Here is a 57,144-nt window from a genome sequence, read left to right on the forward strand (position 1 = left end):
CGGTCTGCGCGCCGGCACCCGCGGGAGTGACGGGTTCGCGCATGGCGAAGAACAGCCCGATGCCCAGGAGTGTCAGTGCGATTCCGATGGCGAGCGATGCGGCGTGTATGCCCTCGACGTAGGCCTGGCGGGCCGCGGTCGCGAGACCGTCTCCCTGAGTCCCCATCTCGAGCGCGCGATGCAGCGTCTCGCCGAGGGTGTCGCCGAACGACCATCCGTCGCGATGCCCGCGGAACACGAGCGTCGCGAGTGAACCGAACAGGGCGAGGCCGAGGGCATTGCCGAGTTCGAAGCTGGTCTCCGAGATACCCGACGCCGAGCCCGACCGTTCCGGTGGAACCGCGCCGACGACCACGACCGACACCAGACTGAACTGGATGCCGTAACCGATACCGGCGATCGAGGTGAAGACGAGGTAGACCCAGATCGGCGACGACGTGGTCAGTGCGAGCAGGCCGAAGTTGCCGACGGCGGCCAGCACGATCGAGCCGAGGAAGGCTGTGCGCATGCCGACCATCGATGCGATACGGGAAGCGCCGACCGAGAACACGGCGACCGCAACCGCCATCGGGAGGCCGGCCACCGCGGCGGCCAGGACGTCGTGACCCATCACCGACTGCAGGTAGACGCCGGTCAGATACGACATCCCGCCGAGCGCCATCATGCCGACGAGGGCGACGGTGATCGCGCCGACGTACTGCGCGTTCCGGAACAGCTTCAGGTCGAGCAGCGGGGCTGCGGAGTGGCGTTGCTGGACCACGAAGCCGACGAGCAGTGCCGCGCCCACGAGCCCGATGACGATGACGCCCGGATCGACACCGTCGCTCGCCAGGGTTTTCACCGCGTAGACGACGGGCAGGATGCCGGCCATCGACAACACGACGCCGAGCACGTCGAACCGTGCGGCCGACGGGGCCTTGTACTCGGGGATCAGGCGGGGGCCGAGAACGAGGAGTGCGGCCAGTACCGGCACGTTGATCAGGAAGGCCGAACCCCACCAGAAGTGGTGCAGCAGAACGCCGCCGATGACCGGACCGACGGCAGCGCCGCCGGCGAAGGCGGCGGTCCAGACGCCGATGGCGCGCCCCCGCTCACGATCATCGGAGAACATGTTGGCGATCAACGAGAGACTCGACGGCATCAGCGTCGCCCCGCCGACACCCATGAGGGCGCGCGCGGCGATCAGGATGCCGGCGGTCGGCGCGAACGCGGCCAGGATCGATGCCCCGCCGAACACGGCGGCGCCGGCGAGCAGGATTCGACGGCGGCCGACCCGATCGCCGAGGTTGCCCATGGTGATCAGCAGTCCGGCGATCAGGAAGCCGTAGATGTCGAGGATCCACAGCTGCTCGGCGGCCGACGGTGCGAGCGCGTCGGTGATCGACGGGATCGCGAGGTAGAGGACGGAGACGTCCATCGACACCAGGAACACCGGGAGCGTGAGCACCGCGAGTCCCAACCAGGTACGTCGGTCGGCGGCGCCCGGGGGCTGCTGCCGATTCGACGGGTCGAGGCGGGTGGACACGATGGTTCTCCTTGGGGGGGTTTCGACACGGTGCGTCGCTACGCTCCGTACCGGCTCAACCGGCGGGGGCGCGGTGCGTCGCTGCGCTCCGTACCGGCTCAACCGGCGGGGGCGCGGTGCGTCGCTGCGCTCCGTACCGGCTCAACCGGCGGGGGTGCGTACGGTGTACGCGAGACAGGGTACGGGGATGAGTACGCTGTACGCAATCCGTTTGTTCCCGAGCCCGGCCAGGAGGAATCGCAGGTGACGTCCGACACCACCAAGCTGTCGCCGGCGACCATCGTCGACGCCGCGATCCGGGTCGCGGATGCCAACGGACTCACCGGCCTCTCGATGCGGCGGGTCGCCGACGAACTCGGGGTCGGCGCGATGTCGCTGTACCGGCATGTGGCCGACAAGGACGCGCTGCTGCAGGCGATGGCCGAGGAAGTGGGTCAGCGCTACCCCTACCCGGTCGAGACCGCGCCGTCGTGGCGCGAGCGTGTCCGGGTCGCCGTCGACGTCGACTGGGAGCTCTATCAGCGGCACCCCTGGCTGGTGCTCGCCTACGCATCGCCGAGACTCAGTTACGGCGAGGCATCCCTGGAGTGTCTCGACTGGTTGTCCGCCGGCTTCCTCGAACTCGGTGCCGGCATCGAACGTGCCACCGACATGGCGCTGACCGTGTGGAGCTTCATCCACGGCGTCGCACTGATGGCCGTCGGCGACCGATTGCTCAGCGACCAGGGGCAGGAGACGTCGCTGCCCTCGGCTCGCCTGGCCGACGTGTTCGCGGGGAGATCCGACGCCCCGGTGCCTCCGCACCTCGCTCGTCTCGCCGGGCGCGCCGACGCCGCACACCTGCTGGACCCGAGGGCCCGTCTGGACGCCGGAATCGGTTATCTCTGCGCAGGTTTCGAGGCCTCCGCCCGCTGAACCCGGTCAGCCCCGGGGCGTACGGTCACACGGCATGCGGAAACACGGTCAGCATGTGGGCGCCGAACCACGAACTGCCGATCACGATCGGCACGACGATGAGCCCGGCGACCACCGGCCGTGTCCGTGCGAGAGCCATCGCGAGCGGGATGAGCAGAACGAAGGCCGGCAGCAGGAGACGCGGCCGGCTCATCATCAAGCCGCTCGACAACACGATCTGGGCGACGAGCAACGAGCCGAACAGCAACACCGGCCAGGGCAACCGCGCCCAGACCGCCACACCGAGCATCACGAGCGTGCTCAGGACGATCCACGATGTCGCGGTGGTGGCGACCTCGGCGGAATGGACCAGCTGCTCGTTGACGAAGTTGAATGCGGCGACACCCCAGTCGAATTCGGTGTCCCAGCCCTCGGTCTGGATGCGGAACCAGCCCGTCGGTGAACCGGTGTGCGCCCACACGACGCCCAGGTAGGCGAGGTAGCCGAGCGGGCTGATGACGACGGCGGCGGCGGCGCGCACCCGCGCTGCCGGCGTGACGTCGGCGCTGTTCCGGCTGGTCCACAGAAAGACGATCGCGGCGACGATCACGACACCGATGAGGACCGCCGCCGTCGGACGGCAGAGACCGCAGAGTCCGGCCATGATGCCGGCGAGCAACCAGCGCCGCTCCAGGATTCCGATGAGTGCCCACGTCGCGAGGGCGCAGAACATCGCCTCGGTGTAGGCCATGTTGAGCACGATCGACATCGGGGTGGCGGCGAACAGCACCACCAGAAAGAGTCCGGTCGCGCGCTCGGGTGCGGGACCCACCGGGGAGCGTCTCGACATGAGCCGCGCGCAGACCGTGCCCAGCCGTGCCGCGCCGACCGCGGCGATGCATCCGAGAACGAGATTCAGGGTCAGAGCCGCACCGAACGGCGTCAGCCCGGGCAGCTTCGCCAGCCACCCGACCAGATACGGATAGCCGGGAAAGAAGGCGTAGGCGGTGTCGGACGTGTGGACACCGCGCGCATCGGTCAGGCTCGCGGGAACGCCGTCGTATCCGTGGGTGGCGATCGCGAGCATCCACTGCCCGTCCCACACCGTGAGGGCCTTGCCGAGGGTGGTGTCCCGCAGGTCCGCGAATCGCGCGAGGGTGAGGATGCCGATCGCGCGAATGACGAGGTATACGACGAGGGCGTCGAGACACCAGCGATGCCGGCGCGCCCAGCCCGCGAACGGGGGTCTCGGGTCGGCGGCGCGTCGTGCCGCCACCGGGTCCGCCGACCCATCGGGAGGGATGGGCCGGCTGTCGGCGCGGTCTCCGCCCGTCACCGAATCGGGGTCGGGACGACGGCCCGGCTCGTCGACGTCGGTTGGGATGGCCACCCGAAGAATCCTAGGTCGTCGGCGGCGAGCACAGGCGGCGCGCGGTGTGCGTCGGATCACATCGAGCAGGTGACCAGGTCAGAGCGTCGCACAGCTGCCCGGTAAGGTTGTCCGAGCAAGCTGACGTCTATCGAACCGGCGCACGAGCCGGCGGGAGGTAACTCGACGTGGCCCTCGTGGTGCAGAAGTACGGCGGATCCTCGGTCGCAACGGCCGAACGCATCCGTCGCGTTGCCGAGCGCATCGTCGAGACGAAGAAACAGGGCAACGACGTCGTTGTCGTCGTCTCGGCGATGGGCGACACCACCGACGAACTACTCGACCTCGCCCAGCAGGTCAATCCGGCGCCGCCGGCGAGGGAGATGGACATGCTCCTCACCTCGGGCGAGCGCATCTCCAACGCACTCGTGGCGATGGCCATCAGTTCCCTTGGCGCACACGCACAGTCGTTCACCGGCTCGCAGGCCGGCGTGATCACGACGAGCAGCCACGGCAAGGCCAAGATCATCGACGTCACGCCGGGCCGGGTCCGCAGCGCACTCGACGACGGCAAGATCGTGCTGGTCGCCGGGTTCCAGGGTGTTTCGCAGGACACCAAGGACATCACCACGCTCGGCCGCGGCGGTTCCGACACCACCGCCGTCGCGCTGGCGGCGGCCCTCAACGCCGACGTCTGCGAGATCTACACCGACGTCGACGGCGTGTACTCCGCCGACCCGCGCATCGTCCCCGACGCCCGCCGCCTCGACAAGGTCTCCTTCGAGGAGATGCTCGAGCTCGCGGCCTGTGGCGCGAAGGTCCTGATGCTGCGGTGCGTGGAGTACGCCCGCCGGTACAACGTTCCCGTTCACGTGCGCTCGTCGTACTCGACCAAACCCGGCACCGTGGTGACCGGATCGATGGAGGACATTCCCGTGGAAGAAGCCATTCTCACCGGCGTCGCACACGATCGCAGCGAGGCCAAGATCACCGTCGTGGGTCTCGACGACAAGCCGGGCTACGCCGCCAAGGTGTTCCGGGCCGTCGCCGACGCCGAGATCAACATCGACATGGTGTTGCAGAACGTCTCGAAGGTCGACACCGGCAAGACCGACATCACCTTCACCCTGCCGCGCGAGCTCGGCCCGCTGGGCGTCGAGAAGCTCACCAAGCTGCAGCAGGAGATCGGGTTCACCGATCTGCTGTACGACGATCACATCGGCAAGGTCTCGCTCGTCGGTGCCGGCATGAAGTCGCACCCGGGCGTCACCGCGACCTTCTGTGAGGCGCTCAGCGAGGCCGGCGTGAACATCGAACTGATCTCCACCTCGGAGATCCGTATCTCGGTGCTGTGCCGCGACACCGAACTCGACGACGCCGTGCGCGCCCTGCATGCGGCCTTCGATCTCGGCGGCGAAGAAGAAGCCGTCGTCTACGCCGGAACGGGCCGATAACCGTGGGTGCACGTATCGGAGTCGTCGGCGCGACCGGTCAGGTCGGCGCCGTCATGCGAACCCTGCTGGCGGAGCGCAACTTCCCGGCCGACGAGGTGCGCTTCTTCGCCTCGCCCCGGTCGGCGGGCAAGAAACTTCCCTGGGGCGACGGGGAGATCGTGGTGGAGGATGCGGCGACCGCAGACCCCGCCGGTCTCGACATCGCCCTGTTCTCCGCGGGTGCCACGATGTCCCGTGAGCAGGCACCGCGTTTCGCTGCTGCCGGCGTCACGGTGATCGACAACTCGTCGGCGTGGCGCAAGGATCCCGATGTGCCGCTGGTGGTCTCGGAGGTCAACGGCGAACTGGCGAAGAACCCGCCCAAGGGCATCATCGCCAACCCCAACTGCACCACGATGGCCGCGATGCCGGTGCTCAAGCCGCTGCACGACGAAGCCGGACTGCAGCGCCTCATCATCTCCAGCTATCAGGCGGTCTCCGGCAGCGGTCTGGCCGGTGTCGAGGAACTCGCCACCCAGGTGCGCGCGGTGGCCGGCGAGGCCGAGAAGCTCGTCCACGACGGCTCGGCCGTGAACTTCCCGGCACCGAACAAGTACGTCGCGCCCATCGCATTCAACGTTGTGGCACTTGCGGGTTCGCTCGTCGACGACGGCTCCGGCGAGACCGACGAGGATCAGAAGCTGCGCAACGAATCGCGCAAGATCCTCGGTCTGCCGGAACTTCTCGTGAGTGGCACCTGTGTGCGAGTGCCGGTCTTCACCGGACACTCGCTGTCGATCAACGCCGAATTCGCGAACCCGTTGTCGGTGGCCCGTGCCCAGGAGATCCTCGGCGCCGCAGCCGGTGTGGAGCTGGCCGACGTGCCGACGCCGCTCGCGGCCGCCGGCAAGGACGTCTCGCTCGTGGGTCGCATCCGTCAGGACCCGGGTGCCCCCGAAGGTCGCGGTCTCGCATTGTTCGTCTCGGGTGACAACCTGCGAAAAGGCGCTGCCCTCAACACGATTCAGATCGCCGAACTGCTGGTCTGAGCGGCCTTCGAGGCTCGCTCCGCTCACGCCTCAGGCGACGAAGGGGCGACGGCCGCTGCCGCCTCGGTGATGATCTCGCGCATCGACGCCTCCGCGGCCTTCGGGTCGCGGAGGCGTATTGCTCGTGCCACGTCGTCGTGCAGTGCGATCGCGGCCGGGTTGGGCGACGTCGGCATCATTCCGTGATGGGTGCGTCCGGCGAGCACCTCGCCGACGACGTCGGCCAGGGATCGGAACATCTCGTTGCCGCTCGCCTCCAGCAAGGTGCGGTGAAAGACCTTGTCGGCCAGTAGGTATGACTCCAGGTCGCCGGTGCGGCCGTGAACAGACATGTCCGACACCGCGGCTGCGAGGATGCGGCACTGTTGTTCGTTCGCGCGTTCGGCGGCCAGCGCGGCCGCCACGGGCTCGAATCCGCGTCGTAGTTCCGACAGGGTGGCGAGGAAGTCCGACCGGTCCGCGCCGTCGAGACGCCACCGGATCAGCCGCGGGTCGAAGACACTCCAGCGCGTCCGTGGCTGGATGGTGATGCCGACGCGACGTCGTGACTCGACGAGTCCCATCGATTCGAGGACCTTGATCACCTCGCGGGCCACGGTTCGGGATACCCCATGGTCGGTGCAGATGGCGTCGAGCGTCAGGACGCTGCCGGCGGGGTGCGCTCCCGAGACGATGCGCCGACCGATGGCGGCGAGGATCTCGTCGTGGCGCTCGGTGGTCCCACGTGTGCTCTGACTCACTTTTTCATCTTCTCATTAGCGGCCGCGACCGCCAATCAGCGTACTTATTGTTTTCGAGACTTGCATAAGTATGACTATTGCGGCAGTCTCCGTGATCATCAGCACAGCGATGTGGAGGAGTTGGCATGAGATCACCGGTGGTCGTCATGGGGGTCTCGGGGTCGGGTAAGTCGACGGTGGGAGCCGCCTTGGCGCAGCGTCTGCGTGTGCCGTTCGCTGATGCCGACGACTTCCACTCGGCGGAGAACATCGCCAAGATGTCCGCCGGGCAACCGCTCGACGACGACGACCGCCGACCCTGGCTCGAGTCCATCGGCGTCTGGCTGGCCGAGCACGGTGACGGCGGCGTGATGAGCTGCTCGGCGCTCAAGCTCGAGTACCGCGACCGTCTTCGCGGACATGAGCCGTCGGTGCTCTTCGCGCACCTGGCCGGCTCGGTCGAGGTCATCGCGCGCCGGCAGGCATCGCGTCCGGGCCACTTCATGCCGTCGGCGCTCCTCGCCTCCCAGTTCGACACTCTCGAACCCCTGACCTCCGATGAACGCGGACTGACCGTCGACGTCGACCAGAGCGTGGACGCCATCGTCGACGAACTCGTTGCCTCACTCCCCAACGGCGAGGAGAACTGAACATGTTGTCCATAAGCACGATTCTTGCCGCCGGTGCGGATCTGCCCGAGCCCGTCGCGGCGGGCTGGCAACTCGTCGTCGCGGCGCTGGCCGGCATCGCCGTCATCGTCGTCGCGATCACGGTCGCCAAGGTGCATCCGTTCCTCGCCCTGGTCGGTGGCGGCGCCACCGTCGGCATCGTCGCGGGGGAGTCGATCCCGACTGTCCTGGAATCATTCACCACCGGATTCGGTTCGACCGCAGCCGGTGTCGGCATCCTCATCGCACTCGGCGCGATGTTCGCGAAACTCCTGGCCGACTCCGGCGGAGCGGACGAGATCGTGGACACGATTGTCGGGCACGCCTCGCCGCGGATGCTGCCGTGGGCGATGGCCCTCGTCGGCGCCATCATCGGACTGCCGATGTTCTTCGAGATCGGTCTCGTGCTCCTGATGCCGGTGATCTATCTCGTCGCCCGGCGGTCCGGTCTGGGCCTGATCCCCATCGGCATCCCCGCGCTCGCCGGCCTCTCGGCCATGCATGGCTTCGTTCCGCCGCATCCGGGCCCGCTCGTCGCGATCGACGCCCTCGGTGCCGACCTCGGCCTGACGCTCGCTCTCGGTGTGGGCGTCGCCATCCCGACGATCATCGTCTCGGGTCCGCTGTTCGCCACCGTCGCCGGGAAGTGGGTGACGGTCGAGGCGCCGCACACCTTCGACATCGACCCTGATGACGGTCCGACGACCAAGCGGCCGTCCTTCGGGATCACCATGTTCAGCGTCTTGCTGCCCGTCGTCCTGATGCTGGGCAAGGCGCTCGCCGAGATCTTCATCTCCGACGAAGACCAACCCGTGCGGAGGATTCTCGACATCCTCGGTACCCCGCTGATCGCACTGCTGATCGCCGTCATCGTCGCGATGTTCACGCTGGGCCGCGGCTCGGGGATGGACCGCGAGACGATCTCGAAGTGCGCCGGTGCGGCATTGCCCGCCATCGCCGGCATCCTGTTGATCGTCTCCGCCGGTGGCGGTTTCAAGCAGGTCCTCGTCGACACCGGCATCGGCACGCTGCTGGCGGACTGGGCCACCGGCGCGAACATTCCGGTACTGGTCCTCGCCTGGGTCCTTGCCGCGCTGATCCGTCTGGCCACCGGGTCGGCGACCGTCGCGACCATCACCGCGTCCTCGCTGATGCTCGGCCTCGTGGACGGATTGAGCTCGGGCGAGGTCTCCCTGGTTGTCCTCGCGATCGGTGCCGGCTCGGTCTTCCTGTCCCACGTCAACGACGCCGGTTTCTGGTTGGTGAAGGAGTACTTCGGCATGACCGTCGGCCAGACCTTCAAGACCTGGTCGATGATGGAGACCCTTCTCTCGGTCAGCGGCCTGGTCGTCGTGCTGGCGCTGGGGCTGGTGATCTGACGGAGCCGACCGCGCCGCTCGGAAAAGCGCCCCGGTGAACCGCCCCTGGAATGCGCCCTCAGCAGCCGGGTCGTCGACATATTGTCGTCGAATGCCTCTGGAGGGCGGATCCCCGGGGCGGTTCTGCGGTAGCTTGGTGGGGCCTGCGCGGCGACCTTCGTCGGCCGCGACGGGATGCCGGTCGCGCTGTGCACGCAGTTCGTGGCGACCTCGCCGCCGGCGTGGCGGCGCCGACCGTTGTTCTGTTCGATCCCCGTACGGCGCAACCGTTGGCGTCGAGGCAACTGACCAAAGGTGGACTGCTCGGCGGGGTCTACGGCTACCTCGACTACCGCGACCGGGTCGTCGTCGCAGATGGGTCCGGGTCGATTCTGCGTGTCGCACACCGAAAGACGGTCACCGGCTGGCAAGTCCAGGTCGATGACCGCGTCGATGTCTCGGCCCACATCCCGACCGGCGACACGATCACCGGTCTCGCACCGGATTTCGACGGACGCGTCTGGTTTGCGACGACCCGCGGCGTCGTGGGGACGGTGGATGAGGACAAGCGCGTTCACTCGACGCGACTGCCGCGGGGCGAGGAACTCGGCAACGGACTGTCGATCCGACGATCGGGGGCGTCGATCCTGACGACGCACGCCCTGTACGAGATGCGCGCGGAACGCGGTGCCGCGCCGCGGATCGTGTGGCGTCGATCGTACGACCGCGGCCCTGCACGCAAACCCGGCCAGCTGACCTGGGGATCGGGGACCACCCCCACGTACTTCGGCCCGGGCGGTGACGGCTGGGTGGCGATCGTCGACAACGCGGACCGGCCGGACCTCCGGGTGTTCCGCAGTGACGACGGGTCCGAGGTGTGCCGGATCCGGGCCTTCGACCGTTCGGGGCCGGGTACCGAGAACTCACCGATGGCCTGGGGCAACTCTGTCGTCATCCCCAGCACGTACGGATACCAGTATCCGCCGATGGCGGTGACCGGTCCGGCGGTTCCCGCGGACGCCCCCTTCACCGGTGGCGCGACCCGAATCGACGTCGACGAGAACGGGTGCCGGCGCGTGTGGGAGAACTCCGACCGGATCGCGACGCTGCCGAGGCTCTCGCGCGCGGACGGCCTCATCCATGCGCTCGGCTACGGTCCGTGGGCTCCGAGCCGGCCGCAACAGCTCGGTCCGGTCGCTTACGTCGCGACGGATTTCGCGACCGGACTCCGTGTCGAGATCCGACAAGTCGGGAATGCGCCCGCCGACGAACCGCTCGAACTCACCGGCACCATCACCGCGGACGGAGCTCTGTGGCAGGCGACGGTCGGGCGGATGCTCAAGATCGTGCCGGCCGGCCGCTGACGGTCGCGGACGGCCAGGTCACCGAGGTGTCGTGATCAAGGGTCACTCACAACACGCCCCGGAAGCCGACCCGGTCACCTGACTCCACTTACTGTGGGGTAGGTTACTCGCCCATGAAGCTGAAGTCGGGTATGAGCATCGGGTCACGCCGCAGGTCACGCCTGCGAACGGCCGCGATAGCGGGGGTGGCGGCCGCATGCGCGGCCGCGTTGATCAGTCCGGCGTCGGACGCGAGTGCGGCCGACTTCTACACGCCGCCGTCGTCCTTCGCCACCGAGCCCGGCTCGGTGATCCGGAGCCAGGAGATCCCGCTGCTCCTGCAGATCCCCGGCGCGCCCGGACAGTGGCCGGGCACGGCCCGCAAGGTCATGTACACCTCGACCTACCAGGACGGCACCCCCGCGGCCGTGACCGGAACCGTCGTCGAGCCGACCGCGCCGTGGCGTGGGAAGGGGCCGCGGCCGACCGTCGTCGTCGGCCCGGGCACCATCGGCCAAGGTGACCAGTGCGCGGCGTCGAAGATGATGACCCTGCCGGTGTCGATCGACATCACCAAACCCAGTATCGGCGTCAACTACACCGCGCCGGAGACGTACTACATGCTGCTCAACGGCGTTCGGGTGTTCGTCACCGACTACATCGGCATGGGCACCCCGGGTATCCACACCTACGTCAACCGGTCCGAGACCGGCCACGCCATGCTCGACGGTGCCCGCGCGGCGTTGCGCGCCTCCGGGGCCCCGGCCGATGCGCCGGTCGGGTTCGCCGGGTACTCGCAGGGCGGGGGCGCCGCTGCGTCCGCCGCCGAACTCGCCGCGACCTACGCGCCCGAACTGAACGTCCGTGCCAGTTACGCCGGTGCGCCGCCGGCCGACCTGGAGAAGGTCATCCCGGCCATCGACGGCAGCACCATCGCCGGGGCCATCGGATTCGCCATCAACGGCCTCACCCAGCGGTACCCGGAGGTCGCCGACGTGGTGCACAGGGAGACCAACGCGTCCGGAAAGGCTGCGCTGCGGCAGATCTCGACGAGCTGCATCGGTGACATCATCCCGGCGTACGGATTCCAGCGGACGCAGAACTGGACACGCACCGGCGAGACGCTCTCCGCGGTCATCGCGCGATCGCCCGGAGTGCAGAAGGTCGTCGGCGAACAGCGCATCGGCCGCCTCAAGCCGAACGCGCCGGTGTTCCTCGAGGGCGGCCTCCACGACGACGTGATCCCATACGGCCAGGTCGCGCAGCTCGCCGCGGACTGGCGCGCACAGGGCGCCGACGTCCGGTTCGTGACGAACCCGACGCCGCCGATCCTGACCAAGTCGATCGTCAACCACGTTGTCCCCATGCTGGGCACCTTCCTGCCCGGTATGGAGTTCGTCCTCGGCGAGTTCCAGAAGTAGACCCGGGGAGCAGAACCACTCGAACCGCAGACAGGGCCCGCCGGCCCTTCGAGACGCGTCCTCCGCAAGCTCCGGACGCTCCTCAGGGGGCGGGGGCGCGGGCCCTGTCGTCTCGGGACGCTCCTCAGGGGGCGGGGGGCGCGCCTGTCTCGGGACGCTCCTCAGGGGGTGCCGGGGCGCGGGCCCTGTCTGTCTCCGGACGCTCCTCAGGGGGCGGGACGCGGGCCCTGTCTGTCTCCGGACGCTCCTCAGGGGCCCGGGACCTGTCGGTACCCGACGCCCGGATGGCAGGATCGAGGAATGAACGATCCGCACGGGCCGGGGGGAGGTGCGAACGGGGATCCCCATGATCGAGACCCCGAACGCATCCCGAGCCAGGCAGAACTCGACGCCGAGGACCTCGCCGAGCTGGAACGGTCGTCGCGTGACCACGACCAGGCCTCGCTCTATCCGCCGCGGCCGGCCGATCCGGGCCGCCCGCCGGTGGCGCTGGTCCTCCACGCCCGCGTGGTCTGGTGGGCCGCGGCGGTCATCGGGTCGATCCTGGCGGTCTACGGCTTCTTCAACCTCAGCACCATCACCGACGACCTGCGGCTCCGTCTGCTCGAGGGGGTCGTGTCCGACCCGGCCAACTCCGCCCCCGAGGACCAGATCGATACACTGGCCGGCTTCTTCCCGCCGTTCATGCTGGTGATGATCGTGGTGGTGCTGGTGATCGAGTATCTGCTCCTGGTGGCAGCGGCCACCCACCACAGCCGTCATTGCCGCAACTTCTTCCTCGCCGCGGTGGTGGTTCATCTCCTCTGTATCCCCGTCGGCGTCGACCTGCTCTTCCGTTATCCGGACATCACGTCCACGATGGTCGTCCTCAGCTACGTGCAGTTCGCCCTGCTGGTGATCGCCGCGCTCTTCACGCTGCGTCGGTCGGTGAACACGTGGCTGCCCGAATCCACGAGGATGAAGCCGACCCGTATGCTGCGCGGCCGCTGAACGTCGGCGCCGTCACGCCCGCGCCGACTTTGTCAGGCCCGCCACCTGCCGGTTTGGTCGGAATGATCCCGGGTACTGGTCTGTTGGACAGAACGTTGGTTCTACGGCCGACCCTGTCTGATCGCGACTCACCCGAAGACCCGAACTCAGGAGGATCTCCGATGGCAATCGAGCCGGTGTACACCATTTCGTCCAAGGCGTCCGGTGGTGGACGTGACGGTGAGGTGGTTTCGGCGACGGGTCGGATCGACCTCTCCCTCCGGCCGCCGAAGGAAATGGGTGGCAGCGGCGACGGCAGCAATCCGGAAGAACTCTTCTCGGCCGGGTACGCGGCATGTTTTCTGGGTGCCCTCCGCGCCACGTCGAAGGCGGCCGGTAGCCCGGTGCCCGACGAGTCCACCGTCTAATTCGAGGGGTCACACGGCGGCAACCGGTCCCCGTTCGTTTTCCCTCCCAGCGGGACGTCTCTACCCACCGGGGCATCGAGACCGGCTCCGGAGCAGCGCAGATATGACAAGAAAGGAAGTTCTTGATCATGACCACCACTCCCATCACCAGCACTCTCACCGAAGAGCAGCAGTCCGTGGCCGGAAAGGCCCTGCAGGACACCCTCGTCGACCTGATCGACCTCAGTCTGATCGCGAAGCAGGCCCACTGGAACGTCGTGGGCAAGCAGTTCCGATCGGTGCACCTCGATCTCGACGAACTGGTCACCGTGGCGCGTGAGTTCACCGACTCGGCGGCCGAGCGTGCCACCGCGATCGGCGTCAGTCCCGACGGGCGCGCCGAAACCGTGGCGAAGACCGCGAACACCAAGGGATTCGGCGAAGGCTGGACCAAGGACTCGGATGTCGTCGACGCCATCGTCGCCAACCTCAAGGCGGTCGTCGCGGGACTCCGCGAGCGCATCGACGCCACCGAGGAGGCCGACCCGGTGACCCAGGATCTGCTCATCTCGTTCGCGTCGAAACTCGAACAGCTGCACTGGATGTGGCAGGCACAGGTCGCCTGACCAGCAGAACACCCCGTTGATCGGGGCCTCTCACAGCGACGAACCCCGCCGGTCTCACCGGCGGGGTTCGTCGTATTCCGATGTCGTCGTGGATGTTCGGAAGGCTCGGGATCCATGGTCGGCGTCAGTCGCCGGCCGGTTCGGTGGCCTTCTTCTCGATGGTCTTCTTCTCGACGACGTTCTTCGCGGCGGACTCGTGGTCGGTGGTCGTGGTGTCGGTGCCTGCTGTGTTCGTGACGGCGACGTGTGAGCCGGCGTCGTCGTCGACCGCGTAGGAATCGCGGAAGGAGACACGAGGAGTCGACGCCGAGTGGTAAAGGGCGATGCCGGCGAAGACGAGTGCGGCCAGCCCGAAGATCGCGGACGCGGCGATCGTGACGACGTGGACGGCCGTGGCGTACACCCCGTCGATCGGACCGGTCGCGACGGCGCCCGCCGCGGCGAGGGCCGCGCCCAGCAGGGCCCAGACCGCCGAGCGAATCCACGGCGCCACCACCGAGGCGTAGAAGAGGCGCTGGTAGATGGTGAGCGAGAACTCGTCCACTGCGGCCAGACGAACCTCGTCAGCGCCTGCGAGGTCGCGCAGTTCGCGTGCCAGTGCCGTCTGTCTCTGGAGGGTCGCGGACTCCCGTTCCCGGTACCGCACGAACGCGGCGGCACCGAACGCCGACGCGAGAAGACCCAACCCGACCATGACTCCCCAATAGTCCACGGCACACACGCTACAACGCCGTCCGTCACCGCTCGTGAACCAGGTCACATGGTGGGACGGTCGGCACCGGTCACAGCGGTGCGGTCGAGTACCGGTGCGCGCGAGGAGTCGATGGGACCGGTCATCGCTGATACGTTGGGCGACCGTCTAGCCATCGCGGTCACGAAACGTCCGACCCCTCGGGTCGAGCGGAACCGAGAACGGGAGGAATGCACGGGTGACGATCAGATTGATCGGCGCGACGATCGTGTGCGTGATGCTCGGGCTGTTCATCAGCGCATCTGCGGGGCAAGCGGGAACGAACGACGTCGTCGCGTTCGCTGACCCACAACCGGGGGTCGCCGTCCTGTCCGGCGCGGAACCCGAGGCGGTCCTCGTCAGCCGCGAGTTGTACTCCCGATCCGCCGAGGCGATCCTGCTCGCACCGGGTGCACTCGCCGACCCCGAGACACGGAATCGCGTCGGGGAGACCGCAGGTGACAAGCACGTGCCGGTGCTCACCGTGACCCCGCAGACGGCGGACGACGTCGACGACGAGCTGGGGCGTCTCGGTGCGCAACGGGTGGTGCGACTCGGCGAGGTCGAAGGGCTCGAGGGTCGTCGGCCCGCGATCGATCTCGGGGACCTGCGAGGCAACCGGCCGCGAGACGGGGACGAACCGATCGTGATGGTCTCCCGGGACACCCCTGTCGATGCCACGCTGACCGCTCGTTCCGGAGCGCGCGTCGTCGAGGTGCCGTTCCCCGACCCGCGCGCGAACACGCCTGCCGTGGCCGCTCTGACCGGTGCTTCGTCGCAGACCCCGATCCGAGCGGTCGGAGCCGGCTTCGGCGACACCGAGGACTTCGCGGCACGGGTCGACCAGGCGCGGCGAACGCCGGAACTCCCCGGCGGTGGACAGGTCGTGTTCCCGGGCAGGCGGATGGTCGCGCTCTACGGTTCCCCCGACGCGCCGGCCCTGGGTCCGCTCGGCCGGCAGGGGATCGAGGCGTCGATCGAACGCGTCCGGCGTCTCGCGGCCGACTATCAGCGGGTCAGTGCCGAGCCGGTCGTCCCCGCGTTCGAGATCATCGCGACCGTCGCATCGTCGGAACCGGGCGAGGGCTCCAACTACACGAGCATGATCGACCCCGCGACGTTGCGGCCGTGGGTCGAGGCGGCCGGACGTGCCGGTGTCTACGTGACTCTCGACCTCCAGCCCGGACGTATGGACTTCCTGACCCAGGCCCAGAAGTATGCGGAGCTCCTGGCCCTGCCGCATGTCGGGCTGGCGCTCGACCCGGAGTGGCGCCTCAAGCCGGATCAGGTACACCTGAAGCAGATCGGGTCCGTCGAGGCCGCCGAGGTGAATCGCACCTCGGCGTGGCTCGCGGGAATGGTGCGTGAGCGAGGACTGCCACAGAAGCTCTTCGTGCTGCACCAGTTCGACGCCGGCATGCTCGGTCAGCGGAAGAACATCGTCACCGACCGAGAGGAACTCCAGGTGGTCCTGCACGCCGACGGGCACGGGACACCGCCGGTCAAGATGGAGACCTGGCGCAGATTGCTCGGTGATCTTCCCGCGGGGGTGTGGATGGGCTGGAAGAATTTCTACACGGAGGACAAGCCGACGTTCTCGCCGGCGACGACCATGGCGGTCGCGCCGACACCCTGGTTCGTCTCGTACCAGTAGCGCGCCGGGAGGCCTGCCACCTCCGGGCTCCGACCGGCGCCCGGGACACGCGACCCCGCGCCACGAGGTTCCAGAACGCGACGGGACGCACCCGACAGGGAGGAACCCCGGTGACCACGACTCCGGCCGACCCGCAGTCCCAGCGGCATCCCGTCCCGACCGCCGCCGATCTGGCCGCGTGTCCGACACCGGGGGAGCGATCCGACCCGCTGGCGATCCTCGCCAGACAGTCGCTGAACAGGGTGCCCGAACTCATCCCCGTCCGGCACGCGCGGATGGCGGCGACGCCGTTCACGTTCTATCGCGGCGCGGCGGCAGTCATGGCCGACGATCTCTCGCGAACCCCGGACACCGGAATCATCACGCAGCTCTGCGGGGATGCCCACCTGAGCAATCTGGGCCTGTTCTTCAGTCCGGAGCGTCGAATGGTCTTCGACCTGAACGATTTCGACGAGACCCACATCGGTCCCTTCGAATGGGACGTGAAACGGCTGGCGGCGAGTTTCACGATCGCAGGTCGCAACAACGGATTCGACGACACGACCAACCGGACGATCGCCAAGACCGTGGCGAAGACCTACCGTCGGACGATCAAACGCAGTGTCTCGCTGACCACTCTCGAATGTTGGTACGCCGGAATCGATGTCGACTCTCTGGTCGCGGAACTGGGAGACCGGCTGGACACCTCGGTGACGGAGCGGACGCAGAAGGCGCTACGCAAGGCCCGGCACCGGAACAGTGCCCAGGCCCTGGCCAAACTCTGCGAGATCGACCCGGACGGCACGGCACACATCCGCAGCGATCCGCCGCTGCTGGTGCCACTGAAAGAGCGCTTCTCCAGTGAGAACGCCGCCGTGGTCGAGGAACGTGTCCGAGAGCGGGTCGACAACTACCGGGCGACACTGCCGTTGCATGTGCAGGCGTTGCTCGCCCAGTTCTCGCTCGTCGACATCGCCTTCAAGGTCGTCGGAGTGGGGAGCGTCGGGACCCGGGCGTGGATCGTGCTGATGATGGGCAAGAACCTCGAGGATCCGCTCTTCCTCCAGGTGAAGGAGGCTCAGCGGTCGGTCCTCGCCGATTACGTCCCGACCTCGGGATTCGACAACCAGGGCCAGCGCGTCGTCGAGGGCCAGCGTCTCCTGCAGGCGGCGAGCGACCTCTTTCTGGGCTGGTCGACGGGGCTCGACGAGAACGGCGAGCGACGTGACTTCTACGTGCGCCAGCTCCGCGACGGGAAGGGGTCGGTCGTCGTCGAGGCGCTCGAACCCGACGCGATGAAACTCTATGCGCGCCTGTGCGGGACGGCGCTCGCCCAGGCGCACGCCAGGACGTCGACTCGCTTCGACATCGCACGATATCTCTCCGAGACAAAGGGTTTCGCGGATGCCGTGGCGGAGTTCTCGATCGCCTACGCAGATCTCAACGACGCCGATCATACCCAGATGACGGCGGCGATCAGCCGCGGCGAGCTGAGTGTGCACGACCTCACCGCGGCGGGAAAGAGCTGACGCACCGGGCTGTGGTACACAGACGACGGAGCGAACCGACCGCCGAGAACCGACAGGGAGATGTGTGCATGGATGACGCGACATTGCGAGATCGGGTGCGGGAGTTGATGCCTCGTGCGAAGTCGGATCTGGCGGAGATGGTGCGGTTCCGCTCGGTTCACGACCCGCAGCAGTTCCCGGTGGAGGAATGCGACGGCATGGTCGAATGGCTGTTGGGAACGTTCCGCGAGCTGGGTGTCGAGGATGTCGCCGCGCATGTGACCAGTGACGGGTCCAAGGCGGTCACCGGGCAGATCCCCGGTCCGGAAGGTGCGCCGACCGTCCTGCTGTACTTCCATCACGACGTGCAACCGCCCCTCGGTGAGAACGAATGGGATTCGCCGGTGTGGGAGCTGACGGAACGGGACGGTCGCTGGTACGGACGCGGTGCCGCCGACTGCAAGGGCAACATCGCCGTGCACCTCACCGCGCTGCGTGCCCTCGCCGGCGACCTCGGTGTGACCGTGAAGATCATCGGCGAGGGCTCGGAGGAACAGGGGACGGGTGGGCTCGAGCATTTCGCGGTCGAGCATCCCGACCTGTTGCGTGCCGACACCATCCTGATCGCCGACTCCGGCAACTTCGCTGTCGGCAGACCGAGTCTCACGACGACGTTGCGCGGCATCGCCAACATCGACGTCACGGTCGAAACCCTGGGATCGGCAATGCATTCCGGCATGTTCGGTGGGGCCGCGCCGGATGCGCTGGCCGCCCTCATCGCGATGCTCGCCACTCTGCGCGACGAGCACGGCAACACCACCATCACCGGTCTCGACGCCGATGCCGAGTGGCCTGGCGTTTCCTACCCGCCCGAACAGTTCCGTTCTGATGCAACGGTGCTCGAGGGCGTCGAGCTCGTGGGATCCGGATCGGTGTCGGACATGGTGTGGGCGCGTCCCGCCGCGACCGTGCTCGGCATCGACTGCCCGCCGGTGGTCGGGTCCTCCGCGGCGGTCCAGCCACGCGCCCGGGCGCGCATCAACCTGCGCGTGCCGCCGGGAATGGACCCCACCTACGCCCAGGACGCGCTCATCGAACACCTCCGGGCGGCCACCCCATGGAATGCCCGGGTGTCCTTCGAGCGTGAGGCGGTGGGATCGCCGTTCGTCGGCTCGACATCCGGTCCGGCCTACGAGGCGCTCACCGACGCGCTCGCGGCCGCCTACGGCGGCGAGGAGGTGCTGATCCAGGGGCAGGGTGGATCGATCCCGCTGTGCAACGTCCTGCAGAGCACCTTCCCCGACGCCGAGATCATGCTCTTCGGTGTCGAGGAGCCGCGGTGCCTGATCCACGCCCCCAACGAGAGCGTCGATCCGACCGAGATCGAGCGGATCGCGCTCGCCGAGGCCCTGTTCCTACGTGACTACGCGTCCCGCGCGGCCCGGGCCGGCCGGGATTCGGCCAACGCCGGGCCAGGCGGCGCCTAGCGCGGGTCCGATAGCTCGCGAAGGTGGACGGCTGACCCAGTTCCTGAGCGAAGTGGATAGGGAAAGTTCGCGTGTCGCAGCACAATCCCGAGACGAAGACCCATGAAATTGGGACCAAAGGCCCAAGACCGGGAACACCCCCGTCGGTAATGTCTGATGCCGGGTGGGAGAACTCTCGTGGAAGGAACAAGGTGGGCCCAGGTCCCATTGGTCGTGACGGGCAAGTGATGAACATTGCGCCGGAACATGTTTCGCGTAGCGAACAGGTTTCCCGTGTCGGAGTGTCGGACTTGCGAACGAGTGAGCGGTATTTGCGCGCCGCGGTCACCGACCTCATCGAGCGTAATTTCCGCGACCCGGATTTCAGTGTCGAGGTCGTGGCGCGGCACCTGCATGTGAGTCGCCGGCACCTCTATCGGGTTCTCGCCGGCAGTCCCACGTCGCTGGCCGAGATGATCGCCGACCGCCGTCTCGACTGGGCCCGTGGCCTGCTGACGGGCCCGGGGAATCCGAAACTCGAAGCGGTGGCACATGCTTCGGGCTTCGCCTCGACGGCGACGATGCGGAACAGATTCCGCGCCAAGTACGGGCTCACCCCTGACGAATTCCGGCGCGCCGCAACGGTTGCCGACGCGGAAGCCAGCTGATGCATTTCGGCGCAAGCACTTTGGTGCTTGCGCTGAAATGGTTTCGATCGTCGTGTTCAGTGGCGGTTCGCGATCACAGTATGCAAAGCGGCGAGTAGTCACTGCGTCCACCGGTCGTCGGTGAGACGAGGAACGTGCACGGGTTGAACCCCACCTTCTCTATCTCCTTGGTCAGCCGACGCAGTTCGGAGTCGGACACGACCTTGTCGCGCGAGAGCAGGAATCCCGAGGCGCGAGTGGGTCACCGACGATCGCGTACTTGTACGGACCGTTCGGGTTCTCGCCGTCCTCGATGTAGGCGATGATGTAGTTCGGCGCCCCGTTGGGGTTGATGCTGGCGGGTGTCTGCGGGAACCGCACACTCAACTGGGCATTCGTCTTGGTGTCCACCACGGTGGCGCGCCCGATCACGCCGCCCCGCATGCCGGTGGGTCCGGTGCACTGGTTGTCGACACCGATGGTCTTCTCATCGATCCGGGTGTAGAACGCGCGCAGGTCACGCCCCAGAACGAGGGGACGGTCGCCAGCTGCCACCATTTGCCGAGGTAACGGTCGACGTCGACGTAGGCCACCGGGGCCAGGGGCGCGGCCTGCGCCGGACCGGTCCCGATGACGAAACCGATACCACGACGATGCCGGCGACAAGGGCTGCAAGGGTGTGTGTGACGCGCATGGTGTTCCTTTCGTGGGCCGATCGTCTACGTCGAGTCCCGATCGGCTGTCTGAAGAGTGTTCAGACCGCACGCGGTCACGGATGGGTCATGGGCACCCGGCAGGCCATGTCGGCGGGCATCATCGCTGGTGAAACGAAAGATCACATGTTGTAGACGTTGTTCGGGTTCCAGGTGGAGACCGCCCAGATGACGATGAGGTCGAGGACGATGATCAGGATCGCCCAGGCCGGGTAGTAGGGCAGCCACAGGAACTGCGCGATGATCGACAGTGACGCGATGACGATGGCGGCGATGCGCGCCCAGTCCGCACCGACCGCGAGTCCGCCGGCGACGAGGATGCCGACGATGCCGAGGATCATGTGAATCCAGCCCCACGCGGTGAGGTCGAATTCGAAGACGTAGTCGCGGCCTACGACGAAGAGTTCGTCGTTGGCGATCGCCGAGATGCCCTGGAAGACCGAGACCAGGCCTGCGACGAAGAGCAGGGCGGCGGCGACGATCGAGATCCCGAAGGCGAAGCCCTGTTTGGCCGACGAGTTCGCCTGCTGGTCGGGGGTGGCGCTCATGGTGGCGTCCTTTCATGGTGGGGAACGCCGGCGTCCAGAGATCCTGGCGCGACGGCGCGGTGGCGTTGTTGCGGGTGGACCTTAACCAAGGATGGGACATCCGACCCGTGTCCCACAGCGTTTCGCTCAGTTCCGGCACATCTTTGAGCAGGCGATTTAGTACTCGGCGGGGGTCGGGTATAAGCTATCGCAGGCTACACACGGGGTGTGGCGCAGCTTGGTAGCGCGCTTCGTTCGGGACGAAGAGGTCGTGGGTTCGAATCCCGCCACCCCGACAGAGATCGGCCACGGTCGATCACAGAGATGTGTTGGTTGAGACACAGCAGTGAAACCCCGGTCGGCAGAGATGCGGCCGGGGTTTCCTCGTCTTCGCCGGTGACCTCGCAGTGGAGAGCGCGGGCTCAGATCTTCTGCTCGGAAGAGACACGATCGCCGAGGTGAGCGAGGATCTCGGGGTCGGCGCTGACGAACCGGTCGACCTCTTCGCCGCCGTCACAGCGCAACAGACTCACGGTGACATCCTCGGGACCGCGGCGGACGACCCGCCAGCAAGCACCGGAGTCCTCCCAGCGCCGCAGATCGTCGAGGGTCATGACGCAACGGGCTCCTTCGCTCAGCAACCCAGCTGCCGGGCCAGGTCGAGCAGATCGGTGGCGTGGAAATCGTTGTCCGGCGAACCGGAGTCGTCCTTGGGTTCGCCACCCCATTCGGCCGGTCGCTCGACGAACGCGGTACGCAGGCCGAAGGAGCGGGCGGCGTCGAGGTCCGACTGATGCGTCGCGACCATCATCACCTCGTCCGGTCGGACCTCGAGGAGTTCGGCGAGGCCGCAGTACGTCTCGCGCGCGGGTTTGTAGTGACGCCAGAGGTCGGAACCCCCGATGACGTCCCACCCGAAGCCGTTGTGTCGTGCCATGTCGGTCAGCAACGCCACGGTCCCGTTGCTGAGAGCGCACACGATGCGGTCCCGCTTGAGGCGCCGGATGCCTTCGGCGGCGTCGGGCCAGCCGGGGATGGTCCGCCACGCACGCACCAGCGCGCGGCTCTGTTCGGCGTCGAGAGTCACGCCGAAGGCCCCTGCGACCTCCCGGAGGGTCTCGGTCTGCAGGTCGTCGAGACGACGCCAGGGGAGCTCTCCGGCCTCGACACGCGCGAGGATCGGCGAGTAGCGGCGACGCCACTCACGCGCGAAGTCGGCGGAGTCGACCTCGGGGACGATCAGCGCCACGGCACCGGAGATCCCGGTGAACCAATCGGTGACCGTACCGAAGGTGTCGAACGCCAGGACCTTCACGCCGAGCGCGTTCACGAGTCGATCGACCCCCGGTGTGTTCGGGGGACGCTCACAGGGACTCGCGTGCCAGCTGCGGCAGCGACTGGTCGGCGTCGTAATCGGCGTCGCCGTGCGAGACCGGCGTCAGGGTGATGAGGCTGGCCTCCGGGCGGCAGCAGAAGCGGACGGGCGCGTACGGGGATGTGCCGAGGCCGGCGCTCACGTGCAGCTTCATCGACGACCCCCAGTTCGACGGTCCCTTCACCCGGGAACGGTCGATGTGGCAGTTGGTGACGAGCGCCCCGAAGAACGGCAGGCACAGTTGCCCGCCGTGGGTGTGGCCGGCCATCACGAGGTCGTAGCCGTCGGCGGCGAAGCGGTCGAGGACCCGCGGCTCGGGCGAATGCGTGAGGCCGAGGCGCAGGTGCGCCAGCGGGTTGGGGCGCCCGGCAATGGTCTCGTAGCGGTCCCGCTCGATGTGCGGATCGTCGACTCCGGCCGCGACCACCCGCACCCCGCTGACCTCGAGCTCACGCACGGTGTGTGTGGCGTCGAGCCAGCCGCGTTCGGTGAACGCCGCCCGCAGGTCCTGCCACGGAAGCGGTTCACCATACGTGCGCTGGTGATCCTTCTTGAAGTACTTGAACGGATTCTTCGCCTTGGGGCCGAAGTAGTCGTTGGAACCGAAGACGAACAGACCCGGACGCGACAGGAGGCCGCCGAGGGACTGGATCACCGCGGGCACCGCCTGCGGGTGCGCGAGATTGTCGCCGGTGTTGACCACCAGATCTGGTTCCAGCGCCTCGAGCTCGGAGATCCACGCCTGCTTGAGCCGCTGGTTGGGCATCATGTGCAGGTCGCTGATGTGCAGGACCCGCAGGGGAGAGGCGCCGGGTTCGAGGACCGACAGCGTCGTGTGGCGCAGGGCGAAGGCGTTGCGCTCGATGACCGTCGAGTAGACGAGGCCGGCCGCGGCGAGTCCCGCGGCACCGATCAGTGCGCGCGAACCGACCCCGGAACCGGGTGAACCGAGGCGTGAACGGCCGAGGCGTGCGAAGTCGAGTTCGGAGTGTTGCATCTGTTCAGAATACGCATCACCGAGCGCATGCCCACCCGTTCCCGGCCCCGGGCTCAGCCGGGTAGCTGGATCACGACCGGGCCGACACCGGGAACCACCACGGTGGTCTCGGTGGGACCGTTGCCGCCGTCACCGCCACCGGCGCGACGACCGTTGCTGACGTAGATGGTGACCGTGCTGCCGGGCATCGCGGAATCCGAGGGTGCGGTGAACACGACCGTGCCCTTGGGGCGGCCGCTGTCGACCTCGAGCTCGTTGACCTTGAACCCGGCCCGTTGCAGGCGTGAGGTCGCCTCACTGGCGGTCAGTCCGCTGACCTGCGGGATTCGTCCGCGGTCACTGCCGTTCCAGTATTCGCGGTCGATCGGAGGGAGCCGGACCGGACCGAACTTGGTCGCGACCGGTTTCACCGCCTGGAACCATGTCCGCGCGGGTTCCATACCGCCGAACACGTTGCCTTCGTAGCAGGACCGAAGCGGACTGGTGCACACACCCTGCGGGTTGGGGCCATCGCTGTAGACGTACGCGGCGCCGGCGATCTGGTTGGTGAATCCGACGAACGCCGACGACCGGTATGCCTCGGTCGTGCCGGTCTTACCCGACATCGGAAGCGTCCAGCCGACCGAACCCGCGGCGCCCGCGGCGGTACCCGCACCCACGTCGTCCTTGCTCATGGTGACGGCGAGGGTGTCGGCGAGACCCTTGTCGACGACCTGTTCGCAGCCCGGAGCGTTGAACGGGACCGTGGTGAGGGCACGCTGCCCGTCGGGCCCGATCACCGGGTTGCCGTACTGATCGCGCTTCACCCGGCTGATCGACTTGATCGGGTTGGGCGGGCACCAGACGCCGCCGGAGGCGATCGTCGCGGCGACGTTGGCGAGCTCGAGCGCGTTGATGGGCAGCGGCCCTAGCGTGAACGAACCGAAGTTCCCGTCCTTGACGTACTGGGCAATGCTCTTCTCGCCGTTTCCCGACGAGCCGGGGACGGTGTAGGAACGCAGGCCGAGGCGGACGGCCATGTCGACGGCCGGCTTCACGCCGACCTGCTGCAGCAGCTTGACGAAAGCGGTGTTCGGCGATTGGGCGAGCGCATCGGTCACCGACATCGCCGCGGGGTAGCGGCCGGCGTTCTTCACGCAGTAGGCGTTGGCCGGACACCCGTTCACCCCGCCGCTGTTACCCATGCCCTCCACGGCGACGAAACCGGGCACCGGGATCGTCGACCCGGCGCCGAGACCCTTCTCCAAGGCCGCAGCCACGGTGAAGATCTTGAACACCGAGCCCGCGCCGTCGCCGACCATCGAGAACGGTTGCGGCTGCATCGTCTCGCCGGCATTCAGGTTCAGTCCGTAGCGGCGACTCGACGCCATGGACAGCACGTCGTGGGACTTGTCCCCGGGACGGATGGTGCTGATGACATCCGCGACACCGTCGGCGGTGGGACTCGCCTGGGTCTTTGCCGCACGGTCCGTTGAGCGCTGCACGTCGGGGTCGAGGGTGGTCTGGATGATGTACCCGCCTCGCAGCACGGAGTTGCGCGACATCCCGTTCTCGGCGAGGAACTGCAACGCGTAGTCGCAGAAGAAGCCCTTGTCGTCGGCGGCGATGCAGCCCTGAGTGGGCGTCCGCGGACGCGGGAGCACGCCCAGCGGCTTCTCCTTGGCCGCCATCAGCTCGGCGCGTCGTTCGGGGAAGTTGTCGATCATCGTGTCGAGTACGAGGTTCCGGCGCGTCAGCGTGTCCTCGGCGTTGCTGTAGGGGTTGAGCGCCGAACTCGACTGCACCATGCCCGCGAGCATGGCCGCCTGCTCTACCTGCAGGTCCTTCGCCGGGATCCCGAAGTAGGTCTGCGCGGCCGCCTCGATGCCGTAGGCGTTGTTGCCGAACGGGACGACGTTCAGATAGCGGGTGACGATCTGCTTCTTCGCCTCCTGCTTGGCGGCGGCGTCGTCGAGACCCTTGTCGCGCTTGGCCTCGTCGATGAGGGTCTGTTCGAGCGTGAGGGCCATGCGCACCTCGCGCAGCTTGCGCGCCGGGGTCGTCTCGACCGCGGCCTGGCGGTCGGCCTCGGTGCGGGCGAGCACGAGCAGTTGATAGTTCTTGATGTACTGCTGATCGAGCGTCGACGCACCCTGCTGGACCTCGCCCGACGACGAGTTCTTCAGCGCGGCGCGGATGGTGCCCTTCCAGTCGACGCCGTCGTGCTCGAGGAAGCGCCGGTCCTCGACGGAGATGATCGCGCGGATCATGTCGGGCGAGATGTCGTTGTATCCGACCTGGTAGCGGTACTGGTCGAACAGCACCGCGATCGGCTTTCCGTTGGCGTCGGTCATCGTGGTGACCTCCGGCAAGGTGCCGTTCAGGAGTTCGGAGGAGACGTTCTCGACTGCCGCGGCCGCCCGGTTGGAGACGACTCCGACCCCACTGGCCACCGGATACATCAGGCCCGCGACGAGAACCCCGGCCAGCAGGCTCGCCCAGGCCAGTGACCACAGTTTCTTCGACATCACCCCGACAGGATACGTGCGATCGGTCCGAACATCGCCCAGCCTCGCCCCCGAGATCCGACGGGACCGTTGTGCCTGGACACGATCCCGGCGTGCTCGAAGAACGGCCCGACCGCGCGTCAGTGCAACCGTCCGATCGGATGAGTTTGCACGGTGGTCCCACTTTGTTGCGCTCCAGGGGTTGCGCACCCATGCACAGATCCCTAGATTGAGTGCAGAATGTGACTCACTTAACAGTTTGCTGTAAATGTGGTCTGAGCAGCGAGTTGAGCCCCGGCTTCGGGGACATGCGGAACACGATGAGTAGGGGTGGCGGATGGCGACAGCGGCAGTTTCTACCGGAGAAGATCGCTTGGCCTGGGTGGCCAGAGCACGATGCCGAGGCGGAGACCCGGACGATCTGTTCGTGAGAGGAGCAGCCCAGCGCAAGGCCGCCACGATCTGCCGGCACTGCCCGGTACAGCTCGAATGCGGTGCCGATGCCCTCGACAATCGCGTCGAGTTCGGTGTGTGGGGTGGCCTGACCGAGCGTCAGCGTCGCGCACTCCTGCGCCAGCATCCCGAGGTCACCTCGTGGTCGGCGTTCTTCGAAGCCCAGCGCCGGCGTCAGCGCGCCGACGCGGTCTGACCCACCAAGACACATCAGCAAACGCAATTCGGCTCGACCGACGGAAGCCGGCCGAGCCGATTGTCATCAGTCGGTGGTGAAAGCGCTCAGCCCCGTCCGGTGATCTGCTCCGCGACTGCGCGCAGTGCGGTCACGTCCGCGACCTCGAACGGCAACGCCGGGACCCCGACGATCGGGACCCGCGGATGGGCCGCCGTGAATCTCTGCAGCAGATGGAGTTCGCGCTTCGCGGTGGCGGCCCGGTCGGCGTGGATCTGTAGCACCCCGCGAGTCAGGTCGTCGGTGACCGACTCGAGTGCCACCAGCGCCGCCTCCTCGTGGATCGAGGTCAGGTTCGGGTGGGTCCGGTTGAGGATCAGACCCGCGAGCGGCATCGTCTCCTCCGACAGCCGGTCGACGAAGAATGCGGCCTCACGCAGCGCGTCGGCCTCGGCCGCGGCGACCACCGCGAACTGGGTGCCCGGCTGCTTCAGCAGTTCATAGGTCTTCAGCGCGCGGTCCTGGAAACCGCCGAACATCGAGTCCAGGGACTGCACGAACGTCGCGACGTCGCGCAGCATGTCGCCGCCGATGATGGTGGAGACGCCCCGCATCGCCAGGCTCATCGCCCCGGTCACCATTCGGCCGACACCGCGTCCGCCGCCGACCAGCACCTTCATCAGCCGACCCGACAGGAACGAGCCGAGACGCTGCGGCGCGTCGAGGAAGTCGAGGGCGTTCCGGGACGGTGGCGTGTCCACGACGATGAGGTCCCAGTGCTCCTGCTCGAGCAGCTTGCCGAGCTTCTCCATCGCCATGTACTCCTGCGTGCCGGAGAACGACGACGCGACCGTCTGATAGAAGGCGTTCTCCATGATCGCCTCGGCGCGTTCGGGACTGGAGTACTCGAGCACCATCTCGTCGAAGGTGCGCCGCATGTCGAGCATCATCGCGTCGAGCGTGCCCTTGCCATCGATCGGAACCGGCTGCGGCTCGTTGGTGAGCTGCGACATCCCGAGTGACTGTGCGAGCCGCTTGGCCGGGTCGATGGTGAGGACCGCGACGGTGCGGCCCTGCTCGGCTGCGTACATCGCCATGGCGGCCGCGGTGGTGGTCTTGCCGACGCCGCCGGCACCACAACAGATGACGACGCGGGTCGCGGGGTCGGTCAGCACCGCCCCCATCTTGAGGTCGAGTGGCATCACGCACCCGCTTTCTGGAGAAGGTTGGCCAGCTCGTAGATGGAACCGAGGTCGATGCCGTCGCCGAGGGACGGCAGTTCGAGGGTCGGCAGTTCGACCTCGTCGAGCTGGGCCTTCGCGATCTGCTGTGCCTGCAGGCGGGTCGCATGTTCGATGGTCTCGGTGAGCAGCCCGGACAGATCACCGTCGGCGAGCTTCACGCCGGCGGCGCTCAGGTTCTCCTCGATCCGCGAGGCATCGATCTGTCCCTCGGCGATCTCGTCGATCGTGTCGGCGGGCAGGTGCGGTGCACTGACCCGGTTGATGATCAGGCTGCCGAGGTTGAGGTTCTTGCCGCGCAGCTCCTCGATCGCCTCGATGGTCTCCTGGATCGGCATCGCCTCCAGCAACGTCACCAGGTGGACGACGGTCTCCTCGGAATGCAGCAGGCGGACGACACCCTCGCTCTGGTTACGGATCGGACCGGTCTTGGCGAGGTCGGCCATCGCCTGGGTGACGTCAAGGAAATTGCCGATCCGGCCGGTCGGCGGTGCGTCGACGACCACCGCGTCGTAGACGCGCTCGCCCTGCTTGTCGGTGTGGATGATGCGCTCTTTGATCTTGCCGGTGAGCAGCACGTCGCGCAGACCCGGTGCCACCGTGGTCACGAAGTCGATGGCGCCGATGCGCTTCATCGCCCGGCCGGCGAAGCCGAGGTTGTAGAACATGTCGAGGTATTCGAGCAGTGCGTGCTCGATGTCGACGGCGAGCGCCGACACCTCGCCCCCGCCTTCGGCAGTCGCGATCCTGGTGTCGGTCGGCGGCAGCGGCGGTATGTCGAAGAGCTGCGCAATGCCCTGCCGGCCCTCGGTCTCCACCAGGAGAACCTTCTTGCCGTCGGCGGCGAGTGCGAGCGCGAGCGCCGCCGCGATGGTCGTCTTACCGGTCCCGCCCTTACCCGAGACGAAGTGCAACCGGGCGCGCGATGCCGCGTCCGGCCACTCGTTCGCGTCCGCAACGGAAGAGTTGTCTGTCACGCCGGAATCGAGACCTTCCCCCGCCCCGGAACGTGAGCCCTGTTCATTGGCCACCGCAACACCTTATCCATTGATCGTCGGCAGATAGGGTGAGTCCATGACTGAAGTGACCGCGTGGGAGTACGTGACGGTGCCGCTGCTGACGCACGCAACCAAACAAATCCTCGATCAGTGGGGCGCCGACGGCTGGGAACTGGTGTCGGTGCTGCCCGGCCCGACCGGTGAGCAGCACGTGGCCTACATGAAGCGACCGAAGGGCTGAGCATGGCTGCAACCTGGACAGATCGACTCGCCGAGCTCGGCATCGCGCTACCCGACGTGGTGCCTCCGGTGGCCAGCTACACCCCGGCCGTGCGGACCGGCAACCTCGTCTACACCTCGGGACAGCTCCCGATCGTCAACGGCGAACTCTCGGTGCACGGCAAGGTGCACGACGGTGCCGAGGGCGTCGTGCGTCCGGATGAGGCCACCGATGCGGCGCGCGCCTGCGCGCTGAACGCGCTCGCCGCGGTGCACGCACTGGTCGGTATCGACTCGGTGGTGCGCATTGTCAAGGTGGTCGGTTTCGTCGCGTCGGCCCCTGGCTTCACCGGTCAGCCGAAGGTCATCAACGGTGCGTCGGATCTGCTGGGCGAGATCTTCGGCGACGCGGGAGTTCACGCTCGTTCGGCCGTCGGTGTCGCCGAACTGCCGCTCGGTGCACCCGTCGAGGTGGAGCTGATCGTCGAAGTGGCCTGACGTCTCTTTGGACGTCGCGCTGCTGGTCGTCGCGGCCGCAGCCGCCGGATGGGTCGACGCCGTGGTCGGCGGCGGTGGATTGGTGTTGATCCCCGCGATGCTGATCGCGCAGCCCGGCCTGCCGACGGCGACGGCACTCGGCACCAACAAACTCGCCGCGGTCTTCGGCACCGCATCGGCAGCCTGGCGCTATGTGCGGCACGTGCGCGTCGATCTACGACGGCTCGTCCCGGTGTTCCTCGCCGCGCTCGTGTTCTCGGCTCTCGGTGCGCTGGTGGCGATCTCGTTGCCGACGGAGATCTTCACGCCGATCGTGCTGGTGATGCTCGTCGGCGTGGGACTCTTCGTCGCGCTGAATCCCGGGTTCGGCGGCGACACGTCGTCGGGCCCGCGGTCTCGCCTGTCGACGATCGCCGGCCTGGTGATCGCCGGTGTCGTCGTCGCGTTCTACGACGGGGTGATGGGTCCCGGAACCGGGGCCTTCCTCATCATCAGCCTCACCGCTCTCGTCGGGACGACGTTCTTGGAGAGTTCGGCGATGGCAAAGGTCATCAACACCGGTACCAACCTCGGGGCGCTGACCGTGTTCGGGCTCCAGGGAAATGTGCTGTGGCTCTTGGGTCTCGGACTCGCAGTCGCCAATATCGTCGGCGCCCAGATCGGCTCGCACATGGCCATCGGGCGCGGTAGTTCGTTCGTGCGGTGGGTGCTCCTGGCCGTCGTCGTGGTGATGGTGGGGAAGCTGGGGTACGACCTGATCACCGACTGATCCACGTGCGCAGGCGAAAAGGCGTGGCGGTGCCGGGCCGGAACGGGAGATGCGGTGGGGGTGAACGCCCCCACCGAATCCGCCGCCGACTCGACGCGCGTCGCGATCCAGCGTCGCACCGTCGTCCTGCTGTGCCTGGTTCAGGTGCTGGGCGGCGTCTCGATGGGCGGTGCCCTGGCGCTGGGCGCGATTCTCGGTGAGGAGCTGTCCGGGACCGAATCGCTGGCCGGGTTGCCGGCCACGGTGTTGACACTCGGCGCGGCAGCAGCCGGGCTACCGCTCGCGGCGCTGGCGTCGGCGCGCGGTCGGCGACCCGCGCTCGCCACCGGGCTGATAGTCGCTGCCACCGGCGCGCTGATCGTGGCCTTCGCTGGGGACCGCGGCTGGTTCCTGCTGATGCTCGCGGGGATGATCGCGCTCGGATCGGGGACGGAAGTCAGCCTTCAGGCCCGGTTCGCGGCGACGGACCTGGCCGCGCCGGAGACACGGGGTCGCGACCTGTCGCTCGTGGTCTGGATGACGATGGTCGGCGCCGTCGTCGGTCCCGCGCTGGTTCCGCTCGGGGCGCCGGTCGCGGGTTGGGTCGGGATGGCGGACATGGCGGGGCCGTTCCTGTTGGGCGCCGTCGGGTGCCTGTGTGCGGCAGCCGTGCTCCTCGTCGGTCTGCGGCCCGACCCGCTCGTGGAAGCGAATCGTGGAGTTTCCGAATCGACATCGAGACCATCTCTGGCGGAGGGGCTTTCGGCGATCATGCAATCACCCGCCGCCCGAGCGGCGTTGGCGGCGGTCGTCTCGGTGCATGCAGTGATGGTCGGGGTCATGGTGCTGACGCCCGTTCACCTGCACCACGGCGGCGTGTCGGTGACGCTTGTCGGACTCTCGATCAGCGCCCACATCGCCGGGATGTTCGCGCTCTCACCGCTGATGGGCATCCTCGCCGACCGCGCTGGAAGAGTGCCGGTCATCCTCACCGGTCAGGCCGTTCTCGTCGTCAGTTGCATCGTCGGGTTCGTGTTCGTCGACTCCCAGGCCGGACTCGTCGCCGCACTGGTCCTACTCGGCATCGGGTGGTCGGCGTCCACGGTCGCGGCGTCGACCCTGCTGACCGACGCCGTAGAGGTCATCAGACATGCTGCGGCACAGGGTGTCTCGGACACCTCGATGAGTCTCGCCGGAGCCGGGGCGGGTGCGCTGGCCGGGGTCGTGGTGGGTGCGTTCGGATACGCCACCCTCGTACTCGGTGCCGGGACGATCGCGGTGGTCACCGCCGTGTACGTGGTGGTCGACGGTGCGCGCGGGCGCCGGCAGGCCGCGATGGCCTACAGTCCGATCATCGGCCTTGCAGGGGAGGGATCAGCGTGTCACAGCAACTCGTCGGACGAACGGGTGTCGTGACACTGGCGATCCCCGGGGGAGAGACTCTCGGCGAGATCGAACTGCCTTTCGGCGGAGGGACAGAGCGGTTCCTGGCGCGCGCCACGGAACCGCTCACGAGACACCCCGGTGCTGGTGATCGCCGAACTGCCCGGCCGGGTCGTCGACGTCGAACGCTGGACAACGCTCCCCGGGCTCTGACCTGCATCGCCGGTGCATGTGAATGGATGATCGGCGCCGGCAGCGAGATGAGGCAGTATGTGCTGCAACGATGCGATGATTTGCGATCGGCAACCTTGATGTGACGACACGAAACAATGCAAGACGCACCTGACGCGAGGAGAAGAGCATGCTCGGTTACTACGTCCCGGAACCCGACGAGGCGATGCTCATCTCGGGTGCGAAGGCCCATGAGGGCGACGCACCGTTCGTCGTGATCGTCGGCCACGGCAAATGGGTGATGCCCTTCTTCCGCAAGGTCCGGTTCCTGTCGATGGCATTGCACGAGGCCTCGATCCGTGAGGTCTGCGTGACCACGCAGGGCATCCAGCTCAACGTCCGCGCAGTGATCGCGCACAAGGTCGGCAACGACGTCGTGTCGATCGTCAACGCCGGCCAGCGATTCATCTCCGAGCAGGAGAACGAGATGAATCAGCTGACCGGACAGATCTTCTCCGGCCATCTCCGATCGATCGTCGGTTCCATGACGGTGGAGCAGATCATCCGCGAACGCGACACCCTCGCCCGGCAGGTGCTCGAGGCCTCGAAGAGGGAGATGGGATCGATCGGCCTGGTGGTCGACTCGTTCCAGATCCAGTCGATCGACGACATGGACTCCGGCTACATCAACGCGCTTGCCGCACCGAACATCGCGAAGGTGCAGCGCGAGGCCGCTGTGGAACGTGCTCGGGCCGACCAGGAATCGGCGAAGGCGCAGCAGGAGTCCCTGCGCAACCAGGCCGACTACGAGCGGGAGACCGCGATCAAGCGCGCGGCCATCAAGGCCGAGACCGACAAGGCCAACGCCGAGGCCGCCCAGGCCGGCCCGCTCGCCCAGGCGAGGGTCAACCAGGAAGTCATCCGCGAGCAGTCGGTGCTGGCGCAGGCGCAGGCCGAACTGCGTGAGCAGGAACTGATCTCGGAGGTCGTGAAGCCGGCCGAGGCCGAGGCGCGTCGCCGCGCGATCATCGCCGAGGCCGAGGCCGAGGCGAAGGCCGTGGAGATCCAGTCGGCCGCCGCCGCGCAGCACAACCGGATCGCGCTCGACCAGCAGCTCATCGAGGCGCTGCCGACCCTCGTGGGTGAAGTCGCCAAGGGGCTCAGCACCGCCAACCTCACGGTGTACAACGGCGCCGAGGGCGTCAACGAGATCATGACCGGCGTCATCACCCAGGGCGCCGCGCTCCTGCGCAGTCTGCAGGATCAGGTCGCGCCGACCGTGCTCGACGAGGCGTCGGACCAGTCCGTGAACGGCACCCCGGTCAGTGGGGTCTGAGGAACAGATGACCTTCTCCGAACAGCCCCTCCGTGACCACGCCGTACCGCCGAGCTGGCACAGCCGATTCGCCTTCTTCGACGCCTACGGCCCGCCGGCGGATCCGCCGTCCCGAGAGGCGATGAAACACTTGCCCTTCGGGCAACGGGTGCGCATCACCTTCAATCCACTGGCGTTCTTCTTCGGGCCGATCTACTTCGCGGTTAAGGGCATGTGGCGCAAAGGCCTGATGCTGTTCGGGCTGACGCTGGTCTTCAATGCGCTGCTCCTGGCCCTGAACGTCCCGAGCAGCTTCGACATGGCCATCGCGTGTGGTGTCGGTGCGCTGTACGCGACGACCGCGAACTACGCGTGGTACCTGCATGTCCGGAATGACAACCGTTCGTGGAACATCTTCGAGGGCACGACTCGCAGCAAGGGCTGAGTCGGGATCGGCTCACGGTGGCCGGATGGCCGAGCCGGGTGACCGGGGCCGTCGTCAGTCGATAGGCTCGGACACCATGAGCACCCCGAACGATGACGCCGCCGTCCACCCCGCCTACGGGGTGCTCCGAGAGGTAACCCCCTTCGCGTCGGTCCTGCTGTGCGACAACTCCGGGATGATGGAGCTCGACGGGACCAACACCTACGTGTTGCGCGCACCGGGCAGTGACGAGTGCGTCGTCGTCGATCCCGGTCCACCGAAGTACAAGCACCATGCCCGACGTCTTGCGGAGCTCCCCGTCGCGCTCACCCTGATCACGCACCGGCACTTCGACCACACCGGCGGTGTGGCCCGTCTGCACAAGCGGACGGGTGCACCCGTGCGCGCCCGTCTGGAGAAGTTCTGCCGGAATGCCGATCCCCTGCGCGACCGCGAGGTCATCGAGGTCGCCGGCCTGCGGATCACGGTGCTGCACACGCCCGGACACACCGGGGACTCGGTGAGTTTCCTCGTCGAGCACGAGGACCGGCGTGCGGTGCTCACCGGCGACACCATCCTGGGCAGCGGCACGACCGTGCTCGACCCAAGCGACGGCGGGCTGCGGGACTATCTCAACTCGCTGAACCGGCTCATCGTCGAAGGTGAAGGCGCGGCGCTGCTTCCGGCACATGGCCCCGACCATCCGGATCTCGTGCCGGTCGCCCGGTTCTACAAGACTCATCGCGAGGAGCGGATCGATCAGATCGTCGCCGCCCTCGACGCCATGGGCGTCTCTCCGCACGAGGCCAAGCCGATGAAGGTCGTGCGCCGCGTCTACTCCGACGTCGACAAGAAGCTGTGGCCGGCGGCGCGGATGTCGGTGAAGGCGCAGCTGGAGTACCTGCGCGAGGCCTGAGGCCGAAAGCAAGAGCCGCTCGCTCCCGAAGGAACGAGCGGCTCTTGTGGTTCGTCAGCGTGCGCGACGCGCCAGGCGCTCGGAGTCGGCGATCAGGACGCTCTTGCCCTCGAGGCGCAGCCAGCCGCGCTGGGCGAAGTCGGCGAGTGCCTTGTTCACGGTCTCGCGCGAGGCGCCGACCAGCTGGGCGATCTCTTCCTGGGTCAGGTCATGGGTGACGCGCAGGGCGCCGCCCTCCTGGGTGCCGAAACGCTGCGCGAGCTGCAGGAGCTGCTTCGCGACGCGACCGGGCACGTCGGTGAAGATCAGGTCGGCGAGGTTGTTGTTGGTGCGGCGCAGACGACGGGCCAGCACGCGGAGCAGCTGCTCGGCGATCTCGGGACGATCCTTGATCCACGCGCGCAGGGCGTCACGGTCCATCGACACCGCGCGGACCTCGGTCACCGTCGTCGCCGACGAGGTACGGGGGCCCGGGTCGAAGATGGAGAGCTCACCGAACATGTCCGACGGTCCCATGATCGTCAGCAGGTTCTCTCGGCCGTCGGGTGAACGTCGGCCGACCTTCACCTTGCCGGACATGATGATGTAGAGCCGGTCACCGGGCTCGCCTTCATGGAAGATCACGTGTCCACGAGGGAAATCCACGGGCTGAAGCTGCTTGGTCAGCGCCGCGACGGCAGAGGGCTCGACGCCCTGAAATATGCCTGCCCGCGCCAGTACTTCTTCCACCTAGGGAACCTTTCTCGAAATCTTTGCTACAGCCACGTTGTGAGATCGCGCCCTTGGATACGCTACCCCGCGCACGAGCATATGTGTTGAATGGGTCACTGACGGTGCAATGAGTGTGTGTCTGACCGACGAGATGCCCGGGTTCGGCGATCAGCGGCCGCGATCGGCCGGAGAACACCGCAAAGGACGCGTCCGGGCGGACCGGACGGCGAGTGGGGGGCGGTGGATCAGCTGGCTCGCTTTGGCGAGGCGGCGTGATCGGCGGTCGCCGGTTCGTGGCCGGGGAAGCGGTGGGGCCGAAGTTCGTGGAGTGCGGCGGGTGCGGGATCGCGAGGCGGCTTACCGGCGTTCTGGGACCCCGTGCGGTCGATGAATTCGTCGACGTCGTCGTTGGAGACGGACACGCGGTCGATCCGGGCCTGCACCTTGTCCATGCCCATGGCGAAGAGCATGAGTACCGCCGGGAACAGCAGTGCTGCGAGACCATGCATGGGGACAAGTAAACACAATCGGCCGCGCAGAATCCTCATCGGATGGGACGACGTCACTGACTTGTTACCTGACCGTAGGTTGTGTCCCTCATCCCGGCCCGTCGAGCCACGTAGCTCACACCGGCGCCGTGATGAGGTCCCTGACCTGGGGTGATGCTGCCGGACCCACGGTTCGGCGCGACCGTCGTGGGCCGTGATGAGCGGAGTTCGCCCAGCACATCGCTAACCTGAATCACGTGAGCGCACGGAAGGCTGCGTCGGTGGGTCAGGCCCCGGCACGCAAGCAGGAGACCCCCCTCGGGTTGGTCCGACGCGCGCGACGGATGAACCGCACCCTCAAGATCGCGTTTCCGCACGTCTACTGCGAACTCGACTTCACCAACCCACTCGAGCTGTCGGTGGCCACGATCCTGTCGGCGCAGTGCACCGACGTGCGGGTCAACCAGACCACCCCGGCGCTGTTCGCGAAGTACCGCACCGCCCGCGACTACGCCGAGGCCGACCGCACCGAACTCGAGGAGATGATCCGCTCCACCGGCTTCTACCGGAACAAGGCGAATGCGATCATCGGACTCGGCCAGGCCCTCGTCGAGCGCTACGACGGCGAGGTCCCCAACAACCTGAAGGACCTGGTGTCGCTACCCGGCTTCGGCCGCAAGACGGCCAACGTCGTCCTGGGCAATGCGTTCGGGATCCCCGGCATCACCGTCGACACGCACTTCGGTCGACTCGTCCGGCGCTGGCAGTGGACCGAGGAAGAGGACCCGGTGAAGGTCGAGCACGCCGTCGGCGAGCTGATCGAGCGCAGGGAGTGGACCGACCTGTCACACCGCGTGATCTTCCACGGCCGTCGTGTGTGCCATGCCCGCAAACCGGCCTGTGGCGTGTGCATCCTCGCCAAGGACTGCCCCGCGGTGGGCACGGGTCCGATGGACAAGGCCGAGGCCGCCGCGCTGGTCAAGGGTCCGGAGACCGACCACCTGCTCCGACTGGCGGGACTCGCCGCGCCGTGAACGACAACACCCCCGCACCGGCGACTCCTCAGCCCGCCGATTCCTCTCCGAGCCTCATGCCACCGGCCTCCCGCTTCCCGGCCGCAGCGCGCTGGACCCTCGTCTTCGTCATCGTGATGGTCGCGCTCATCGTCGCGATCTGGCCCCGCGGTGAGGCCCCGTCGCCGACCACCGGCGCACCGCCGTCGGTCAGCGGTGTCCGGCCCTTGGACGCGCCGGTCGACGAGGCGCGCGTGGCGAAGGCACGCACCGACGCGGCGCTCGCCGACTGCCCGGTCACCGGACTGCCGGAGAGCCCGGGTTCGGTCCTGGCCGGGATCGTCGAACCGTGTCTGGGGACCGGCGCGCCGTACGACATCGGCGCAGCCACCGCGGGCAAGCCCCTCGTCATCAACGTGTGGGCGCAATGGTGCGGACCCTGCAAGACCGAGTTGCCCTACTTCGAGGAATTCGCGGCCCGCGCCGGCGACCGCGTCACGGTGCTGGCACTCCATGCCAAGGAGGGCGGGACCAACCCGTTCTTCCCGCTGACACTGCTCACCGAGATCGGAGTTCGCTTGCCGTCCGTGCTCGATCCCGACGGCCGGGTGGCCGCCGCCATCACCGCGCCGCGAGTCTTCCCGTCGACCGTCTTCCTGCGTCCCGACGGCTCGATCGCCAAGGTGTATCCCGGGGTGTTCGACAGTCCGCAGGAGATCGCCGACGCGGTCGAGGAGTACCTGGACGTGACGGTATGAACGATCACCCGCACGTCGGCCCGCTCGTCCATCACGACGAGATCCCGCCGTGGTTGCATCCGCTGACCAGCGACGTCGCCGCCGTCTCCGAGAGCGTCAACAATCGTGGTGGGGACCGCACGCGATGGGCCCAGTTGTTCATCCGTGATCGTCGCGCGGCTGCGGTCCTCGTGCTGTTCTCCGGTTCCTGGGAGGCCGCCGACGACCATCCCGGCGGCGTTCCGGCCGACGCCGAGGTGCTGCTGACCGAACGCGCGTCGACGCTTCGTCAGCACAGCGGGCAGGTCGCGTTCCCCGGTGGTGCCGCCGATCCGGGTGACGACTTCCCGGTCGGCACCGCACTGCGCGAGGCCCGCGAGGAGACGGGACTCGATGCATCGGGCGTGCACATCCTGGCCAGCCTGCCGACCTTTCCGGTTCCACCGTCGGGCTTCGACGTGGTGCCGGTCATCGGCTGGTGGCACGAGCCGAGTGAGGTCCGCGTCGTCGACCCGGGCGAGACCGCCCGCGTCGACCGCATCAACCTGCGTGAGCTCCTCGCACCCGAGAACCGCTTCCAGGTGCGTCGCTCGGTGATGGGTGGTCGCCTCTATCAGGGGCCGGCCTTCTTCGTCGACGGTCTGCTGGTCTGGGGTTTCACCGGCGGACTCATCGCGGCCATCAGCGAGGCATCCGGGTGGGACAGGCCCTGGGACAAGAACGACATCCGGCCGCTCGACGAGATGATCGAACGCGCCGGCAACCGTCAGGAATCGGGATTCAGCGCCGTCCATCCGCGCGGGATGGTCGACCCGGACACCCATGGCGAACCGGGTGCGGGCTGATGACGGGCTCCACCTGGGTCGATGTCATCGTCATCGTCATCGCGCTCCTCGCGGCGATCAGCGGTTACCGATCCGGTGCCGTCGCCTCAGCGCTGGCGTTCATCGGCGTTGCGCTGGGTGCGGTGGCCGGGTTGTTGCTGGCCCCACATCTGATCGAGCGGTTCGACGACCTGCAGGTTCGTGTACTCGTCGGGATCCTCGTCCTCGTCGTGCTGGTGGTCATCGGTGAGGTGGCCGGCACGGTGCTGGGTCGCGCCGCACGTGGCGGCATCCGGTCGCCTGGGCTGCGGGCCATCGACAGCGGCGTCGGTTCGATACTCCAGGTGGTGGCCGTTCTCCTCGCGGCGGGATTGCTCGCGATCCCCTTGCGCGGTTCCGCCGACCCGGCGATCGCCGGCGCGGTGCGCGACTCCAAGATCCTGACCGGCGTCGAGGTGCTGTCGCCGCAGTGGGTCAACGATCTGCCCGGCGATTTCAAGGCCCTCCTCGACAGTTCGGGGCTGCCCAAGTTCCCGTTCGTGAGCTCGCCGTCGACCAACGTCGACCCTCCTGACCCGGCACTGGCCGGCCTACCTGTGGTCCGCCAGGCAAGGCCGAGCGTCGTCAAGATCGAAGGTGTCGCACCCAGTTGCCGTCAGGCCCTCGAGGGCAGCGGCTTCGTCGTCTCACCCGAGCGTGTGATGACCAATGCCCACGTCGTGGCCGGGACCGAGCGTCTGGAGGTGGAGACCTCGACCGGGGCCCGGTTGCCCGCGAAGGCCGTCCTCTTCGACAGCGACAACGACATCGCCGTCCTCGATGTCCCGGGCCTGCGGGCCCCCGCCCTGAAGTTCGCCTCACGGCCCGCATCGACCGGCGACGACGCCATCGCGCTCGGCTTCCCGGAGGCCGGCCCGTTCTACATCAGTCCGCTGCGGGTGCGGTCGGCGTTCATGCACACCGGTGACGACATCTACCGGACCGGCCAGGTCACGCGTGAGGTCTATGCGGTCCGCGGTTCGATCCGGCAGGGCAATTCCGGTGGGCCGTTGCTGAACTCAGACGGTGAGGTGCTCGGCGTCGTGTTCGGTGCGGCGGAGAACGCGGCCGACGAGACCGGCTTCGTGCTCACCGCCCGTCAGGTGCGTGCCGACTTCGACGAATCCGAGCGGCGAAGCGATCGGGTGAGTACCAAGAGGTGCGTGCTGGCCTGATCCGCCGGGCTTTCTTCGCGGCGACGTCGTTGGTCGCTTCCGGTTTCGTACGGAGGAAGTCGAGGATCGCCTCGGTCACCGCCGCGGGCTGTTCCTGGTGCACGAAGTGTCCGCTGCCCTCGAGCTGCCGGTAGGTCTGGTGCGCCGCCCACCGATGGCCGTCGGCCATGGCGTCGTTCAGTATGTACGGGTCGTCGCGGCCGCGTAGCGCGAGTACCGGCAGATGCAGCCGCTGGTCCATGAGCTCCATGAAACGCATTCCGTCGGGCCGGAACTGGGAGCGGAACGCCCAGCGCCGGTACTCCAGACTGCAATGCGCGACATACGGGATCAGCATCGCCGACCGGTTCAGTTCGACCGTCTGCGCGTAGTCGGGTTCGGCGCGCCAGGCCGGCGACGACCGCTTTGCGAAGTAGTCGGCGATGAACGCCGCGTCGTCCCGCGTGACCTGCCGCTCACCGAGGCGCGGGATCTGGTTGCGCAGGAAGGGCTTCAGGAATTGTGATCGCTGTGCCCGGTCACGTAGCGCGCGCCGGCGCAGTGCCCGCGGGTGAGGCGAGGCGAGGACGACGATCCGGTCGACGACGCGGGGATGCAGGGTCGCTGTCGCCCAGCAGACCAGGCCGCCGTCGGAGTGCCCGATAAGGGTCGCACTGGTGTGTCCGAGAGCTCGGACGAGACCGTTGGTGTCGCCGGCCAGGGTCCAGCCGTCGTAGCCGCGCGGTGGCTTGTCGGTGTCGCCATAGCCGCGCAGGTCGACTGCGACGGCCCGGAAGCCGGCCGCGCCGAGTGCTCTCAGCTGATGTCGCCAGCTCCACCAGAACTCGCCGAAGCCGTGCAGCAGCAGTATGAGCGGCCGGTCGCCGGTGGGGAGCCCAGCCGGTTCGACTGCGTGGAACCGGACACCGTTGGCGCGGACGTCGAGGTGCTCCCAGTCGCCGGGCAGACGAACGCTCGAGGGGTCAGGTGCCTCGCTCAATGCTCAGCCCTCGCGGGCGGGAGGAATCCTCGGATGCGCCGGGGCCTGCGAATGGTCGGAGCCGCGGTTGGGCAGCACGGAGGAAAGCTCGTTGACGGACTCCATCGTCTTCTTCGGGCCACGGACCTTCTTGAAGAAGATGTACCCGACGAGGGTTGCGACGCAGGTGACCACGACCAGGATCAGGAAGACGATGAGGAACGCCAGCCAGCGCCACACGAACTCGTCGAGCAGTTCGGCCAGGAAGAAAAAGAAGAAGAAGCTGGAGTACAGCGCCATCACGCCGGCGACGATCAGCAGACCCGTTCCCGCGCCCGCCTTCTTGGCCTCACCGACGAGTTCCGCCTTGGCCAGGGCGACTTCGGACCGGAACAGCGTCGAGACACTCGCGGTGGCGTCCTTGACCAGGCTCCCGATACTCGGCTCACCGTTCGGGCCGGCGTTCGCGTCGGACAGTGGGATCGAGGGGACGGAGTCCCGGGGGATCGACGGGACGGAGTCCCGGCCCGCTTCGGGCAGGCCGTGCTCGTTGGGGCTCACAGAATCCTCCGTTGTTCGGCTGATGCCATATGTTGCCATGCGTGGGCTCGCGAGGTGGCGGCCCACCCGGCGAGGCGTCGATGAAGTGGCCCGGAACGCGCGATGCGCCACCGGTGAGGCGTTCACCGGTGGCGCATCGACGCTGTCCGTTCCCTCGTGGAGTGAGCGTCTCGAAGGATCAGGCCTTCTTCGCCCGGATCGCCTCGAAGACCGCAGGATCGACGAGCGTCGAGGTGTCGCCGAGCTCGCGGCCCTCGGCGACATCCTTGAGCAGGCGACGCATGATCTTGCCCGATCGCGTCTTGGGCAGCTCCGGCACGACGTTGATCTCGCGCGGCTTGGCGATCGGGGAGATCTCCACCGACACCTGCTGGCGCAGCTCGGCGATCAGCTCGTCGCCGGTGTTCTCGACGCCCTCCCGGAGGATGACGAAGGCGACGATGCCCTGTCCGGTGGTCTCGTCGGCGGCGCCGATGACCGCGGCCTCGGCCACGCCGGAGTGGCCGACGAGGGCCGACTCGACCTCTGCGGTCGAGATGCGGTGGCCGGACACGTTCATCACGTCGTCCACGCGGCCGAGGACCCAGAGGGCGTGGTCCTCGTCGTAGCGGGCACCGTCACCGGCGAAGTACCAGCCCTGGTCGGCGAATCGGGACCAGTAGGTCTCGCGGAAACGCTCCTCGTCACCCCAGATGCCGCGCAGCATCGCCGGCCACGGCTGATCGAGGACGAGGTAGCCCTGCTCGCCTGCGCTGACGGGCTTGCCCGCGTCGTCGACGATGTTCGCGCTGATGCCGGGCAGCGGTTTCATCGCCGAGCCGGGCTTGGTCTCGGTCACACCGGGCAGCGGCGAGATCATGATCGCGCCGGTCTCGGTCTGCCACCAGGTGTCGACGATCGGTGCCTTGCCGCCCCCGATGACCTGGCGGAACCACTTCCACGCCTCGGGATTGATCGGCTCGCCGACGCTGCCGAGGAGGCGGATCGACGACAGATCGTGGGCTTCGGGGATCTGCTGGCCCCACTTCATGAACGTGCGGATCAGGGTCGGGGCGATGTAGTAGATGGTGACGCCGTACTTCTCGATGATCTCGAAGTGGCGGTGCTCGTTGGGCGAGTTGGGGGTGCCCTCGTAGACGACCTCGGTGGCGCCGTTGGAGAGCGGGCCGTAGACGAGGTACGAGTGGCCGGTCACCCAGCCGATGTCGGCGCCACACCAGAAGACGTCCCGGCTTTCCTTGTGGTCGAAGACGTAGTGGAAGGTGTAGCTCACCTGGGTCAGGTAGCCGCCGGAGGAGTGGACGATGCCCTTGGGCTTGCCGGTGGTGCCCGAGGTGTAGAGCAGGAACAGCGGATGCTCGGAGTCGAACGCCTCCGGCTCGTGGACGTCGGACTGCTGGTCGACGGTGTCCTCCCACCACACGTCGCGGCCCTCGACCCAGTTCAGGTCGGGGTCGTGGTCGGTGCGACGGACGACGAGGACCTTCTCGACCGACTTCGCGGCGTCGACGCCGGTGCCCAGCGCCTCGTCGACGTGGGTCTTGAGGGGAGCGGGCTCACCGCGGCGGTACTGGCCGTCGGTGGTGATGACGAGCTTGGCCTCGGCGTCGTCGACGCGGGAGCGCAACGCGCCCGACGAGAAGCCGGCGAACACCACCGAGTGGGTGAGTCCGAGACGCGCACACGCGAGCATCGAGATCAGGGCCTCGGGAACCATCGGCATGTAGATGGCGACGCGGTCGCCGGCCTCCAGGCCGATCGAGGCGAAGTAGTTCGCGGCCTTGCTGACCTCGGCCAGCAGCTGGCTGTAGGTGAGGTCGCGGGTGTCGCCGGGTTCGCCGACCCAGTGGATGGCGACACGATCACCCTTACCTGCGGCGACGTGCCGGTCCACGCAGTTGACCGAGACATTGAGCTTGCCGCCGACGAACCACTTGGCGAACGGGGCGTCCGACCAGTCGAGGGTGTCGGTGAAGTCGGTGGCCCAATCGAGACGGCGTGCCTGTTCCGCCCAGAACTCGAGTCGGTCGGCGTCTGCACGGGCGTAGATCTCGGCGGAGGCATTGGCCTGCGCGGCGAACTCCTCGGACGGCGGGTACGCCTGGACGGTGGTGGAAGACATCGGTGAAATGAGCCTTTCGCTTCTCGACGGCGGGTCAACCCACAGTAAAAGGTGACCCGGCGGGATGACGGATCGCTGGTGTGAGCGTAGTCACGTCACGTTGCAACCGGGTACCGGTGCTCCGCCGAGCGTGATCGATTCGCGATGAGCGGCGGCTCCGCCGCGATGAGCGGTCGCCGTGATTGTGCAGAAGCGTCGGTGTGGCCCGTGAGGACCGCCCACGGGAATGGGTTAGGACAATTGTCCGAAACCGTCACTAACAATAGGCGCGCTGATGGTTCGGCGCGGCCACTCGATGTGGTTTCGGTTTTGTCGGTCGGTTGAACCACTTCCGTCGCGGGCCGAGCGTCATGGCCTCGGGACTCCGGAACCGGGTCCCGGGAACAGGCGATGTGTTCGCGCAACTATCGTCGGGGCGTGACCAACGATCCTCTGGCTCCGCTACTGGACCTTCCTGGTGTGGCCGATGCGGCCGACCGGGCGCGTGACGCGTTGTCCGCGGTCCACCGGCACCCCGCCAACCTGCGTGGATGGGACAAGACGGCCACCGAGGCGTCGTGGCGCGCCGGTCGTTCGTCGGCCGCGATCGACGGGGGAAGTGTCGAACTCCGACGCGACGGGGACTTCGACGATCCGATTCTCGCCGGCGCGATGCGTGTGTCCCAGGCGCTCGACGGGGAATCCCTCGAGATCCTGACCGGCGTGGTCCGACGCGCCCCTGCTCAGGCGCTTGCGCGGCTACACACTCTGGCGGCGGCTGACCTGGTCGAGGATCCCGATCAGCTCGGCCGACCGCGCGCTGAGACGGATGTTGCAGAACGTCTCGACCTGTTGGGGCAGTTGATAACCGGTGCGACATCTGTGCCGGCGCCGGTGCTCACCGCGGTGGTGCACGGCGAGCTTCTCGGGCTCGAGCCGTTCCCCACGGCCAACGGCGTGGTCGCACGTGCCGCGTCGAGGCTGGTCGGTGCGGCGACCGGACTCGACCCCCACTGTCTGGGCGTCCCGGAGGTCACCTGGTTCAAGCGGGTGGCGGAGTATCGGTCGCTGTCCGCGGCGTTCGCCTCAGGCAGTCCGGACGGACTGCGGGACTGGCTCGTGTTCTGCTGCGAGGCGCTCGAAGCCGGTGCGGCGGAGGCGAAGTCGATTGCAGATGCGGCCCGGGCGGGGTAATCCGTTCCGATCCCGGACAGCACTGCGGGCGGCCTCCCTGTCGTTACCGACGAGGTTGCCGCCCGCGTAGCACGGACTCAAGTTACCAAGCGTGCTTGGTGGGTTGTGGTCACCGCCTCGGCGAGGGAACGCGAGTCAGGCCGCCCGAACCGTCCACGTGCTGCCATCTCAGGGCCGTTCTCCCCGGGCTGTCTACCGTCGGGGGAAAGCTGTGGCGCATCAAGTGTGGCGATCGTTTCTCCTGGTCGCGATTTCGCAGGCGCACAACGCTTTTGCCTCTATGCGGCGTGCTCCGCGTGGGTACTTGCCGCCCGTGCTGGGAAGTGCTCGGCGTGGGGGCTCGGTCCTTCTCTTCCGGATCGGGCTTGGCCTTCCGAACTTCCGTACCACTGTTGTACACCGTGATCGCGGTCACATCAAGTGATCGGTGTCCAAATGTTGATCGACCTCTCCGGATCGGCAGGAAGCGCTGCGGGGCAGCGCATTCGGAGCTCCGATGGCCGCACTCGACGCTCTGTGCGTGTTCGGGCAGCGCGTCGTGCGGGAGTCCTCGACCTGCCGGCGGGGGGCTGGTTCGTCATGACCATCAGGGCTGCGGAGGCCGCTCGCGACGCCAGTCGGCGTCGTGGTGCGTCCGCAATTCACCGACTGCAATCTTCCTTGGGGAAATGCGATCGTAGCCGTGGCCTGTATTGCCATCGCGGGGCCCGACCGAGCAGAACGGACATTTGCGAAATGGGATTGTTGTACTTGCAAAGAATCCGAATCCGTGTGTATAGTCGTCGGTACCCGGTTCTGATACCGGCGCCTTTCAGCCCGACCCCCCGGGGCTGAAACGCGACAACCCCGGCCTCCTCCCCCCCTGGCCGGGGTTGTCTTCTATCTTGGGGTCGGCAGCCCGAGATCAGTTGTACCCCGCCCGTCTGTGACGCTGTGGATTCGATCCACAGCATGCTCGGTATCTCCACAGGTGCAGCCGACGCCGGCTGACGGTGCCTTCTCCGCGTCATCATCGACGCATGCCCGATGACCTGCTCGTTCTCGTCGACCCGGACCTGCACGACGACGTCGCGCGCTGCGCGGCGGCCGCCGGTTACCGAACAGTGTTCGGTCGGGCCGACGACTGTCGCCGGGAGTGGCTCACCACCCGGGCGGTGGTTGCCGATCCGGCCGCGATCGCGGTCCTCTCCCTCATTCATCCGCCGCGTCGCGACGGACTGATCCTGGTGAGCGCCGACGAGCCGCACACTGACACCTGGCGATTGGCGATGGACCTCGGCGCGACCGACGCGGCCGCGTTGCCGTCCGACGAGAGTCGCCTGGTCAGGGCGTTGACGGAGGTGCGCGTGCCACGACGCCGGCCTGCCGGGGTCGTGGCGGTCATCGGCGCGCACGGCGGTGCAGGTGCGTCGACGCTGGCCGCCGCGGTGGCTCTCACCAGCGTCGGGCGGGGAGCCCCCACCCTGCTGCTCGATCTCGACGAGGTCGCGCCGGGCGCGGACCTCCTGCTCGGGATCGAGCAGCGTCCGGGACTGCGCTGGCAGGACCTCACCCTCGACGGCGGGGTCGTCGGTGGAACGGCACTGCACCACGCCCTCCCCCGTGCGGAGAGCGGTCTCGCGGTGTTGACCTCCGAGCGTCTCCCGACCCACGGACCGGGAGCGGATGCGGTTGCCGCGGTCATCGACGCAGGTCAGACCCATGGAGATCTGGTAGTGCTCGATCTTCCTCGCGCCGATACCCCCGTCGTCCGCACGGCGATCGCGTCGGCGGATCTCGTCGTGCTGGTCTCGGCGCCCTCGGTCGGTGGTTGCGCCGCGGCGCGGCGTGTCGTCGGCCGTCTCATCGGTGACGAGGTCGCCGTCGAACTGGTGATCCGAGGTCCGTCGCCGGGCGGGTTACGCCCCGCCCAGGTCGCCGACGCGATCGGTGTGCCGCTGATCGCTGCATTCCGGCCGGACCCGCGTCTCCCGGTCCGACTCGAGGGCGGACCGCTGCGTGTTCGACCCCGCAGCCCGCTCGGTCGTGCCGCCCGCGCCGTCCACACGAGAGTCGCCGGGCAGGGGAGGGCGGCGTGACACCGGAACGCACCGACGACGACCTGCTCGAACGCGTCCGGTCTCGCCTGGCCGCGGACGCCGCCGACCCGAGTCCCGCGGTCATCGCCGAGGCGATTCGCGCCGAAGCCGGCGGCGTACTCGGCGACACCGACCTGCTCGCGGCACTCCGCTTCCTCCAGACCGAACTCACCGGCGCCGGCAAACTCGAGGCCCTCCTCGCTGAACCCGACATCGCGGACATCCTCGTCGCCGGACCCGACGACGTGTGGGTCGACCGTGGCCGTGGACTCGAGACGACGACGATCCGTTTTCCCGACGAGGCATCGGTCCGCCGTCTGGCGGGGCGTCTCGCGTTGAGTGCCGGGCGTCGCCTCGACGACGCCCAACCGTGGGTCGACGGGCAGTTGTCGAATGTCGGCCGCCGCGGATACACAGTCCGTCTACACGCGATCATCCCGCCGCTCGCCGCCGACGGGACCTGTATCTCGCTGAGGGTGTTGCGGTCGGCATCGAAGGACCTGCCGAGTCTGATCGACAGCGGCACGATCCCGGCGGAGGTGGTCGGGATGATCGGGGAGATCTTGCGTCACCGCTTCTCGTTTCTGGTCATCGGCGGTACGGGATCCGGTAAGACGACGCTGCTCAACGCCTTGATCGGTGCGATGGATCCCCGTGAGCGCGTCGTGTGTGTCGAAGACGCCCTCGAACTCGCGCCTCGGCACCCTCAAGTGGTGCGGCTGGTGGCGCGCGCGGCGAATGTCGAGGGGGTGGGTGAGGTTCCGGTGCGGGCACTCGTCCGGCAGGCGCTCCGGATGCGACCCGACCGGATCGTCGTGGGGGAGGTGCGCGGCGGCGAGGTCATCGACTTGCTCACCGCACTCAACACCGGACACGACGGCAGCGCCGGTACGGTGCACGCGAACTCGACTTCTGAGGTACCCGCGCGGATGGAAGCCCTTGCCGCACTGGGTGGGATGGGCCGGGACGCGCTGCACAGCCAGTTGGGGGCAGCCCTGCAGATGGTGCTCGGCGTCTCGCGCAGGGCCGACGGGTCGCGCGGGCTGGTCGAGATCGGCGTCGTACGGCGAGCCCCTGACGGACGGATCGACATTGTTCCGATCTGGTTGCGCGACAGCGGTTTCACCGATCATCGGTACCTCTTCGACGCGATGCTCGCGAGTCATCGCCGACTCGACGACGACAACAACCACGAGCTCGGGGACGAGTCCGCGTCGCGGCGGCTGTCGGCATGATGTCGATTCCACCGCTGACCCCGCTGCTGGCCGCCCTCGGGTTCGGTGTCCTGCTGTGGTCACCACCGCCCGCTGGTCGGCGTCTGCGGGTGGTCGTCGGGCGATCCCGCACCGCCCGGTCGTCGAACCCGGCGGTGCTGCTCGCCGTAGGTGCACCGGCCGCGGTCGTGGTGGTCGGTGGGTTACCGGCTGCGGTCGCGGCTGCGATCGTGGTGGCCGTCGTGGTGTGGATTCGACGACGCCGGCTGGCGGAGAAGAAGTTCGATCGTCAGCTCGACGATCTGCTGCTGGCGCTGTCTCTGATGATCGCGGAGCTCTCCGTCGGAGCACCTCCGGTCCACGCCTGCGAGGTCGCCGCCGCCGAACTACGCCGGCGCACGGTCGGCGACCCTCGGGGCTGTTCGGAGATCGCCGACGGGCTCGAGGCGATGGCGTCTCGCGCGTCGCTCGGCGGGTCGGCGATCGAGGGAGGGGAGCCGGATCCGGAAACGACGCCGGGTTCGGAGGTCGGTTCGGGGGCTGCGTCGTGGCGTCGGATCGGAGTCGCCTGGCAGACCGCGGAACAGTACGGCCTGCCGATGGTCGACATGCTGGCCGCGTTGCGATCCGACCTCCGGTCACGCCGGGGATTCGCCGACCGCACACGTGCGGGTTTGTCGGGACCCCGCGCGACCGCCATGGTGCTGGCCGGGCTGCCCCTGCTCGGGATCGCATTGGGTCAGGCGACCGGCGCGGGTCCGATCCAGGTGCTCCTCGGCGGTGGTCTCGGCGGCATCCTGCTGGTGGCCGGGACGGTCTTGGCCGCGGCCGGAGTCGCTTGGTCCGAACGGATCACCGGAAAGGTGCTGGCTCGGTGACCGCAGTGGCAGTCGCAGTGGCGTCGCTGGCTGCAGGGCTGATGATCTGGCCCGGACCGCGCTGGAGGCTGTACCGCGTCATCGACCCACCGCCGGGCCCCGACCGCTCCCCGCGGTGGTTGGGTGCCGGTCCGCCGCGCGAGGACCCCTTCGCCGTGGCGTCCGCCCTCGACCTCTTCGCCGTATGCCTGCGCGCCGGACTGCCGGTGGGAGTCGCGGCCGCCGTCGTCGCCGGTCGTGCCCCGCCGTCGCTCGCTCGGCCACTCACGCGCGTCGCCGACCTCCTCCAGCTCGGCGCCGATCCGGACGCGGCATGGTCGGCGTTGCTCGACGCCGATCCCGCCCCGAAGGCCTCGGGCGACGACCATCTCGATGCCCTCGCCGCCCTGGCCAGGCGATCGGCTCGAGCCGGTTCATCGCTGGCGGGCGGACTCGCGGAACTGGCCGACGACGTTCGACGCCGCGCGCACGACGATGCTCTGGCCGCGGCGGAACGAGCGGGCGTCGCGATCAGCGGCCCGCTCGGATTGTGCTTCCTGCCGGCGTTCATCTGTCTCGGGATCGTGCCGGTGGTGGTGGGTCTGGCGTCGACGGTCCTGGGCGCGTTCTGACGTCGTCGAGCAAACCCACCATTTTTCGACAGATCCTCTACCTCCGATGGGGGTGGATATTCCATCCGTGGTGGGTTTGCGCGCAGAGCGCTCACATCTGTCGGTGCCCGCGAGCACACTGGGGACATGGCGGACAACGGACATCGACATCACGCGATCGACTACGTCGAGCTGACGGTCACCGACATGACGGCGGCGCGCAGGTTCTACGGCGATGCATTCGGCTGGGACTTCAACGATTACGGCCCCGGTTACGCGGGAATCGTCGGACCGGGCGGGGCCGGTTCGCCTGAGGTAGGTGGTCTCGCGCTCGGCGATTCGGCGCCCGCCCGAGGCGGCCCGCTGGTTCTTCTGTATTCCGAGGACCTCGACGCCACGTTGGAGAAGGTGCGTGCGGCGGGTGGCGAAATCGTCAACGGTCCGTACGACTTTCCGGGCGGCCGCCGTTTCCACTTCACCGACCCGAGCGGCAACGAGCTGGGTGTCTGGTCGTCGGCCTGATCGTCCGTTCGGGCGAGATGCGTTCCGCCGTCGAGCAAACCCACCATTCTCCGGCAGATCCACCACCCCCCAGGGGTCGTGAGTCGCTCCATTCGTGGTGGGTTTGCGGGAGTCGGAAATCGGTGGATCCGATTGGACGTCTGATGCGTCCAAGTAGGTGCAGGGCCGGATGGCCGCCCGACTCGACAGGAGAACTCATGAACCACAATCTTTCTCGGATCTTCGACCGTGCCGGTGCGCACGCCACGCGCCTCATCACCGACGAGGACGGCATGTCCACGGCGGAATACGCCATCGGAACGATCGCTGCAGCGGCGTTCGGAGCGATCCTTTACACGGTGATCACCGGCGACAACATCGTCAGTGCGTTGACCGGCATCATCGGGAAGGCGCTCAACACCTCGGTGGGCTGATGCGCCTGCGTGAGTCGAGGATTCGTCTGGTTCGAATCGGTCGGGACGAGTCCGGGATGGCGACCGTCGAGGCGGCGTACGCGATCGCCGCGCTCGTGGTCGCGGTGCTGCTGGCCGTCGGTGCGATCGGTGGCGTGACGGCTCAGATCCGGTGCACCGACGCCGCGCGCGAGGCAGCACGGTTGACTGCGGCAGGCGACGATTCGGCGGGTCAGGTCGCGAAGCGCATGGCGGGGGAGGGAGCGGTGGTGGCAGTTTCGGTCCAGGGTGAGCGGGTCGTCGCTCGGGTGCGCACCTCCGTGGCGTTGCTGCCCGGGCTGGTGGTGTCGGCGCAGGCCGTCGCCGCGAAGGAACCGCGGGGGGAGGATCAGGTGGTCTTCGCACCGGGCGTCGAACCATGAGAGCCGTCGGCGGGGTGGCGTCCGACGACCAGGGCAATGCGACGGTGCTGGGCGCGTTCGCGATCGCCGCTCTAGCAGCGGTTCTGATCATGGTGATCTACGTCGGTGCCGCCGTGCTCGCCCGTCACCGTGCCCAGGCGGCCGCTGACCTGTCCGCTCTGGCGGCGGCCGCTGATCACGTCGCGGGGGAGTCCGACCCGTGCGCGGCTGCCCGCACACTGGCTGCAACGCAACGTCCGTCCGCCGAGGTGGTCTCGTGCCGCATCGACGGCGAGGACGTGCTGGTGTCGGTCCGTGTCCCGGTCGATCTGGGCAGGTTCGGGATGCGATCGGCCGGTGCTTCCGCGCGGGCCGGGCCGGTCGGGTAGCAGCCTGGGGCTAGCTCCGACTGTCCTCGTCGACGACAATCCGCTTCGGATAGACCCGCACCGATTGCATGGGGGCGAACCACAATTGGTGGAAGTGCACATCGGTGTCGCCGCGGTAGGCGAGCTCGAAGGCATCGGTCCCGGTGTTCACGGGGATCCACGGCCGCACCGCCCGGACGAACGACGACCAGTGGATCAGTTCGCCCTCGGTCAAGAACCCGCCCGCGGACGCCCAGGTTTCACCGGACTGTGCGTCGGAGGAGGCGAGATACACCTCACCGAGCGAGGGCGTGATCCGCGGGCCGATCATCGCGGTCTGCAGATACCACTGGGCGGTGGTCACCACAGGGGTGAAGCCGCCGGAGCGGGCCGCGCACCACCCGTAGTGAAGGTCGAGGGCGTCGAGTGCCGCCTCCTCGGAGAAGAACACATCGCTTTCACCGATCGAGGACGGCAGGTTGTCGGTGTTCTGGGTTGGACGCGCCAGCAGGAAGAAGGCGCGCGACGGCCGGGTCACCAGCCGCCTCATTCCGATCCCCCCGTCGGATGCCTCGTCATGCATGAGCCAAGTATTGCCGAGACAACAGGTCGAGGACGGCTACTGCGCCATCTTTGTCCAGCGGATCATTACCGTTGCCACACTTGGGGCTCTGCACACAAGACGGGCATCCGCTCTCGCATCCGCAGCTCGCGACCGCGTCCCGGGTGGCGTTGATCCAGGTGAGGAAGGCGGAGTGCCCCCGCTCAGCAAAGCCCGCCCCACCCATGTACCCGTCGTAGACGAAGACCGTCGGCAATCCGGTGTCGGGATGGAGGTCGGTGGACACGCCGCCGATGTCCCAGCGGTCGCAGGTCGCCACGAGTGGGAGCAGGCCGATGGCGGCGTGCTCGGCCGCATGCAGCGAGCCGGGGAGTCGTGTCTCGTCGATCCCGGCCTCGGCCAGCACCTCCGGCGTGAGTGTGTACATGACCGCCCGGGTGTGCAGGGTCTGCTCGGGCATGTCGAGCTCGACGGCGTCGAGCACCTCACCGGTCCGCAGCGTACGGAGGTACCCGACCACCTGATGCGTGACGTCGACCTCCACGAAGGCAACGGTCAAGGGGCCGAACCGTCGGCTCTCCAGGGTCGAGGTGATCGAGATGTCGGTGGTCTCGCGCGCCGACGTGGTCCAGTCGGGGTCCTCCGGATGGGCCAGGGCCAGACCGTCATCGAGGTCGAGTTCGTCGACGAGGTACGTCTCGCCCTGATGGATGTGCACCGCCCCGGGATGCACCGTCGACATCGCGCGCCCGGTGTCGACGGTGCCCAGGACCTGCGAGGTCGTGGTGTCGACGATCAGGACCTGTCCGCCGATGCCGCCCCGGATGTCGACCTCGGCGTGTGGTTCGACGCCGGCGGCGACGTACCAGCCCGACTTGCGTTTGCGCAGCAGTCCTTCGGCCGCCAGCTCCTCGGCCACCGGCCGAGCGTCCCACGCGTCGATCTCGGTCTCCGACAATGGCTTCTCCGCGGCGGCACATAGCAGGTGCGGCCCGAGGATGTACGGGTTGGCCGGATCGGTGACGGTGGCCTCGACCGGCTTGCCGAGAAGTGAGTCGGGATGGTGCACGAGGTAGGTGTCGAGTGGATCGTCGCGGGCGACCAGCACCACCAGCGAATCCCCGGACTCGCGTTGCCGCCCGGCACGACCCGCCTGTTGCCAGAACGACGCGACCGTGCCCGGGTAGCCGCTGACGATCACCGCGTCCAATCCGCTGATGTCGACACCCAATTCGAGTGCGTTGGTGGTCGCGACACCGAGGAGGTCACCGTCGGAGATCGCCTTCTCGAGCTTGCGCCGGTCGTCGGCGAGATAGCCTGCCCGGTAGGCCCCGACCCTCGATTCGAGTTCGGGTGCACTCTGCGACAACAGGTTCCGCGCCGACAGCGCGGTGAGTTCGACGCCGCGCCGGCTGCGTGCGAAACACAGTGTCCGCGCTCCCTCGATGACGAAATCGGCCAGCAGGCGGGCAGATTCGGCACCCGCGGAGCGTCGAACCGGTGCACCGTTCTCGCCGGTGACCACCGGCAGGAAGTCGGGTTCCCACAATGCGACGGTGCGCTCACCGCGGGGCGAACTGTCCTCGGTCACGGCGACAGCGGGCTCACCGATCAAGCGGCCCAACGCCTCCGCGGGTTGTGCGACCGTCGCGCTGGCGCCGATCACCGTCGGATCGGCGCCGGCCGCGCGGGCGATCCGGAGGAGCCGTCGCATCACGAGCGCGGTGTGCGAGCCGAAGACGCCACGGTAGTGATGGCATTCGTCGACGACGATGAAACGGAGATTCCGGAAGAACTGACGCCACCGGGCGTGATGGGAGAGGATGCCGATGTGCAGCATGTCGGGGTTGGTGAAGATCCAGCGTGAGTGCACGCGCGCCCACTGCCGGATCTCGGGGTCGGTGTCCCCGTCGTAGGCGCAGGGCTGCAGGTGCCCGAACTCGGGCCGTCCGGCGATGACCGACGACACCGCCCGGATCTGGTCCGCGCCCAGTGCTTTCGTCGGAGCCAGATATAGCGCTGTCGAATTCCTGTCATTCAGCAGAGTCGAAAGAATCGGCATTTGGTAAGACAGCGATTTACCCGATGCGGTGCCGGTGCAAATGGCAACGTGATTTCCACGAAATGCTTCGTCGGCGGCTCGGGCCTGATGAGTCCAGACACGTTCGATGCCGTTCTCCGTGTAGGCGTCGAGCAGAGCTTTCGGTACCCACTCCGGCCAGTCGGCGAAAGCCGCAGGGCGCGACGGGATTACCGACAGATGGGTGAGTGGGGAATGGTCGGGGTCGGCGCCCGCGAGGGACCTCGCGAGGAGGTCTGTCCCGAATGTGGAGTACTGCATTTTATGGAGGAAACTCTTCGAATTGGTGTCGCCGCGGGAGGTCTGGGGAGGTCGGGATGTTACCGACGGATGTCGTAGTGCTGAAGTTTGGCGAGGTTTTTGCTCATCTTGGTTGATGCGACTATCGCAACTGGGCCGGACATGATTGACTGGGTGCGGCCGCAGCTTTCGCAACCCGTCGAGGCGGGCGACAAGCGTGTTGCAGCCGTGGTACTGAGGTTAGTTTGGCGGATCGAAGCAGATCTTCGCGGGGCTCTTTGAGGTATGGCGGTCAACCGGCCACGACGTGATGACCCATCGCGTCGCGACAGTTGATATGTAAAGGATTGCAAGACATGGCACAGGGAACTGTGAAGTGGTTCAACGCGGAAAAGGGCTTCGGCTTCATCGCGCCTGACGAGGGCTCCGACGACGTGTTCGTCCACTACTCCGAGATCCAGGGATCCGGTTTCCGCACCCTCGAGGAGAACCAGCGGGTGGAGTTCGAGGTCGGCCAGGGCACCAAGGGCCCCCAGGCCACCGGCGTTCGCGCGGTCTGAGACCACCTGCGCAACTGCACACGCAGATTGCCGACAACCGCTCCCGTCTCGATCAGTCGAGGCGGGAGCGGTTTGTTGTCTGGGGCCGGGTAGGGCGCTGACGCGAACCGCCGCCGGAAAGGCCGGTTTCCGAGACCCCGACCACCTAATCTCGATCTGTGGGCCAGTTGTCGTTTTTCTCCGCGGAGACCGAGGAGCCCGCGTACTCCGATCTCGCGGGTCTGCTCGCGGCGCACGGTCAGGCCGTCCGTTCGGATTCCGGTACGCGGGTCTCGATCGTCGTCCGCGATCGCTGGCGCGCGGAGCAGATCGTCGAAGAGATGCGGGCCTCCGGTCTCGAGGCCGAGGTCACCGCGTCGGACGAGGGCACCGCGTCGGACGAGGGCACTCCGCTGGCTCGCACCGCGTCGTGTCATGAGCTCGACGCGCTCCACGAGGCATGGTCGGCCGGGGCGGTCAAGGCGATGCCCGCCGGCTGGATCCCGTCGTACCGGGCGTTGCGATTGTGGGTGATCGCCTCCGGACACTCCGATGCCGGTCGCTACCAGCTCGGCCTGGACCCGCATGCTCCTGACACCCACGCGGCCCTCGCGACGGCTCTGATGAGGGTCGGAATCGCACCCACTCTGGTCGGTACCCGTGGCCATTCACCTGCACTTCGCATCGCCGGGCACCGTCGTCTCGTCCGTCTGCACGAGTACGTGGGTCCGCCGCCCAATGCCGCCGCCGTGCCGGATTGGCCACCTGCGGACATACATTAGCGATCTCGTCGACAATTCCCTGAACTGGGAAAACGCTGGCTGGAAACGCGGTATGGGTCACATCTGACGACGCGACACGGAATTCAGATGTGCAAACGGCGCTATACATAAGGTACAAACCCATCGAACACACCTGTATCGACACACAGGAAGTTCTCCACCCAGTCAACCGAAGGACGCCCCGGTGGCCGAGACCAGCACTGCATCCCGCTCCAGTGGGGGAATCCGACGACTCGTGATCGTCGAGTCCCCTACCAAGGCGCGCAAGATCGCCGGTTACCTCGGCTCCAACTACGTCGTGGAGTCGTCCCGCGGCCACATCCGCGACCTGCCGCGCGGCGCCGCCGACGTGCCCGCCAAGTACAAGGGACAGCCCTGGGCGCGCCTCGGAGTGAACGTCGACGACAACTTCGAACCGCTGTACGTCGTCTCGCCGGACAAGAAGACCACCGTCAGCGAGCTGAAGTCGCTGATGAAGGACGTCGACGAGCTCTACCTCGCCACGGACGGTGACCGTGAGGGGGAGGCCATTGCCTGGCACCTCCTCGAGACGCTCAAGCCGAAGATCCCGGTCAAGCGGATGGTGTTCCACGAGATCACCGAGCCCGCCATCCGGGCGGCCGCCGAGAATCCCCGTGACCTCGACATCGACCTGGTCGACGCCCAGGAGACCCGCCGCATCCTCGACCGCCTCTACGGCTACGAGGTGTCGCCGGTCCTGTGGAAGAAGGTCATGCCGAAGCTGTCGGCCGGCCGCGTGCAGTCCGTCGCGACGCGCATCATCGTCGAACGTGAACGTGAGCGCATGGCGTTCGTGTCCGCCGAGTACTGGGACATCTCCGCGACGATGGACGCGGGCGCCGATGCCAGCCCTTCGACGTTCAAGGCGCGACTGGTCAACGTCGACGCGGCGCGCGTCGCCACCGGCCGTGACTTCGAGGCGACCGGTGAGCTGAGGAAGTCCGACGGCGTCGTCGTCCTCGACGCCGACCGCGCCGAGAGCCTGGCGGCAGGCCTGCGCGGCGCCGCCATGACGGTGACGTCGGTCGAGGAGAAGCCCTACACGCGTCGTCCGTATGCGCCGTTCATGACGTCGACGCTGCAGCAGGAGGCCGGCCGCAAGCTGCGGTTCACCTCCGACCGCACCATGCGCATCGCGCAGCGACTGTACGAGAACGGCTTCATCACCTACATGCGTACCGACTCGACGAGCCTGAGCGAGTCGGCGATCAACGCCGCCCGTGCCCAGGCCCGTGAGCTGTACGGCGACAATTTCGTCCACCCGACGCCGCGTCAGTACACCCGCAAGGTCAAGAACGCGCAGGAGGCCCACGAGGCGATCCGTCCCGCGGGCGAGACCTTCCGTACCCCCGGACAGGTCGCCGGACAGCTCGAGGCCGACGAGTTCCGTCTCTACGAGCTCATCTGGCAGCGCACCGTCGCCTCGCAGATGGCCGACGCCAAGGGCACCACGCTGAGCCTGCGGATCGCGGGTACGGCGTCCTCCGGAGAGCGTGCGACCTTCGCCGCGTCGGGCCGCACCATCACGTTCCCCGGCTTCCTGTCGGCCTACGTCGAGACCGTCGACGAGCAGACCGGCGGCCAGGCCGACGACGCCGAGAACCGGCTGCCGCAGCTGACCGAGGGACAGTCGCTCACCGCGATCGAGCTCACCGCCGACGGCCACTCGACCAACCCGCCCGCCCGGTTCACCGAGGCGTCGCTGGTCAAGGTGCTCGAAGAGCTGGGCATCGGCCGTCCGTCGACCTATGCCTCGATCATCGGCACCATCCAGGACCGCGGCTACGTCGTGAAGAAGGGCAACGCCCTCGTCCCGTCGTGGATCGCCTTCGCGGTGGTCGGGTTGCTCGAGGCGTACTTCGAGAGCCTCGTCGACTACGACTTCACCGCGACCCTCGAGGACGACCTCGACCAGATCGCCACCGGCAACGAGAACCGCACGAAATGGCTGTCGGAGTTCTACTTCGGAGACGAGCGGTCCGGTGACGCCGAAGCACGCTCCGCGCACTCGGCCATCGCCCAGTACGGCGGACTCAAGAAGCTCGTCGGCGTCAATCTCGAGGAGATCGACGCACGACAGGTCAACTCGATCCGGCTCTTCGACGACGAGGAGGGCCGTCCGATCTACGTGCGCGTCGGCCGCTTCGGTCCGTATCTCGAGCGCGACGTCAACGCGAACAAGAAGACCGACGCCGACGCGGAACCCGATCTGCAGCGCGCCAACCTGCCCGCCGACATCACCCCCGACGAGCTGACCCTGGCCGTCGCGGAG

At 67.6% G+C, this 57,144-nt stretch carries 54 protein-coding genes, 1 tRNA gene and 4 pseudogenes (2 of these 59 running past the window's edge); 40 read left to right on the plus strand and 19 right to left on the minus strand.

Going from position 1 to position 57,144, the window contains the following annotated elements:
• Positions 1-1,525 carry the 5' portion of an MFS transporter gene (locus GAA2_RS01755; protein ID WP_159405420.1) on the minus strand. It extends 56 nt beyond the left edge of the window, so 1,525 of the gene's 1,581 nt are visible here — the first part of the coding sequence; its start codon is at positions 1,523-1,525; its stop codon lies beyond the left edge, outside the window.
• A gap of 243 nt (positions 1,526-1,768) precedes the next feature.
• On the opposite strand from GAA2_RS01755, the gene GAA2_RS01760 reads away from it, so the two are divergent.
• Positions 1,769-2,440 (plus strand): TetR/AcrR family transcriptional regulator, encoded by a 672-nt coding sequence (locus tag GAA2_RS01760; protein ID WP_040004553.1) that lies wholly within the window; start codon positions 1,769-1,771, stop codon positions 2,438-2,440.
• A 25-nt stretch (positions 2,441-2,465) separates the two neighbouring features.
• Here GAA2_RS01760 and GAA2_RS01765 read toward each other — a convergent pair whose 3' ends face one another.
• Positions 2,466-3,809, minus strand: coding sequence for a hypothetical protein (locus GAA2_RS01765; protein WP_006435126.1), 1,344 nt, complete (start codon positions 3,807-3,809; stop codon positions 2,466-2,468).
• A 167-nt stretch (positions 3,810-3,976) separates the two neighbouring features.
• On the opposite strand from GAA2_RS01765, the gene GAA2_RS01770 reads away from it, so the two are divergent.
• Positions 3,977-5,242 carry an aspartate kinase gene (locus GAA2_RS01770; RefSeq protein WP_006435125.1) on the plus strand — a complete coding sequence of 422 codons (1,266 nt, stop codon included), beginning with the start codon at positions 3,977-3,979 and terminating at the stop codon, positions 5,240-5,242.
• Between the two features lie 2 nt (positions 5,243-5,244).
• On the plus strand, positions 5,245-6,270 hold the full coding sequence (locus GAA2_RS01775; RefSeq protein ID WP_006435124.1) for an aspartate-semialdehyde dehydrogenase: 1,026 nt from the start codon (positions 5,245-5,247) through the stop codon (positions 6,268-6,270).
• A 23-nt stretch (positions 6,271-6,293) separates the two neighbouring features.
• On the opposite strand, the gene GAA2_RS01780 is transcribed toward GAA2_RS01775, so the two are convergent.
• On the minus strand, positions 6,294-7,010 hold the full coding sequence (locus GAA2_RS01780) for a FadR/GntR family transcriptional regulator (protein WP_006435123.1): 717 nt from the start codon (positions 7,008-7,010) through the stop codon (positions 6,294-6,296).
• 125 nt (positions 7,011-7,135) lie between these two features.
• On the opposite strand from GAA2_RS01780, the gene GAA2_RS01785 reads away from it, so the two are divergent.
• The 7 genes and pseudogenes from GAA2_RS01785 to GAA2_RS01815 all read left to right on the plus strand — a co-directional run bounded on the left by GAA2_RS01785 (position 7,136) and on the right by GAA2_RS01815 (position 13,781).
• Positions 7,136-7,639 carry a gluconokinase gene (locus GAA2_RS01785; protein WP_006435122.1) on the plus strand — a complete coding sequence of 168 codons (504 nt, stop codon included), beginning with the start codon at positions 7,136-7,138 and terminating at the stop codon, positions 7,637-7,639.
• A gap of 2 nt (positions 7,640-7,641) precedes the next feature.
• Positions 7,642-9,036 (plus strand): GntP family permease, encoded by a 1,395-nt coding sequence (locus GAA2_RS01790; RefSeq protein ID WP_006435121.1) that lies wholly within the window; start codon positions 7,642-7,644, stop codon positions 9,034-9,036.
• A 135-nt stretch (positions 9,037-9,171) separates the two neighbouring features.
• Positions 9,172-10,379 (plus strand): annotated as a pseudogene (locus GAA2_RS01795) (hypothetical protein); the annotation flags it as partial.
• 113 nt (positions 10,380-10,492) lie between these two features.
• Positions 10,493-11,779: a lipase family protein gene (locus tag GAA2_RS01800; RefSeq protein WP_040004552.1), complete on the plus strand. Its 1,287-nt coding sequence runs from the start codon at positions 10,493-10,495 to the stop codon at positions 11,777-11,779.
• A 300-nt stretch (positions 11,780-12,079) separates the two neighbouring features.
• Positions 12,080-12,769: a hypothetical protein gene (locus tag GAA2_RS01805; protein ID WP_006435118.1), complete on the plus strand. Its 690-nt coding sequence runs from the start codon at positions 12,080-12,082 to the stop codon at positions 12,767-12,769.
• 161 nt (positions 12,770-12,930) lie between these two features.
• Positions 12,931-13,173 (plus strand): annotated as a pseudogene (locus GAA2_RS01810) (organic hydroperoxide resistance protein); the annotation flags it as partial.
• Positions 13,174-13,304: 131 nt separating this feature from the next.
• Positions 13,305-13,781, plus strand: coding sequence for a Dps family protein (locus tag GAA2_RS01815; protein ID WP_006435116.1), 477 nt, complete (start codon positions 13,305-13,307; stop codon positions 13,779-13,781).
• 124 nt (positions 13,782-13,905) lie between these two features.
• Here GAA2_RS01815 and GAA2_RS01820 read toward each other — a convergent pair whose 3' ends face one another.
• Positions 13,906-14,502, minus strand: a complete 597-nt coding sequence (locus GAA2_RS01820) for a hypothetical protein (RefSeq protein WP_006435115.1) — start codon at positions 14,500-14,502, stop codon at positions 13,906-13,908.
• Between the two features lie 208 nt (positions 14,503-14,710).
• On the opposite strand from GAA2_RS01820, the gene GAA2_RS01825 reads away from it, so the two are divergent.
• The 4 genes from GAA2_RS01825 (at position 14,711) to GAA2_RS01840 (ending at position 19,786) form a co-directional block, all read left to right on the plus strand.
• Positions 14,711-16,165 (plus strand): hypothetical protein, encoded by a 1,455-nt coding sequence (locus GAA2_RS01825; protein WP_006435114.1) that lies wholly within the window; start codon positions 14,711-14,713, stop codon positions 16,163-16,165.
• A 110-nt stretch (positions 16,166-16,275) separates the two neighbouring features.
• On the plus strand, positions 16,276-17,673 hold the full coding sequence (locus GAA2_RS01830) for a DUF2252 domain-containing protein (protein WP_006435113.1): 1,398 nt from the start codon (positions 16,276-16,278) through the stop codon (positions 17,671-17,673).
• Positions 17,674-17,741: 68 nt separating this feature from the next.
• Positions 17,742-19,139, plus strand: a complete 1,398-nt coding sequence (locus tag GAA2_RS01835) for a dipeptidase (protein ID WP_006435112.1) — start codon at positions 17,742-17,744, stop codon at positions 19,137-19,139.
• 191 nt (positions 19,140-19,330) lie between these two features.
• Positions 19,331-19,786, plus strand: a complete 456-nt coding sequence (locus GAA2_RS01840; protein WP_040004551.1) for a helix-turn-helix domain-containing protein — start codon at positions 19,331-19,333, stop codon at positions 19,784-19,786.
• Positions 19,787-19,859: 73 nt separating this feature from the next.
• Here the strand turns inward: GAA2_RS01840 and GAA2_RS01845 are convergent.
• Positions 19,860-20,459: pseudogene (locus tag GAA2_RS01845) on the minus strand (lipocalin family protein).
• Between the two features lie 141 nt (positions 20,460-20,600).
• Positions 20,601-21,026: a hypothetical protein gene (locus GAA2_RS01850; protein WP_159405416.1), complete on the minus strand. Its 426-nt coding sequence runs from the start codon at positions 21,024-21,026 to the stop codon at positions 20,601-20,603.
• Between the two features lie 201 nt (positions 21,027-21,227).
• Here GAA2_RS01850 and GAA2_RS01855 point away from each other — a divergent pair.
• Positions 21,228-21,301 (plus strand) — tRNA-Pro (locus GAA2_RS01855).
• Positions 21,302-21,427: 126 nt separating this feature from the next.
• Here GAA2_RS01855 and GAA2_RS01860 read toward each other — a convergent pair.
• The 4 genes from GAA2_RS01860 to GAA2_RS01875 are packed head-to-tail and all read right to left on the minus strand — an operon-like array spanning position 21,428 to position 25,884.
• Complete coding sequence (locus tag GAA2_RS01860) at positions 21,428-21,619, minus strand: hypothetical protein (RefSeq protein ID WP_006435108.1); 192 nt, start codon at positions 21,617-21,619, stop codon at positions 21,428-21,430.
• Positions 21,620-21,639: 20 nt separating this feature from the next.
• Positions 21,640-22,335, minus strand: coding sequence for a haloacid dehalogenase type II (locus GAA2_RS01865; protein ID WP_006435107.1), 696 nt, complete (start codon positions 22,333-22,335; stop codon positions 21,640-21,642).
• Positions 22,336-22,369: 34 nt separating this feature from the next.
• Entirely contained in the window at positions 22,370-23,377 is a 1,008-nt protein-coding gene (locus GAA2_RS01870) for a metallophosphoesterase (RefSeq protein ID WP_006435106.1), read from the minus strand.
• A 53-nt stretch (positions 23,378-23,430) separates the two neighbouring features.
• A complete protein-coding gene (locus GAA2_RS01875) occupies positions 23,431-25,884 on the minus strand; it encodes a penicillin-binding protein (RefSeq protein WP_096272867.1) in 2,454 nt (817 codons plus the stop codon).
• A gap of 316 nt (positions 25,885-26,200) precedes the next feature.
• Here GAA2_RS01875 and GAA2_RS01880 point away from each other — a divergent pair, with 316 nt between their 5' ends.
• Positions 26,201-26,512: a WhiB family transcriptional regulator gene (locus GAA2_RS01880; RefSeq protein WP_024499565.1), complete on the plus strand. Its 312-nt coding sequence runs from the start codon at positions 26,201-26,203 to the stop codon at positions 26,510-26,512.
• Positions 26,513-26,598: 86 nt separating this feature from the next.
• Here GAA2_RS01880 and GAA2_RS01885 read toward each other — a convergent pair whose 3' ends face one another.
• Positions 26,599-27,693, minus strand: a complete 1,095-nt coding sequence (locus GAA2_RS01885; protein WP_024499564.1) for an ArsA family ATPase — start codon at positions 27,691-27,693, stop codon at positions 26,599-26,601.
• Complete coding sequence (locus GAA2_RS01890) at positions 27,693-28,763, minus strand: ArsA family ATPase (RefSeq protein WP_006435102.1); 1,071 nt, start codon at positions 28,761-28,763, stop codon at positions 27,693-27,695. Before GAA2_RS01890 ends, GAA2_RS01885 begins: the two co-directional genes overlap by 1 nt.
• Before the next feature lie 43 nt (positions 28,764-28,806).
• Between GAA2_RS01890 and GAA2_RS01895 the strand changes: the two genes are divergently transcribed.
• The 8 genes and pseudogenes from GAA2_RS01895 to GAA2_RS01925 all read left to right on the plus strand — a co-directional run bounded on the left by GAA2_RS01895 (position 28,807) and on the right by GAA2_RS01925 (position 34,404).
• Complete coding sequence (locus tag GAA2_RS01895) at positions 28,807-28,971, plus strand: DUF4177 domain-containing protein (protein WP_006435101.1); 165 nt, start codon at positions 28,807-28,809, stop codon at positions 28,969-28,971.
• Between the two features lie 2 nt (positions 28,972-28,973).
• Positions 28,974-29,447 carry a RidA family protein gene (locus GAA2_RS01900; protein WP_006435100.1) on the plus strand — a complete coding sequence of 158 codons (474 nt, stop codon included), beginning with the start codon at positions 28,974-28,976 and terminating at the stop codon, positions 29,445-29,447.
• A gap of 7 nt (positions 29,448-29,454) precedes the next feature.
• A complete protein-coding gene (locus GAA2_RS01905) occupies positions 29,455-30,216 on the plus strand; it encodes a TSUP family transporter (protein ID WP_096272869.1) in 762 nt (253 codons plus the stop codon).
• A gap of 54 nt (positions 30,217-30,270) precedes the next feature.
• A complete protein-coding gene (locus tag GAA2_RS01910) occupies positions 30,271-31,611 on the plus strand; it encodes an MFS transporter (protein WP_096272871.1) in 1,341 nt (446 codons plus the stop codon).
• A pseudogene (locus GAA2_RS23010) lies at positions 31,575-31,791 on the plus strand (hypothetical protein). The gene GAA2_RS01910 and the pseudogene GAA2_RS23010 overlap by 37 nt, the downstream one beginning before the upstream one ends.
• 148 nt (positions 31,792-31,939) lie before the next feature.
• Positions 31,940-33,085 carry a flotillin family protein gene (locus GAA2_RS01915; protein WP_159405415.1) on the plus strand — a complete coding sequence of 382 codons (1,146 nt, stop codon included), beginning with the start codon at positions 31,940-31,942 and terminating at the stop codon, positions 33,083-33,085.
• A gap of 7 nt (positions 33,086-33,092) precedes the next feature.
• Positions 33,093-33,509: a DUF2628 domain-containing protein gene (locus GAA2_RS01920; RefSeq protein WP_006435095.1), complete on the plus strand. Its 417-nt coding sequence runs from the start codon at positions 33,093-33,095 to the stop codon at positions 33,507-33,509.
• Positions 33,510-33,585: 76 nt separating this feature from the next.
• Positions 33,586-34,404 (plus strand): MBL fold metallo-hydrolase, encoded by an 819-nt coding sequence (locus GAA2_RS01925; RefSeq protein WP_006435094.1) that lies wholly within the window; start codon positions 33,586-33,588, stop codon positions 34,402-34,404.
• Between the two features lie 54 nt (positions 34,405-34,458).
• Here the strand turns inward: GAA2_RS01925 and GAA2_RS01930 are convergent, their stop codons facing one another.
• Together GAA2_RS01930 and GAA2_RS01935 are read right to left on the minus strand one after the other, a co-directional pair.
• A complete protein-coding gene (locus GAA2_RS01930; RefSeq protein ID WP_005194565.1) occupies positions 34,459-35,133 on the minus strand; it encodes a Crp/Fnr family transcriptional regulator in 675 nt (224 codons plus the stop codon).
• A gap of 227 nt (positions 35,134-35,360) precedes the next feature.
• Positions 35,361-35,624, minus strand: a complete 264-nt coding sequence (locus tag GAA2_RS01935; RefSeq protein WP_096272875.1) for a hypothetical protein — start codon at positions 35,622-35,624, stop codon at positions 35,361-35,363.
• A gap of 236 nt (positions 35,625-35,860) precedes the next feature.
• Here GAA2_RS01935 and nth point away from each other — a divergent pair, with 236 nt between their 5' ends.
• Genes nth through GAA2_RS01955 form a run of 4 tightly spaced genes read left to right on the plus strand, consistent with a single transcriptional unit; the run spans position 35,861 to position 39,391 of the window.
• On the plus strand, positions 35,861-36,637 hold the full coding sequence (gene nth / locus GAA2_RS01940) for an endonuclease III (protein WP_191834673.1): 777 nt from the start codon (positions 35,861-35,863) through the stop codon (positions 36,635-36,637).
• A complete protein-coding gene (locus tag GAA2_RS01945) occupies positions 36,634-37,374 on the plus strand; it encodes a TlpA family protein disulfide reductase (RefSeq protein ID WP_096272880.1) in 741 nt (246 codons plus the stop codon). Before nth ends, GAA2_RS01945 begins: the two co-directional genes overlap by 4 nt.
• The gene (locus GAA2_RS01950; protein ID WP_096272882.1) at positions 37,371-38,198 is read left to right on the plus strand and encodes an NUDIX hydrolase; all 828 of its coding nucleotides are present in this window, start codon (positions 37,371-37,373) and stop codon (positions 38,196-38,198) included. Before GAA2_RS01945 ends, GAA2_RS01950 begins: the two co-directional genes overlap by 4 nt.
• Positions 38,198-39,391 (plus strand): MarP family serine protease, encoded by a 1,194-nt coding sequence (locus GAA2_RS01955; RefSeq protein WP_096272883.1) that lies wholly within the window; start codon positions 38,198-38,200, stop codon positions 39,389-39,391. The genes GAA2_RS01950 and GAA2_RS01955 overlap by 1 nt, the downstream gene beginning before the upstream one ends.
• On the opposite strand, the gene GAA2_RS01960 is transcribed toward GAA2_RS01955, so the two are convergent.
• From GAA2_RS01960 to acs, 3 genes are all read right to left on the minus strand, one after another.
• Entirely contained in the window at positions 39,306-40,370 is a 1,065-nt protein-coding gene (locus GAA2_RS01960; RefSeq protein ID WP_159405414.1) for an alpha/beta fold hydrolase, read from the minus strand. The two genes, GAA2_RS01955 and GAA2_RS01960, sit on opposite strands and share 86 nt — an antisense overlap.
• Positions 40,371-40,373: 3 nt before the next feature.
• On the minus strand, positions 40,374-40,910 hold the full coding sequence (locus tag GAA2_RS01965) for a phage holin family protein (RefSeq protein WP_006435087.1): 537 nt from the start codon (positions 40,908-40,910) through the stop codon (positions 40,374-40,376).
• A gap of 178 nt (positions 40,911-41,088) precedes the next feature.
• Complete coding sequence (gene acs / locus GAA2_RS01970) at positions 41,089-43,032, minus strand: acetate--CoA ligase (RefSeq protein ID WP_024499546.1); 1,944 nt, start codon at positions 43,030-43,032, stop codon at positions 41,089-41,091.
• Between the two features lie 417 nt (positions 43,033-43,449).
• Between acs and GAA2_RS01975 the strand changes: the two genes are divergently transcribed.
• The 9 genes from GAA2_RS01975 (at position 43,450) to GAA2_RS02015 (ending at position 50,669) form a co-directional block, all read left to right on the plus strand.
• Complete coding sequence (locus tag GAA2_RS01975; protein WP_006435085.1) at positions 43,450-44,205, plus strand: hypothetical protein; 756 nt, start codon at positions 43,450-43,452, stop codon at positions 44,203-44,205.
• A 1,019-nt stretch (positions 44,206-45,224) separates the two neighbouring features.
• On the plus strand, positions 45,225-46,283 hold the full coding sequence (ssd, locus tag GAA2_RS01980) for a septum site-determining protein Ssd (RefSeq protein WP_191834674.1): 1,059 nt from the start codon (positions 45,225-45,227) through the stop codon (positions 46,281-46,283).
• On the plus strand, positions 46,280-47,518 hold the full coding sequence (locus tag GAA2_RS01985; protein WP_024499543.1) for a TadA family conjugal transfer-associated ATPase: 1,239 nt from the start codon (positions 46,280-46,282) through the stop codon (positions 47,516-47,518). The genes ssd and GAA2_RS01985 overlap by 4 nt, the downstream gene beginning before the upstream one ends.
• Positions 47,518-48,375, plus strand: a complete 858-nt coding sequence (locus GAA2_RS01990; RefSeq protein ID WP_394854768.1) for a type II secretion system F family protein — start codon at positions 47,518-47,520, stop codon at positions 48,373-48,375. Before GAA2_RS01985 ends, GAA2_RS01990 begins: the two co-directional genes overlap by 1 nt.
• Positions 48,372-48,986 (plus strand): type II secretion system F family protein, encoded by a 615-nt coding sequence (locus GAA2_RS01995; protein WP_024499541.1) that lies wholly within the window; start codon positions 48,372-48,374, stop codon positions 48,984-48,986. The genes GAA2_RS01990 and GAA2_RS01995 overlap by 4 nt, the downstream gene beginning before the upstream one ends.
• A 126-nt stretch (positions 48,987-49,112) precedes the next feature.
• Positions 49,113-49,487, plus strand: coding sequence for a VOC family protein (locus GAA2_RS02000; protein WP_006435080.1), 375 nt, complete (start codon positions 49,113-49,115; stop codon positions 49,485-49,487).
• A 197-nt stretch (positions 49,488-49,684) separates the two neighbouring features.
• Positions 49,685-49,900, plus strand: coding sequence for a DUF4244 domain-containing protein (locus GAA2_RS02005; RefSeq protein ID WP_006435079.1), 216 nt, complete (start codon positions 49,685-49,687; stop codon positions 49,898-49,900).
• Positions 49,900-50,301: a TadE family type IV pilus minor pilin gene (locus GAA2_RS02010; RefSeq protein ID WP_006435078.1), complete on the plus strand. Its 402-nt coding sequence runs from the start codon at positions 49,900-49,902 to the stop codon at positions 50,299-50,301. The genes GAA2_RS02005 and GAA2_RS02010 overlap by 1 nt, the downstream gene beginning before the upstream one ends.
• Complete coding sequence (locus tag GAA2_RS02015) at positions 50,298-50,669, plus strand: Rv3654c family TadE-like protein (protein WP_024499538.1); 372 nt, start codon at positions 50,298-50,300, stop codon at positions 50,667-50,669. The genes GAA2_RS02010 and GAA2_RS02015 overlap by 4 nt, the downstream gene beginning before the upstream one ends.
• Before the next feature lie 10 nt (positions 50,670-50,679).
• On the opposite strand, the gene GAA2_RS02020 is transcribed toward GAA2_RS02015, so the two are convergent.
• The gene (locus GAA2_RS02020) at positions 50,680-51,231 is read right to left on the minus strand and encodes a hypothetical protein (protein WP_024499537.1); all 552 of its coding nucleotides are present in this window, start codon (positions 51,229-51,231) and stop codon (positions 50,680-50,682) included.
• The gene (locus tag GAA2_RS02025; protein WP_191834675.1) at positions 51,224-53,551 is read right to left on the minus strand and encodes a DEAD/DEAH box helicase; all 2,328 of its coding nucleotides are present in this window, start codon (positions 53,549-53,551) and stop codon (positions 51,224-51,226) included. Before GAA2_RS02025 ends, GAA2_RS02020 begins: the two co-directional genes overlap by 8 nt.
• Positions 53,552-53,886: 335 nt before the next feature.
• Here GAA2_RS02025 and GAA2_RS02030 point away from each other — a divergent pair, with 335 nt between their 5' ends.
• From GAA2_RS02030 to topA, 3 genes are all read left to right on the plus strand, one after another.
• On the plus strand, positions 53,887-54,090 hold the full coding sequence (locus GAA2_RS02030; RefSeq protein WP_004022110.1) for a cold-shock protein: 204 nt from the start codon (positions 53,887-53,889) through the stop codon (positions 54,088-54,090).
• A 158-nt stretch (positions 54,091-54,248) separates the two neighbouring features.
• Complete coding sequence (locus GAA2_RS02035; RefSeq protein ID WP_191834676.1) at positions 54,249-54,851, plus strand: hypothetical protein; 603 nt, start codon at positions 54,249-54,251, stop codon at positions 54,849-54,851.
• A 184-nt stretch (positions 54,852-55,035) separates the two neighbouring features.
• A protein-coding gene (gene topA, locus GAA2_RS02040; protein WP_159405410.1) for a type I DNA topoisomerase crosses the window boundary here: on the plus strand, positions 55,036-57,144 show its 5' portion. The gene runs 954 nt beyond the window's last position; the window shows 2,109 of its 3,063 coding nt (coding positions 1-2,109); its start codon is at positions 55,036-55,038; its stop codon lies beyond the right edge, outside the window.

The sequence above is a fragment of the Gordonia ajococcus genome (assembly GCF_012974285.1).
In the GTDB taxonomy this organism is placed as follows: Bacteria; Actinomycetota; Actinomycetes; order Mycobacteriales; family Mycobacteriaceae; genus Gordonia; species Gordonia amicalis.

What these genes read in the sequence shown, in the direction of transcription:
- GAA2_RS01785 (WP_006435122.1), top strand. Translation starts at nt 7,136, where the DNA reads ATGAGATCACCGGTGGTCGTCATGGGGGTCTCGGGGTCGGGTAAGTCG.
- GAA2_RS01790 (WP_006435121.1), top strand. Translation starts at nt 7,642, where the DNA reads ATGTTGTCCATAAGCACGATTCTTGCCGCCGGTGCGGATCTGCCCGAG.
- GAA2_RS01800 (WP_040004552.1), top strand. Translation starts at nt 10,493, where the DNA reads ATGAAGCTGAAGTCGGGTATGAGCATCGGGTCACGCCGCAGGTCACGC.
- GAA2_RS01805 (WP_006435118.1), top strand. Translation starts at nt 12,080, where the DNA reads ATGAACGATCCGCACGGGCCGGGGGGAGGTGCGAACGGGGATCCCCAT.
- GAA2_RS01815 (WP_006435116.1), top strand. Translation starts at nt 13,305, where the DNA reads ATGACCACCACTCCCATCACCAGCACTCTCACCGAAGAGCAGCAGTCC.
- GAA2_RS01835 (WP_006435112.1), top strand. Translation starts at nt 17,742, where the DNA reads ATGGATGACGCGACATTGCGAGATCGGGTGCGGGAGTTGATGCCTCGT.
- GAA2_RS01850 (WP_159405416.1), bottom strand. Translation starts at nt 21,026, where the DNA reads ATGAGCGCCACCCCCGACCAGCAGGCGAACTCGTCGGCCAAACAGGGC.
- GAA2_RS01860 (WP_006435108.1), bottom strand. Translation starts at nt 21,619, where the DNA reads ATGACCCTCGACGATCTGCGGCGCTGGGAGGACTCCGGTGCTTGCTGG.
- GAA2_RS01870 (WP_006435106.1), bottom strand. Translation starts at nt 23,377, where the DNA reads ATGCAACACTCCGAACTCGACTTCGCACGCCTCGGCCGTTCACGCCTC.
- GAA2_RS01875 (WP_096272867.1), bottom strand. Translation starts at nt 25,884, where the DNA reads ATGTCGAAGAAACTGTGGTCACTGGCCTGGGCGAGCCTGCTGGCCGGG.
- GAA2_RS01880 (WP_024499565.1), top strand. Translation starts at nt 26,201, where the DNA reads ATGGCGACAGCGGCAGTTTCTACCGGAGAAGATCGCTTGGCCTGGGTG.
- GAA2_RS01885 (WP_024499564.1), bottom strand. Translation starts at nt 27,693, where the DNA reads ATGCCACTCGACCTCAAGATGGGGGCGGTGCTGACCGACCCCGCGACC.
- GAA2_RS01895 (WP_006435101.1), top strand. Translation starts at nt 28,807, where the DNA reads ATGACTGAAGTGACCGCGTGGGAGTACGTGACGGTGCCGCTGCTGACG.
- GAA2_RS01900 (WP_006435100.1), top strand. Translation starts at nt 28,974, where the DNA reads ATGGCTGCAACCTGGACAGATCGACTCGCCGAGCTCGGCATCGCGCTA.
- GAA2_RS01915 (WP_159405415.1), top strand. Translation starts at nt 31,940, where the DNA reads ATGCTCGGTTACTACGTCCCGGAACCCGACGAGGCGATGCTCATCTCG.
- GAA2_RS01920 (WP_006435095.1), top strand. Translation starts at nt 33,093, where the DNA reads ATGACCTTCTCCGAACAGCCCCTCCGTGACCACGCCGTACCGCCGAGC.
- GAA2_RS01925 (WP_006435094.1), top strand. Translation starts at nt 33,586, where the DNA reads ATGAGCACCCCGAACGATGACGCCGCCGTCCACCCCGCCTACGGGGTG.
- GAA2_RS01935 (WP_096272875.1), bottom strand. Translation starts at nt 35,624, where the DNA reads ATGCATGGTCTCGCAGCACTGCTGTTCCCGGCGGTACTCATGCTCTTC.
- GAA2_RS01950 (WP_096272882.1), top strand. Translation starts at nt 37,371, where the DNA reads ATGAACGATCACCCGCACGTCGGCCCGCTCGTCCATCACGACGAGATC.
- GAA2_RS01955 (WP_096272883.1), top strand. Translation starts at nt 38,198, where the DNA reads ATGACGGGCTCCACCTGGGTCGATGTCATCGTCATCGTCATCGCGCTC.
- acs (WP_024499546.1), bottom strand. Translation starts at nt 43,032, where the DNA reads ATGTCTTCCACCACCGTCCAGGCGTACCCGCCGTCCGAGGAGTTCGCC.
- ssd (WP_191834674.1), top strand. Translation starts at nt 45,225, where the DNA reads ATGCCCGATGACCTGCTCGTTCTCGTCGACCCGGACCTGCACGACGAC.
- GAA2_RS01990 (WP_394854768.1), top strand. Translation starts at nt 47,518, where the DNA reads ATGTCGATTCCACCGCTGACCCCGCTGCTGGCCGCCCTCGGGTTCGGT.
- GAA2_RS02000 (WP_006435080.1), top strand. Translation starts at nt 49,113, where the DNA reads ATGGCGGACAACGGACATCGACATCACGCGATCGACTACGTCGAGCTG.
- GAA2_RS02005 (WP_006435079.1), top strand. Translation starts at nt 49,685, where the DNA reads ATGAACCACAATCTTTCTCGGATCTTCGACCGTGCCGGTGCGCACGCC.
- GAA2_RS02010 (WP_006435078.1), top strand. Translation starts at nt 49,900, where the DNA reads ATGCGCCTGCGTGAGTCGAGGATTCGTCTGGTTCGAATCGGTCGGGAC.
- GAA2_RS02015 (WP_024499538.1), top strand. Translation starts at nt 50,298, where the DNA reads ATGAGAGCCGTCGGCGGGGTGGCGTCCGACGACCAGGGCAATGCGACG.
- GAA2_RS02020 (WP_024499537.1), bottom strand. Translation starts at nt 51,231, where the DNA reads ATGCATGACGAGGCATCCGACGGGGGGATCGGAATGAGGCGGCTGGTG.
- GAA2_RS02025 (WP_191834675.1), bottom strand. Translation starts at nt 53,551, where the DNA reads ATGCAGTACTCCACATTCGGGACAGACCTCCTCGCGAGGTCCCTCGCG.
- GAA2_RS02030 (WP_004022110.1), top strand. Translation starts at nt 53,887, where the DNA reads ATGGCACAGGGAACTGTGAAGTGGTTCAACGCGGAAAAGGGCTTCGGC.